The 50,990-nt window shown below is 42.1% G+C and carries 45 protein-coding genes; 22 read left to right on the top strand and 23 right to left on the bottom strand.

Translation table 11 applies throughout. The features are described from left to right. Positions 1-288: 288 nt before the first annotated feature. Positions 289-843, bottom strand: a complete 555-nt coding sequence (locus PseudUWO310_RS14485) for a hypothetical protein (protein WP_142602448.1) — start codon at positions 841-843, stop codon at positions 289-291. Positions 844-1,136: 293 nt separating this feature from the next. After that, entirely contained in the window at positions 1,137-1,859 is a 723-nt protein-coding gene (locus tag PseudUWO310_RS14480; RefSeq protein WP_142602445.1) for a creatininase family protein, read from the bottom strand. 131 nt (positions 1,860-1,990) lie between these two features. Here PseudUWO310_RS14480 and PseudUWO310_RS14475 point away from each other — a divergent pair, with 131 nt between their 5' ends. Both PseudUWO310_RS14475 and PseudUWO310_RS14470 read left to right on the top strand, forming a co-directional pair. Continuing rightward, entirely contained in the window at positions 1,991-3,052 is a 1,062-nt protein-coding gene (locus PseudUWO310_RS14475; RefSeq protein WP_142602442.1) for a fatty acid desaturase family protein, read from the top strand. Further along, the gene (locus PseudUWO310_RS14470; RefSeq protein ID WP_142602440.1) at positions 3,049-4,065 is read left to right on the top strand and encodes an alpha/beta fold hydrolase; all 1,017 of its coding nucleotides are present in this window, start codon (positions 3,049-3,051) and stop codon (positions 4,063-4,065) included. Before PseudUWO310_RS14475 ends, PseudUWO310_RS14470 begins: the two co-directional genes overlap by 4 nt. A gap of 3 nt (positions 4,066-4,068) precedes the next feature. Here PseudUWO310_RS14470 and PseudUWO310_RS14465 read toward each other — a convergent pair whose 3' ends face one another. Beyond that, entirely contained in the window at positions 4,069-4,716 is a 648-nt protein-coding gene (locus PseudUWO310_RS14465) for a Uma2 family endonuclease (RefSeq protein WP_142602437.1), read from the bottom strand. A 158-nt stretch (positions 4,717-4,874) separates the two neighbouring features. Here PseudUWO310_RS14465 and PseudUWO310_RS14460 point away from each other — a divergent pair, with 158 nt between their 5' ends. The 3 genes from PseudUWO310_RS14460 (at position 4,875) to PseudUWO310_RS14450 (ending at position 8,938) form a co-directional block, all read left to right on the top strand. After that, a complete protein-coding gene (locus tag PseudUWO310_RS14460; RefSeq protein ID WP_142602435.1) occupies positions 4,875-5,480 on the top strand; it encodes a DUF3782 domain-containing protein in 606 nt (201 codons plus the stop codon). A gap of 100 nt (positions 5,481-5,580) precedes the next feature. Continuing rightward, complete coding sequence (gene glnT, locus PseudUWO310_RS14455) at positions 5,581-6,888, top strand: type III glutamate--ammonia ligase (protein ID WP_142602434.1); 1,308 nt, start codon at positions 5,581-5,583, stop codon at positions 6,886-6,888. 118 nt (positions 6,889-7,006) lie between these two features. Further along, the gene (locus PseudUWO310_RS14450) at positions 7,007-8,938 is read left to right on the top strand and encodes an AIPR family protein (RefSeq protein WP_142602433.1); all 1,932 of its coding nucleotides are present in this window, start codon (positions 7,007-7,009) and stop codon (positions 8,936-8,938) included. A 59-nt stretch (positions 8,939-8,997) separates the two neighbouring features. Here the strand turns inward: PseudUWO310_RS14450 and PseudUWO310_RS14445 are convergent, their stop codons facing one another. Both PseudUWO310_RS14445 and PseudUWO310_RS14440 read right to left on the bottom strand, forming a co-directional pair. After that, on the bottom strand, positions 8,998-9,633 hold the full coding sequence (locus PseudUWO310_RS14445; RefSeq protein ID WP_142602431.1) for a Uma2 family endonuclease: 636 nt from the start codon (positions 9,631-9,633) through the stop codon (positions 8,998-9,000). 212 nt (positions 9,634-9,845) lie between these two features. Next, positions 9,846-11,441, bottom strand: coding sequence for a hypothetical protein (locus tag PseudUWO310_RS14440; protein ID WP_142602428.1), 1,596 nt, complete (start codon positions 11,439-11,441; stop codon positions 9,846-9,848). A 202-nt stretch (positions 11,442-11,643) separates the two neighbouring features. Here PseudUWO310_RS14440 and PseudUWO310_RS14435 point away from each other — a divergent pair, with 202 nt between their 5' ends. From PseudUWO310_RS14435 to PseudUWO310_RS23340, 6 genes are all read left to right on the top strand, one after another. Next, complete coding sequence (locus PseudUWO310_RS14435) at positions 11,644-11,904, top strand: hypothetical protein (RefSeq protein ID WP_142602426.1); 261 nt, start codon at positions 11,644-11,646, stop codon at positions 11,902-11,904. Beyond that, positions 11,901-12,314 carry a type II toxin-antitoxin system VapC family toxin gene (locus PseudUWO310_RS14430; protein ID WP_142602424.1) on the top strand — a complete coding sequence of 138 codons (414 nt, stop codon included), beginning with the start codon at positions 11,901-11,903 and terminating at the stop codon, positions 12,312-12,314. Before PseudUWO310_RS14435 ends, PseudUWO310_RS14430 begins: the two co-directional genes overlap by 4 nt. Positions 12,315-12,504: 190 nt before the next feature. Next, positions 12,505-12,894: a type II toxin-antitoxin system RelE/ParE family toxin gene (locus tag PseudUWO310_RS14425; RefSeq protein ID WP_142602422.1), complete on the top strand. Its 390-nt coding sequence runs from the start codon at positions 12,505-12,507 to the stop codon at positions 12,892-12,894. After that, entirely contained in the window at positions 12,872-13,183 is a 312-nt protein-coding gene (locus tag PseudUWO310_RS14420; RefSeq protein WP_142602420.1) for a helix-turn-helix domain-containing protein, read from the top strand. The genes PseudUWO310_RS14425 and PseudUWO310_RS14420 overlap by 23 nt, the downstream gene beginning before the upstream one ends. A 36-nt stretch (positions 13,184-13,219) precedes the next feature. Then, positions 13,220-15,376, top strand: a complete 2,157-nt coding sequence (locus PseudUWO310_RS14415) for a COR domain-containing protein (RefSeq protein ID WP_142602418.1) — start codon at positions 13,220-13,222, stop codon at positions 15,374-15,376. A gap of 317 nt (positions 15,377-15,693) precedes the next feature. After that, on the top strand, positions 15,694-16,365 hold the full coding sequence (locus PseudUWO310_RS23340) for a DUF4926 domain-containing protein (RefSeq protein WP_223805673.1): 672 nt from the start codon (positions 15,694-15,696) through the stop codon (positions 16,363-16,365). 128 nt (positions 16,366-16,493) lie between these two features. On the opposite strand, the gene glcD is transcribed toward PseudUWO310_RS23340, so the two are convergent. Continuing rightward, the gene (gene glcD / locus PseudUWO310_RS14400; RefSeq protein WP_142602416.1) at positions 16,494-17,993 is read right to left on the bottom strand and encodes a glycolate oxidase subunit GlcD; all 1,500 of its coding nucleotides are present in this window, start codon (positions 17,991-17,993) and stop codon (positions 16,494-16,496) included. Positions 17,994-18,245: 252 nt separating this feature from the next. Here glcD and clpS point away from each other — a divergent pair, with 252 nt between their 5' ends. Beyond that, the gene (gene clpS / locus PseudUWO310_RS14395) at positions 18,246-18,554 is read left to right on the top strand and encodes an ATP-dependent Clp protease adapter ClpS (protein WP_009628256.1); all 309 of its coding nucleotides are present in this window, start codon (positions 18,246-18,248) and stop codon (positions 18,552-18,554) included. Positions 18,555-18,587: 33 nt separating this feature from the next. Here the strand turns inward: clpS and PseudUWO310_RS14390 are convergent, their stop codons facing one another. The 8 genes from PseudUWO310_RS14390 to PseudUWO310_RS14355 all read right to left on the bottom strand — a co-directional run bounded on the left by PseudUWO310_RS14390 (position 18,588) and on the right by PseudUWO310_RS14355 (position 24,202). Beyond that, positions 18,588-18,806 carry a hypothetical protein gene (locus PseudUWO310_RS14390; RefSeq protein WP_142602413.1) on the bottom strand — a complete coding sequence of 73 codons (219 nt, stop codon included), beginning with the start codon at positions 18,804-18,806 and terminating at the stop codon, positions 18,588-18,590. Then, positions 18,781-19,137, bottom strand: coding sequence for a hypothetical protein (locus PseudUWO310_RS14385; protein WP_142602411.1), 357 nt, complete (start codon positions 19,135-19,137; stop codon positions 18,781-18,783). Before PseudUWO310_RS14385 ends, PseudUWO310_RS14390 begins: the two co-directional genes overlap by 26 nt. A gap of 332 nt (positions 19,138-19,469) precedes the next feature. Then, positions 19,470-20,075 carry a tyrosine-protein phosphatase gene (locus PseudUWO310_RS14380; RefSeq protein WP_223805672.1) on the bottom strand — a complete coding sequence of 202 codons (606 nt, stop codon included), beginning with the start codon at positions 20,073-20,075 and terminating at the stop codon, positions 19,470-19,472. A 115-nt stretch (positions 20,076-20,190) separates the two neighbouring features. After that, the gene (locus PseudUWO310_RS14375) at positions 20,191-20,685 is read right to left on the bottom strand and encodes a hypothetical protein (protein WP_142602409.1); all 495 of its coding nucleotides are present in this window, start codon (positions 20,683-20,685) and stop codon (positions 20,191-20,193) included. A 14-nt stretch (positions 20,686-20,699) separates the two neighbouring features. After that, positions 20,700-21,389 carry a hypothetical protein gene (locus PseudUWO310_RS14370; RefSeq protein ID WP_142602407.1) on the bottom strand — a complete coding sequence of 230 codons (690 nt, stop codon included), beginning with the start codon at positions 21,387-21,389 and terminating at the stop codon, positions 20,700-20,702. Positions 21,390-21,432: 43 nt separating this feature from the next. After that, complete coding sequence (locus PseudUWO310_RS14365) at positions 21,433-22,182, bottom strand: MAE_28990/MAE_18760 family HEPN-like nuclease (RefSeq protein ID WP_142602405.1); 750 nt, start codon at positions 22,180-22,182, stop codon at positions 21,433-21,435. After that, entirely contained in the window at positions 22,179-23,297 is a 1,119-nt protein-coding gene (locus PseudUWO310_RS14360) for a DUF262 domain-containing protein (protein ID WP_142602403.1), read from the bottom strand. The genes PseudUWO310_RS14365 and PseudUWO310_RS14360 overlap by 4 nt, the downstream gene beginning before the upstream one ends. A 53-nt stretch (positions 23,298-23,350) precedes the next feature. Further along, positions 23,351-24,202 carry an ABC transporter permease gene (locus PseudUWO310_RS14355; RefSeq protein ID WP_142602401.1) on the bottom strand — a complete coding sequence of 284 codons (852 nt, stop codon included), beginning with the start codon at positions 24,200-24,202 and terminating at the stop codon, positions 23,351-23,353. Positions 24,203-24,316: 114 nt separating this feature from the next. On the opposite strand from PseudUWO310_RS14355, the gene hisA reads away from it, so the two are divergent. The 4 genes from hisA to petE all read left to right on the top strand — a co-directional run bounded on the left by hisA (position 24,317) and on the right by petE (position 26,505). Continuing rightward, complete coding sequence (gene hisA / locus PseudUWO310_RS14350; protein ID WP_142602399.1) at positions 24,317-25,081, top strand: 1-(5-phosphoribosyl)-5-[(5-phosphoribosylamino)methylideneamino]imidazole-4-carboxamide isomerase; 765 nt, start codon at positions 24,317-24,319, stop codon at positions 25,079-25,081. Between the two features lie 117 nt (positions 25,082-25,198). Continuing rightward, a complete protein-coding gene (locus tag PseudUWO310_RS14345; protein ID WP_055074345.1) occupies positions 25,199-25,393 on the top strand; it encodes a hypothetical protein in 195 nt (64 codons plus the stop codon). Positions 25,394-25,473: 80 nt separating this feature from the next. Continuing rightward, a complete protein-coding gene (gene psbV / locus PseudUWO310_RS14340; protein WP_142602450.1) occupies positions 25,474-25,971 on the top strand; it encodes a photosystem II cytochrome c-550 in 498 nt (165 codons plus the stop codon). A gap of 156 nt (positions 25,972-26,127) precedes the next feature. Then, positions 26,128-26,505, top strand: a complete 378-nt coding sequence (gene petE / locus PseudUWO310_RS14335) for a plastocyanin (RefSeq protein ID WP_142602397.1) — start codon at positions 26,128-26,130, stop codon at positions 26,503-26,505. A 250-nt stretch (positions 26,506-26,755) separates the two neighbouring features. On the opposite strand, the gene PseudUWO310_RS14330 is transcribed toward petE, so the two are convergent. Then, positions 26,756-28,186, bottom strand: coding sequence for a hypothetical protein (locus PseudUWO310_RS14330; RefSeq protein ID WP_142602396.1), 1,431 nt, complete (start codon positions 28,184-28,186; stop codon positions 26,756-26,758). Positions 28,187-28,436: 250 nt separating this feature from the next. After that, a complete protein-coding gene (locus tag PseudUWO310_RS14325) occupies positions 28,437-28,724 on the bottom strand; it encodes a hypothetical protein (protein WP_142602394.1) in 288 nt (95 codons plus the stop codon). Positions 28,725-28,939: 215 nt separating this feature from the next. On the opposite strand from PseudUWO310_RS14325, the gene PseudUWO310_RS14320 reads away from it, so the two are divergent. Genes PseudUWO310_RS14320 through galT form a run of 3 tightly spaced genes read left to right on the top strand, consistent with a single transcriptional unit; the run spans position 28,940 to position 32,784 of the window. Beyond that, positions 28,940-29,794 carry a Tab2/Atab2 family RNA-binding protein gene (locus tag PseudUWO310_RS14320; RefSeq protein WP_142602392.1) on the top strand — a complete coding sequence of 285 codons (855 nt, stop codon included), beginning with the start codon at positions 28,940-28,942 and terminating at the stop codon, positions 29,792-29,794. A 41-nt stretch (positions 29,795-29,835) separates the two neighbouring features. Continuing rightward, positions 29,836-31,746, top strand: coding sequence for a diguanylate cyclase domain-containing protein (locus tag PseudUWO310_RS14315; RefSeq protein WP_142602390.1), 1,911 nt, complete (start codon positions 29,836-29,838; stop codon positions 31,744-31,746). 30 nt (positions 31,747-31,776) lie between these two features. Beyond that, entirely contained in the window at positions 31,777-32,784 is a 1,008-nt protein-coding gene (gene galT / locus PseudUWO310_RS14310; protein ID WP_142602388.1) for a galactose-1-phosphate uridylyltransferase, read from the top strand. Positions 32,785-33,172: 388 nt separating this feature from the next. Here the strand turns inward: galT and PseudUWO310_RS14305 are convergent, their stop codons facing one another. From PseudUWO310_RS14305 to PseudUWO310_RS14290, 4 genes are all read right to left on the bottom strand, one after another. Next, a complete protein-coding gene (locus tag PseudUWO310_RS14305) occupies positions 33,173-34,306 on the bottom strand; it encodes a diguanylate cyclase (RefSeq protein WP_142602385.1) in 1,134 nt (377 codons plus the stop codon). 104 nt (positions 34,307-34,410) lie between these two features. Beyond that, the gene (locus tag PseudUWO310_RS14300; RefSeq protein ID WP_223805671.1) at positions 34,411-39,756 is read right to left on the bottom strand and encodes an ATP-binding sensor histidine kinase; all 5,346 of its coding nucleotides are present in this window, start codon (positions 39,754-39,756) and stop codon (positions 34,411-34,413) included. Between the two features lie 13 nt (positions 39,757-39,769). Further along, the gene (locus PseudUWO310_RS14295) at positions 39,770-41,131 is read right to left on the bottom strand and encodes a cytochrome P450 (protein ID WP_142602380.1); all 1,362 of its coding nucleotides are present in this window, start codon (positions 41,129-41,131) and stop codon (positions 39,770-39,772) included. Positions 41,132-41,166: 35 nt separating this feature from the next. Next, a complete protein-coding gene (locus tag PseudUWO310_RS14290) occupies positions 41,167-43,089 on the bottom strand; it encodes an iron uptake porin (protein ID WP_142602378.1) in 1,923 nt (640 codons plus the stop codon). A gap of 475 nt (positions 43,090-43,564) precedes the next feature. Between PseudUWO310_RS14290 and PseudUWO310_RS14285 the strand changes: the two genes are divergently transcribed. Next, the gene (locus PseudUWO310_RS14285) at positions 43,565-44,074 is read left to right on the top strand and encodes a hypothetical protein (RefSeq protein WP_142602376.1); all 510 of its coding nucleotides are present in this window, start codon (positions 43,565-43,567) and stop codon (positions 44,072-44,074) included. Between the two features lie 201 nt (positions 44,075-44,275). Here the strand turns inward: PseudUWO310_RS14285 and PseudUWO310_RS14280 are convergent, their stop codons facing one another. Next, positions 44,276-45,298 carry a S1C family serine protease gene (locus PseudUWO310_RS14280; protein ID WP_223805670.1) on the bottom strand — a complete coding sequence of 341 codons (1,023 nt, stop codon included), beginning with the start codon at positions 45,296-45,298 and terminating at the stop codon, positions 44,276-44,278. 462 nt (positions 45,299-45,760) lie between these two features. Here PseudUWO310_RS14280 and PseudUWO310_RS14275 point away from each other — a divergent pair, with 462 nt between their 5' ends. Continuing rightward, on the top strand, positions 45,761-47,584 hold the full coding sequence (locus PseudUWO310_RS14275; RefSeq protein ID WP_142602372.1) for an ABC transporter ATP-binding protein: 1,824 nt from the start codon (positions 45,761-45,763) through the stop codon (positions 47,582-47,584). Positions 47,585-47,682: 98 nt separating this feature from the next. Here the strand turns inward: PseudUWO310_RS14275 and PseudUWO310_RS14270 are convergent, their stop codons facing one another. After that, positions 47,683-48,123 carry a winged helix-turn-helix transcriptional regulator gene (locus tag PseudUWO310_RS14270; RefSeq protein WP_142602370.1) on the bottom strand — a complete coding sequence of 147 codons (441 nt, stop codon included), beginning with the start codon at positions 48,121-48,123 and terminating at the stop codon, positions 47,683-47,685. 123 nt (positions 48,124-48,246) lie between these two features. Here PseudUWO310_RS14270 and PseudUWO310_RS14265 point away from each other — a divergent pair, with 123 nt between their 5' ends. Then, the gene (locus PseudUWO310_RS14265) at positions 48,247-48,855 is read left to right on the top strand and encodes a flavodoxin family protein (RefSeq protein ID WP_142602368.1); all 609 of its coding nucleotides are present in this window, start codon (positions 48,247-48,249) and stop codon (positions 48,853-48,855) included. Positions 48,856-48,974: 119 nt separating this feature from the next. Here PseudUWO310_RS14265 and PseudUWO310_RS14260 read toward each other — a convergent pair whose 3' ends face one another. Continuing rightward, positions 48,975-50,792, bottom strand: coding sequence for a pentapeptide repeat-containing protein (locus PseudUWO310_RS14260; protein WP_142602366.1), 1,818 nt, complete (start codon positions 50,790-50,792; stop codon positions 48,975-48,977). Between the last annotated feature and the right edge of the window lie 198 nt (positions 50,793-50,990).

The raw sequence follows: 50,990 nt of genomic DNA, 5'->3' as shown, positions 1-50,990 counted from the left end.
TAGCAGTGAAAGTTTTACTTAGGACATAAAAACCAAATAAATAAAGGCGGCGCGAAGCGCCGCCTTTATTTATTTGGTTTTTGATTTGTCCTAACTATCTCTTTCATTGCTATAAGAGTAAACTTAAGACCTAGAAGAGCGTACTGCCCGCGTAGCGGGCGGTACGCTCTCTGGTTTTGGTTTTTTAATTATGCTGAACGACTTATACCAAAGCTCAAAATGGCATAGCCATTTCTTAACTTGGCATAAAAAGATAGAAAGGCTTCGCTTTGCGAAGCCTTTCTATCTTTAAACCTTGCTGCGGAGAATGTCTCGCCTTAGGGCTTTGCGAAAATCCTCTAAATGGGACTTATGTTGTGGTAGCCAAATATTACCTGTTTCGGTATTGATGGGAGGCAAAACATCATAAATTGGTTCTTGCAGAAAGTAGGTTTCTTTTAGTTGTACTAACCATGCTGATTGTCCGCGATCTTCTACCCTTGATTGAATATCGATCAGGCTTGTGGGTGCAATATCTAGCTGGCGATCTATTTCAAAATCTACTTCTAGGTTTTGGCGATCGCAGGGAAATATCGAATCGATCGTGGCTAGCCCCTGTAGAGCAGTTGCAGGAAAAGTTTCGGTATCAAAGCCAAACTCATCCATCAGTTGTTTGCATATATGAGCAGATTCGGGATTATCGGGATATCCAAGCGAATGAATTAGCACTCTGCTACCAACGGATGTTTTGATAAACTCAGGTGGATTGAAAACCACTAGGGTTGTATAGACCCTCGCTAAGTAGCAAACTGCTTCTTCAGGGCATAGGGAGATAGCTACGGTTATCGCTGCACGATCGAGCATGATGCCAAAATGCAAGTACTTTTGATGTTTAAGTTGATCAGCATACAACGATTAGTGATTTTATACGTTGCTGTAAATGACTTAATCTTGCTTTATACCAAAACTAAAAATGGCGTAGCCATTTTTAGTTTTTCAAACCCTTATACCAATTCCCAAAAGTGTGGCTACACTTTCGTGAATTGGTATTAGTCCATATAAGTAGCTGGGCATAGTTAAAAACCAAAACCAGAGAGTGTACCGCCCGCTTAGTGGGCGGTACGTTCTTCTAGTTCTTATGCTTAGCTACTTACCTATTAAGCCTCAGCAAGAAAATCGTTGTACTGGCTGACGAGCTCTTTGACGGCTAGTTCAAAAAGTTGTTTCCCATGCTCGACTGTGGCAAGGGCTGGATTTGAACCCATCCGCCCATCGGGATAGCGTTGACGAAATTCTTCAGGGCTATAGATGCGGCTATCCTTATTGACCGATTGGCTGAGCGGCGCGTTCTTAATCGAGTCAGGGTAAAGATACATGGTTACCGCAATTTCGCTAGGTGTGGCATGGTAGCCTTCTTGATTGCCATATAACTCTTTCACCAGCTTATAAATTTCGTTACTTGCCCACCAGTTACCGAGCCGAAAGCTTGTATCGGGAAGTTCATTCGCAATCTCGGTAAAGGCATTTTTCAGTACGGCAATATTGCCACCATGACCATTGAGAAAGAAAAAACGTTTAAATCCGTGTTTGGCGAGCGATCGCACCACATCATGAATTACTAAGGTAAGGGTGGATGGCTTGAGGCTAATCGTACCTGCAAAGCCCGTATGATGTTCCGCCATGCCCAGCGTCAGCGTGGAAGTAACCAAAGCATCGGCTTTTTCCCCAACCGCACGGGCGATCGCTTCGGCGCAAATAAAATCAGTGCCGATTAAGCCTGTGGGGCCATGCTGCTCGGTGGAGCCGATGGGAATAATTACCGCTGGCGATCGCTTTAGGTAGGCTTCGACTTCTTGCCATGTGGATAAATGTAGGAGCATAGATTTTAATAGATTTTAACTGTTTAGTATTAACTTTGACTTATTCAAAAACTTTTTGGCGCGATACTCATAGGGTATAACGGCATAAAGCGCCAAATGCCCTAATGTAAGTAAATAATGAGTTTTTAATCATGTTTTCCAGCGATGTTAAAAATGCTAAAAATATTGATAGCGAAATTGATAGCGAAGTAGATGTAATTTCTCCATCACCGAATGAAATTAACACTGAAATGAATTTGAAATTAAATTCAGGAAAATCCGTTCTAAAACCGAATCAACTTCTTTCTCCTCAAGAATTAAGCGCTTTAAATGTCAAGTCGAATGTCAAAGGAACTTTGCAATTACTAGGACATCTTACCGTGATGGCTGGTAGCGGCTATCTCTGGGGCACAAATATGGAGAATCTGAGCGATCGCTGGTTTATAGCTGTACCTGCCCTCGTGCTTTATGGATTTAGCTTTGCGATTATGTTTGCGCCACTGCACGAATCCTCCCATCGTACTGTTTTTACCAATAATCGTGCCAATGATGTCCTTTGTTGGTTTGCGGGACTTTTATCTTTTTACAACAGTACCTTCTATCGCCTCTATCACAAGTGGCATCATCGCTATACACAGGTTCTCGATAAAGATCCTGAATTAAGCGATCGCAAACCCACTAATCTTAAGGAATATATCATCGAAATTAGCGGGATTACTTGGTGGATTGGCAAGTTTAAGAGACATTTTCTTACAGCGATCGGCAACTTCGAGAACTGTCCCTTTATTCCCGAAAGTTCCTATGCCGAAGTGATTCGCTCGAACCGTTTACAGCTATTGGTTTATGCCGTGGCGATCGCGATTTCTGTATATTTCCAGCAGCTTTGGTTTATCACCTACTGGATGCTGCCCCTCGCAGTCGGTCAGCCAATTTTGCGATTTTTGCTCCTAGCCGAGCATACCGATCGCCCCAATACCGACAATATGCTTGCCAACACCCGCACCACCCTCACCCTTGCACCCTTGCGATTCTTGATTTGGAATATCTCCTACCATGCCGAGCACCATCTCTATGCTTCCATCCCCTTCCATCAATTAGGCGCAGCCCATGCAAAACTAAGTTCCCATTTTGAATGTGTGGAAAAGGGCTACTTCAATGTCCATCGGCAAATCATCGCTAATTTTGGTGAGAAGACTGGGAACTCGGCAGCATGAATGTTTTTGGAAATGTTTTTACAATTAAGAACTTTCAGCTTCAGTGCGGTGCGGTTTTGCCACAAGCGCAATTGGTTTATCAGACCTACGGCGAACTAAATAGCGATCGCTCCAATGTAATTCTCTATCCCACTTCCTACGGAGCGCAACACTCCGATATTGAGTGGCTAGTGCGACCTGATGGCATTCTCGATCCGACAAAGTGGTTCGTGATTATCATCAATATGTTTGGGAATGGGCTATCGAGTTCGCCTAGTAATTGCGCGGAATGTGGCTTAGCTGAGCAAGGTTTCTGGTTTACCCATCTAGATAATGTCACGGCTCAAGAGCAATTGCTGCGGGAAGTCTTTGGGATTGAACGCTTAGCCCTAGTTTATGGCTGGTCGATGGGCGCTCAGCAAGCCTATCATTGGGGCGCATTGTATAGCGATCGCGTCGAACGTATCGCCGCCATTTGCGGCACGGCGAAAACCACCGATCACAATCGCATTTTCTTAGAGAGTTTGCGATGTTCCCTCACAGCCGATCCAACTTGGAATGGAACTGGTTTTGATGGTATTCCCGATCGCGGATTTCGCACCTTTGCCAGAATTTACGCCAGTTGGGCAGCATCCCAAGCCTTTTATCGCGAAGGTTTGTATTATCAATTCGGTTACGCATCCCTCGAAGATTATCTCTTGCGTGGTTGGGAAGCGGGCTATCGTAAGCGCGATCCGCGAAATTTGATGGCGATGCTTGATACTTGGCTCAGGTGCGATGTCAGCGATAATCCCATTTATCAAAACGATTATGAACTTGCCATGCGATCGATTCAAGCGAAAACCCTAGTCATGCCCAGCACTACGGATTTGTATTTCACCACCGAAGATTGCGATCGCGAGGCGGCTCTAATTCCCCATAGTACCTATCTTCCCATTCCTTCAATCTGGGGACATCGAGCTGGCAATCCCTACCAAAATCCTGAAGATGAGAAGTTCATTCGTCAAGCAGCTGGGGAATTGCTAAGCCGCTAAGAATCATCGGGATAGATTCTCTTGCATCCATACTCGAAAAGCCTTCATCGCTGTGCTGCGTCCTTGGCTAAGACTCATCTCTAAGAACTGTGGTATGACTTCACGAATCGGAATATCTCCAAAAATAGGGCTTAATTCCGATTCGACATAATCGCTATCACGCAGGATATAAATTTTCAATATCTCATCGTATAGCCAGAGTTCAGGTACACCAAGAACGCGATAAACATCAAACTTAGTTTTGGAAGTTACATCTACCTCGATCGCTAAATCGGGCGGTGGATCGATGGTCATGTCTAGTTTGCGGATACCACGCATAGCGACATTGTTTTGAATGTAGAAGCAGTCATCGGGTTCTAATCCTGCAAGTTTATCAATGCGCTTGAAAGTCGTGGAGCCAAACCCTTCAAAATCGATCTCCATTGTCTCCAGAAGTGCTTTTATAAAATCTCCAAGCAAAACTTTAATTTTTTCATGTTCAGGTAAAGGCATAACAATTTCTAATACACCGTTTAAATAAGCAATTCTTGATCTGCGCTTGTCGCCAAGGTCTTGGAGGATCGATTCAAATTGTTGCCAGTCGATTTCATGGAGGACTGTGCTTTGTCCTGCTAAGGTTTCAATCTGTGAGATTCGTAATAGGGTGGTCATCTGCGTATCTCCTAACTTTACTCATCCAGCGATCGCTATTTACAGTTTACGCTAGTTACTAGGAAAGATGAGTGGCGGCGCGAAGCGCCGCCACTCATTGTTGGGGTTTTAGAAAAGTTTATAATCATTATTAACATCTAATGCGATCGCAAAAAACTATGTCTCAACGTCCTGTAACTATAGATGATATTTTCGAGTTATTTCGTGAAAGCGAACGCCAACGCAAAGAACAACAACGAGAGTTTGAGCAGTCTTTGCAAAGATCTCTGCAAGAATATAAACAGACCTCTGAGCAAGAAATGGCTGAACTCAAAAAAATTGTCGCGCAGACAAATAAGCAAGTTGGTGGGATTACGAGTCGCTGGGGTGAATTTGTCGAAAATTTAGTTAGACCTGCGGCGGTGCGGATGTTTCGCGAGAAAGGGATTGAAGTGCATTTTACAGCCTTACGAGTGGAAGCTCAGGATGAAAATGGTTCTATCGAAATTGATGTTCTCGCGGAAAATACTAATGAAGTGGTGGCGATTGAGGTCAAGTCTCATTTAGAAGTTCGTGATGTGAAGCGATTTTTAATCACTTTAGATCGTTTTAAACAGGCTCTGCCTAAGTATCAAAGTTATAAGCTCTATGGCGCGATCGCTGGCATTAAAGTTGATGAGCGAGCCGATGAATATGCCACACAGGAAGGGCTATTCCTAATTAAGCCTTCGGGGGATACGGTGGCGATCGCTAATGGTCAGGATTTTGTAGCAAAGACTTGGTGAATAAAAATTTGGTAAATATTGACAAGATTGATACGAGACTGCATTTTAATTTGAGCGATAATCCCGTTTGCTGAGAGATAAACATTGTGACTACGGGATTATGACTAAGGCTCTATCGGAAATTGCTCAAGAAAAAGGGATTCGCTACTTTCTCATTTCCTTCACTGACCTCTTTGGCATGCAACGCGCTAAATTAGTGCCAACCGCAGCGATCGACTCGATGGAAGCCAATGGCGCAGGATTTGCAGGATTCGCCACATGGCTTGACATGACACCCGCCGATCCTGACCTCTTCGCCATTCCCGATCGCAATAGTCTTTTTTCCTTACCTTGGCAACCCGAAATTGGCTGGATGCCTGCCGATCTCTACATGAATGGCGAACCCGTCAAACAAGCCCCACGCTATGTTCTTAAGCAAGCCCTCAGCCAAGCGGAAGCCCTCGGCTATCGCGTGAAAACGGGGGTGGAATGCGAGTATTTCCTGCTCTCTGCTGATGGTACGGATATTTCTGATTTAAGCGATCGCGCTAGCAAGCCCTGCTACGACCAACAAGCCCTGATGCGCCGCTTTGACATCATTGCTGAAATCTGCGATGCGATGTTAGCGATGGGTTGGGGAGCCTATCAGAACGACCATGAAGATGCGAATGGTCAATTCGAGATGAACTGGACTTATGCCGATGCTTTGGTCACAGCCGATCGCCATGCCTTTTTTAAATATATGGTCAAAGCGATCACTGAAAAGCATGGATTCCGCGCCACCTTTATGCCGAAACCATTCCCACACCTAACGGGCAACGGCTGTCATACCCATCTCTCCATTTGGGATTTAGAAGGAAATACGAATCTCTTCGATGACGTAAAGGGAGAACTCGGTTTATCGAGCTTAGCCTATCAATTTATCGGTGGCGTATTGCATTCCGCCGAAGCTGTCTGTGCCTTCACCAATCCCACTGTCAATTCCTACAAGCGGATTAATGCCCCCGTCACCAACTCTGGCGCAACATGGTCGCCCAACACGATCAGCTACACAGGCAACAACCGCACCCACATGATTCGCATTCCCGAAGCAGGTCGCTTTGAGTTCCGTCTCGCCGATGGAGCCGCGAATCCCTATCTTCTTCCTGCTGCTCTCATCGCCAGTGGTCTTGATGGCATCAAACACCAACGCGAAGCAGGTCAACGCTATGACAATAATTCCTACACCGATCCGCTTCCCTTTGGTACGGTGAAACAATTGCCTGCTAATCTTTTGGATGCGCTGCGATGTTTGCAAGCTAATACGATTTTGCCTGATGCATTAGGCTCAGAATTTGTGCAATCCTATATCAAATTAAAGCAACGCGAATGGAATGATTACAGCACTCGCATTAGTCCTTGGGAATTAGAACATACTTTAGATTGCTAAAATATCTATGACTAGTGTTATATCCTTAGCACTGGTCATTTTGGCGATAGTGTTGGTTAGTTAACTCACAAGATTTGCATATAATAAGTCAATATACAAATCAAACCTCCCTAGAAATATGCTAACCAAGGATTTCTACCAACTAATCGATAATGAGTTACTAGCAATTATTGAAAAATATAAGGATGATGCATTCTTAAAAAAGCAAAAAGGTGTCCAAGGTGAAAATAACAAAAAATCCTATGCCTTCTTAATTTGGTTTTTAGATTTTTATGCTAAACGTACTGAGTATCTGCCATACATAACCGATAGTAACTCTCTAGTTAATGGACATACAACAAGTAATAGTAATGATGGTTTTAAAGATGGAGATGCTTCTTGCGATCTAATAGTTGATAGTGTGGACAACTTTGGAAATAAAGTATTCTACATAGTCCAATCAAAATGGAATAATGCAAATAGATGCGAAGGTGAAATAGAAAGAGGTGAAGTAGTTAAAGCTCTAAATGACTTTGAAACTATATTGCGTGGTGATGTTAAAAATGTTAATCCAAAGCTAAGTAAAAAGTTAGAAGAGCTATATGAGCATCTGAAGAACAACGGTGATATAAAGTTTATTTTCCTATGCCTTTGCAAGAAAAATGTGAAAGTAGAAGATAACATTCAATCTTTTTTACGTGGTCAAGAAAGAACAAAGGTTGAAATTATTGATATTGATCGTCTTAAAATCGATTATATTGATAGGAAATATAAAAAGATTGAGCCTATTAACCCTCTTGAAAATTATTATGACCCTCAAGAGATTAAGGTTCCTATTCAAATTGAACGACTTAATGCAAAGAATGGTAACTATATAAGAATCGATAAGCCTTTCGATGCCTATGTGTTTTTAATTAGACCAAAAACTTTATTCAATCTATTTGACAAATACGGTTTTTATTTGTTCTATAAAAATGTCCGTAACCCTCTTTTGCAATCTCAATTTAATGAAGATATTGAAAGAACTGCTACCGACAATCCTGAATATTTTTGGTATTATAATAATGGCATTACTGCTATTACTTATTCTCCATTTCCACGTATAAGAAGTCAAGCCGAGTCTCTTGAGCTTAATGGATTACAAATTATTAATGGTGCTCAAACTGTTTATTCCATTTACCGATCCTATAAAAATGCTTCGCCAGCTAAAAAAGCACAAATGGATGAAGAAATTCTAATAACACTGAGATTGTTAAAATCAGGGGGTAAAGATTTTGACTTGAATGTAACTCGGTTTACTAATTCGCAAAATCCTGTTCAGGATAGAGATTTTTGTGCAAATGACATAATTCAAGAAAGACTTCAAAATGATTTTTATAATACAAAATTTTGGTACGAGAAAAGGAGGGGAGAGTTTAGACAAGATGACGAAATTATAAAGAGAGAATTAAATGATAAAGGAGTTACAATAATTTCTAATATTATTTTTGCAAATGTTTATTTAGCCTATCATCTACAAGATCCTGTAGGTGTATTTAATAATGCTCAACAGATTAGAACCACAAAGAAAGATTTACTTTTTATATCCCACAAAGAAAGTAAAGACGGTCTCTATGAGAAGGTCTTTAATGACTTAACTAACTATCAGGATATGTTATGTGCTTATTACATTTTTGATATTCTATTAACCAAAATATTAAATTATGAATTTTCTGATTTTAACAAATTTTCTAATACTCCTTATTACCATTTGCTCGCTTTGTTTAAAGTCGCTTTTACAAAGTATATTCACAAAAAAATTGGAAGTAATGTAAATATTAGTACGTATATTATAAAACTTTATGAAAGTGACGAAATAGATATTATCTTAAAAACATTTATATTTGTCTATCAGTTTTTCAAGAATCAATTGGGCAATTTTAATATAAATACGACAGAGAAACATATAAAGTTCCTAACAACTCTTACCTATTATGAAAGAGTAAGAGAAGATTTGGAAGATTGTGATTTCAATATCTCTGAAATAGAAACTATAGAAAAAGCTCCAATTGGGATTTGGAACATACTTTAAATTGCTGATCAAGAAAAAGGAGGAAAATGTTGTTTGGAGATTTTCTTCAGACGGTTGATTTACTGCTTGCTTAACAATTGCCGCCAAGCTCTAACCATTGCAGGTTCTTGATCGGGTTGGATGTATTCGACCATTAGGTTTAAATCAAGATTGGGAAAGAATTGGCTTTGAGCGATCGCATTATATCCACTGCGATCGCTATTGATATGATAAAGTGCAAATTTTCTATTTTGATAAAACCAAACTTCGGTAATTCCTAATTCCTGATAAACCTCCAATTTATCAATACCGCCACTAGTGACCGTTATCTCGATCGCTAAGTCAGGAAATTCTTGACGCTGACCGATACAGAAGCTTTCATCAGGTTCTAATCCTCTCGCCGTTAATTCTGATTTGCAAGTAGCGGAGCCGCAACTAAAGAGGTCAATATTCATGACATCGGCATAGACATACAGCAATCTCGCAATCAGCCTTGCAATCATTCTTTCCAGCATTTCATGCTCTGGCGAAAGTGTCACGATTTCTAATGCTCCTTTGAGATAGGTTAGATGTAGATTTTGATGTCCAGAAAATAGATTGATGAAGGTTTGGTATTGCTGCCAATTTATATCATGAAGAGCAATACGTGGTTCAGCGATCGCAGGAGCAATTAATTTTTCAAGTTCAACTTGAGGTATATCAAGGGTGATTTTCATTGCTCAAATTCCATCTTGTTTATTTTCTAACATTTCACAATCTTTCATGCAAGCAAATAGACACTCTATAGAGTTTAAACCATTACCATTCATAAAAACTAAGCGATCGCATTGCTAACTAGTTTACTAAGTAGCTAGGCATAAGTAAACTTAAAATCCAGAAGAGCGTACCGCCCGCGTAGCGGGCGGTACGCTCTTCGTGGCATAAAAATCTACTTAATATCTTTTACCGCCTCAGCGATCGCATCTTTTGCCTTAGTATCTTCCATAGTCTGAACGCGTGCTCCCAATCCGAGAGATTCTAAAATAAGCATCCCATGGGCTTCATTCCTTTCATTGAAGACGAAAGTGGCTAAACCATCTCGGAAACTATTTAGATCGGCTTTATCTATTGCCGCAAGGTATTCACTCATGCCTGTACTCGCATACTTCTGGATGAGATTGCGCCATCCTTGCCGAGCATAGTCGTAACCCGAAGCTAAAACTTTATGCCCTAAAGGTAGCGCCTTTGACACAGTTCCTAAACTAGCGACGATCGCTACATTGATACCCAAACTAGGGAAATACTTGGCAGTCTCAGAGGCGAAATCTACTCCAGTTGAGGCAAAGGGAACTGCACCATTCTTCAGCCGACTCCATTGCTCGTCTATCAAGTAGCCGACTTGCTTTTGCTTGCTTGGGTCAATAGTTCCCTGTAATATTTTCAATTTCTTATAGCTGGTGAAAGCAAAAATCCATTTTTTGACCGACACCATAAACTTGACGCATTTCATAATCAATTCGCTTATGGGAATCCACTTTGTAAAGGATGATAATCTTCCCGTAGCCCATTCCATAGCGCTGACAAAAGCATTAGCGATCTTGCTAGAACCCATAATAAAATCTCCCAACTTACCAATAACCACCGCCACATTCTCAAAGGTTTGCATTGTCGTGTCGTTCCAAAAATCTACATTACGCAAGGCTTCCCAGACTTCCTTGCCTGCATCAAATATTTTGAAGCCCTCAGACATTGCTTCCAAACAACTTGTCATTTTTTCGATTTCATTCGCTTTAAGCCCTGCTACAACAGTGCCAGTGAGACTACCCACAACCTTGCTACCAGCAATTCCCACTTCGATGGAACTCTTACTCGGATCTCTTAATGTTTTAAGCGCGTTTGCCGCATCATCGAGAAATTCTAAGAAATTGCCGCTTCCTTCGATCGTGTCACTACCGTATCCTCCAACGGTCGGGGTTGATAACGTATCATCTCGTTGCACGATATTTTGCAAAGGCGATCGCCTTACTATCTGCGATTCTAAATCCGTCGAAGCAATTCTCCCGTTAACATCTTCTCTTCTTTGCAGATCGGGTTTCCTCTGTAATTTTTTCTCCCCCATCGAATTTTGGCGCTGGAGCGATCGCTTTTTTAATGGAGAATTGATCGCTTCGCCCATAATTGGCTTTGCTTGAAGGGTTATTCCCCCATCGGTCACGATCTCCTGTGAGTTATGTTTTGGCTTTTTGGGTAGTAATGCGATCGGTTGGGATTCAGTCTGTTTGGGCTGAATCCTTGCTCTTCTTTCTGATGGATTTTTTAGACGGTTAATAGGTTGTAGTTGTAGGGGAGGAGTTGATGATGTGGTTTGATTAGCAAGAATATTTTCAGCGAAGATCGACTTTACTGGGAGATGGCGATCGCGTTCTTGAGATTTAGAGTCGATCTGAGGGGAGCCAATGGGGGCGAATGGTCTTGTTTGTAGATTTAGGGATAATGGCTTGTCTGTAGATGTAAATTTGGAAGCAATATCGTTTTTGTATTTCATCTCTTAATTACCTTGGCTAAATTAATCCCGTAAATTCCAAGTTCGCCAATTCAAGGTCGGACGCACCCCTTATGAAGTATTTTGAGCTTCATCATAAACTATTCCATTTTATCCTTGAATTGGCACTTTTTAGTTATTGCGATCGCACAACTAAAAAATCTTGTAAAATGTCAATAATTCAGTATGTAGGAGGATTCAGAAAATGACGGTGTTAGAAAAGGCTTTGAGTAAAATGCAGGAATTGCCAACTGAGCAACAGCAACAAGTCTTGCGATTTATTGAATTTCTCTCGTTTGAGTTGGGCGATGTTTGCCAAGTTAACCAAGAACCTGAACGCCCAATTGCAAAAAAGTCCCAAGGTTCTCCTCGCGATTTACTCAAAAAATGGGAAGGTGCTGTTGAAGATGGCGTTGACGATCTTTCTTTTAACCCGAAGTATATGGAAGGCTACGGTCAGAAATGAGTCAGCGCGTAATTCTCGATACTGGTGTTTTGGTTGCATATTTCAGAAAGTCCGATCGCTTTCATCAATGGGCTGTAAAGCAATGGGATCTGGTTGATTTACCTGTATTCACTTGTGATGCGGTGATTTCAGAAGCTTGTTTTCTGTTTCGAGATTTGCCTCATATTCAACGTGCCATAGTTGAGTTGATTGAAGGGAATGTAATTGAGATCGCTTTTGATTTGCAAGAGGATGCGGTTAATGTGCGAGTATTGATGGATCGTTATGAGTCCGTGCCGATGTCGTTTGCGGATGCTTGTTTGGTGAGAATGTCTGAGCGAATTGCTAATAGTGCGGTGATGACTTTAGATAGTGATTTCAAAATTTATCGCAAACACCGTAATGAAGAGATTTCTATAATTAAACCGTAAAGTTTCCATTATTTTTTTCTTTTTACTTTCTACTTTTTCCTTGTGACAGATGCAGAGCTATTGGCAATAATCGCACAAGCAGAACGAGAGGGCTGGACGGAACTCGATCTATCGGGGAACGATCTGGAAGGATTGCCTAGCGAAATTAGATGATTACTAAATATATAGCACTTAGTGCTATAGTAAAATTATGAGTATCTATAAAACTCGTTGGTTTGATCGTTGGGCGCGGAAGCAAGGACTAAATAATCTTAGTCTATGTTTAGCTGTGCGAGAAATGATGGAAGGGCTATATGAGGCAGATTTGGGTGGTGGATTAGTCAAAAAACGAGTTGCACGAACTGGACAAGGTAAAAGTGGAGGTTTTCGGACATTAGTTGCTACAAATAGAGGCGATCACTGGATGTTTGTATTTGGTTTTGCTAAGAGCGATCGCGGCAACATCAATAAACAGGAAGAGGAGGCTTTGAAGAAATTGTCTAACCATCTTCTTGCCCTATCAGTAGAAGATTTAGCTATGGCTCAGCGTAATGATGAATTAATAGAGGTAATTTGTAATGAAGAAATCAGCAATTCTTGAAGCGGTGCATGAAACTGCTAAGGGGCTACATCAGGCTGGTGTGATGGATCAAGTGACTTTACGGGAATTTGATCGCTTGTGTTTGCCGCCAGTGGAACCGTTACAACCTGAGCAAATTAGGCAAATTCGAGAAGCTTGTCGAGTGAGTCAGGCGGTGTTTGCTGCTTTGCTAAATACGAGTGTGTCAACGGTGCAGAAGTGGGAGATCGGGCAGAAGCGCCCAAGTGGAACTGCGCTAAAGTTGTTACATCTGGTCAAAAATCGTGGCTTAGAAATAATTACTTTCTAGTTTTTCCTTTTTCCTTTCTACTTTTTCCTTGAATTTATGACTGATGCAGAGTTATTGGCAATAATCGCACAAGCAGAACGTGAGGGCTGGACGGAACTCGATTTATCAGGTAAAGGATTGACTGAGATTCCTGAAAAGATTGGTAATTTAACTAATCTGACAACTCTTTTTCTCTATGCCAACCGTATTGAGAAAATTCCTGAATCGATTGGTAATTTAACTAATCTGACAACTCTTTCTCTCTCTGGCAACCAAATCAAGGAAATACCAGATACAATCTCTAATTTATCGAAATTGACAACTATTTTCCTTTATTCTAACCAAATCAAGGAAATAACTGAAGCAGTATGTAGCCTATCTAATTTGGTAGAGCTTAATCTTTCTTGGAACCAAATCAAGAAAATTCCAAGCTCAATAATCAGTTTATCCAGTTTGAGAGTGATTAATATTACTGCAAACCAAATCAAGGAAATTCCAGATGCTTTGATCTTATTGCCAAGACTGGAAAAATTCTATTTAGAAGCAGAGCAATTTTTTGCATTGGCAAAACTCTATGCAGAAAAAAATCAACTTTCGATTACACCAGAAATTTATGCGCCAGAAGATAAGCAAATAATCTTTAACTACATACGTCAACTACGGTTACGAGATAGTCGTCCCTTACATGAAGCTAAACTCATATTGATCGGACAAGGCAGCGTTGGCAAAACATCTTTAATGGAACGGCTAATTCGCGATCAGTGGGATAAAAATCAAGCTCAAACCGATGGACTTAATGTTGAAACTTGGAATGTGGAAGTCAATAGCAAAGATATTCGCCTCAATGTTTGGGACTTTGGCGGACAAGAAATCTATCATGCTACCCATCAGTTTTTCCTAACCAAGCGTAGCCTCTATCTCCTCGTCTGCAACTGTCGCACTAGCGAAGAAGAGAACCGCATCGAATATTGGCTAAAACTGATCGAAGGCTTTGGTGGCAAGTCCCCCGTGATTATTGTTGGCAACAAAAAAGACGAACAACCCCTCGACATTAACCGCAAAGCACTGCGCGAAAAATATCCCAATATCCAAGCGATCATCGAAACCTCCTGCTCAAAGAACGAAGGTATTGATGAACTTCGCGCCGCAATTTTGAGGCAAGTCGGCAACCTCAAAGAAGTCTATGACCTTCTGCCCCTGACATGGTTTGAAGTCAAACAACAACTTGAATCCATGCCCGAAGACTTTATTACCTACAATCGCTATCTCAACATTTGTCACGAAAATAAAATCCCTGAAGAACAAAACCAAGAACAACTGATCGACCTGCTCCATCGTCTCGGCTTAGTTCTCAACTTCCGCGATCACCCCATTCTCAAGGATACCAATGTTCTCAAACCAAGCTGGGTGACAGAAGGCATCTATGCCCTGCTCAGCGATGAAAACCTCAAAACCAAAGGCATCTTCACCCCCGACGACCTAACTCGCATCCTCGATTCAGAACGATACCCTACCAAGCGCCACACCTACCTCATCGAATTAATGAAAGAATTCGAGCTTGGTTTTGCTCTAAACTGCCATCCACCCCAATTCCTAATCGCGGGACTATTGCCAAAAGACCAACCAGACGAAACCAGACTAGAAGGCGAAACCCTCGAATTTCAATATCATTACAAAGTTCTCCCTGAAAGCATCATCTCTCGCTTCATCGTCATCACTCACGATCGCATCCACAACCACACCTACTGGCGCAGTGGCGTAATGTTGCAATACCAAGAAAACAACGAAACCTACAACATCGCCCGTATCAAAGCTGATCCCGAAGACAAGAAAATCTTCATCGCCATTAGCGGTCGCAAAGAAACCCGTCGCCTCTTTCTCGGCATTCTCCGCGATACCTTCAAAAGAATCCACAACACCCTCCCCAATCTCGAAATTACCGAATGGGTTCCTGTCCCCAACCATCCCCACCACGATCCACTCAAATACACCGAACTCCTCGGACTTGAAGCAATGGGCGAAACCAAAAAAATCATTGGCGAACTAAAACTAAAGCTCGATTTACGTCAATTACTAGACGGCTATGAATCATTAGAATCTCGTCAAAAAGTGATCAGAGGTGATTACATAGAAAAACAGGTGATTTACAATCAATATGGAAAAGGTGATAATTTTGCAGGTGATGAGGTGGAAGGTAATAAATTTGAGGCGTAGGGGTTGAGCATTTGCGCCACAATTTTTAATGTTTAACAAGTTTCTCTATTTGCAAATGCTCAACCCTCTTCGATATCCCTGTAATACCAATTCCCAAAAGTGTGGCTACACTTTTGGGAATTGAAAACCAAACCCAGTAAGGGTTTTAAAATCACAAAATGGCGTAGCCATTTTGTGATTTGGTATAAATCGCCAAGGTTTAGGGCAGAGCATTCCTGTATGACAACAACTGAAAGACCGAGAGATATCAGCAGGAATGCTCTGCCCCTACAAAATATCTTCTAAATTTCAACCTGTTATACTTCTAGATAAAGCCAATGCTCACACTAACTAAACTCAATCTATTCGATATCGTTGCCCTAAAAAACGACCTCCCCCAACATCGCTTACAATCAGGACAAGTCGGAACCATCGTCGAAATCCTTGCTCCCGAAGTCTACGAAATCGAATTTAGCGATGATGACGGTCAAACCTATGCCATTCAAGCCTTACACGCCCATCAACTCCTAAAACTCCATTACAAACCTATGCCAAATAACATTAATCAATACGGCTCAGGAGACAACATCGCAGGTGACAAAGTTACAGGCGATAAAATTGGCACACAATTTAATAACAATCTTCAAGGCGCAAATATCGCCAACTTCGCTAACGAAGTCAAAGACAATGCCCGTCAACAAGCCTCAAACTTCAGTCAAACAAGTGGCGCAAGCGTAGCGGAACTTCTCCAAATCATCAGCACCCTGCGCCAAACTGCTGCCCAGTTTCCACCAGACATCCGCGAAGACATCACCATCGATATTGATGACGTAGAAGCCGAAATTCAAAAACCAGAAAAAGAACGCAGTCTTCCCAAACTCAAAAAACGTCTACTAGCTTTACTCACTGCCGCTACAGTCATCGCCACCCCGATCGCAGGTATAACCGACTTCACCAATAACGTTCTCGAAATCGGTGGCAAACTAGGAATAGAACTAATCAAAAAGTAGAGGCAAAGCATTTTCGCAAAAATCCATAACTTTTTTGAGTAGAATCTAGACGAGCGTACCGCCCTCGTAGTGGGCGGTACGCTCTCTGGTTTCGGTTTTTAATTATGCTTAACTGCTTACAAATATTCCTAAAAACGTTCCATCATCTTATACTTAGCATCGTGGCTGGGCTTTGCCCCTTCACCACAGGTACGGGGAGTTGGCAAAATCTTCGTAGGATTGGCAATGCCCTTAGGATCGAAGGCATTGCGCACCCATTGCATAGTTTCCAAATCCGACGGACTAAACATCTCTGGCATATAGCATTTTTTATCTGCCCCAATGCCATGTTCGCCCGAAATACTACCGCCAACGCGCACGCATAGTTTCAGAATCTCACCACCTAATTCTTCCACAGTTTCGAGAGCGCCAACTTCCGCATTATTATACAAAATCAAAGGATGCAGATTACCATCGCCAGCATGGAACACATTCGCTACATGATAACCATATTTCTCGCTGAGCTTCTCAATTTCTTGCAATACATAAGTAAGCTTTGTTCTCGGAATTACCCCATCCTGAACATAATAGTCGGGGCTTAGGCGACCCATCGCCGCAAAAGCTGCCTTTCTACCCTTCCAAAGACGGAGCCTTTGTTCGGGGTCGATCGCTGTAGTCACATTTCGCGCCCCATTTTGATAGCAAATTGCTTCCACTCGTTTGGCACTCTCGGCAACTTCTATTTCTAATCCATCAATTTCAATTAGGAGAATTGCCGCCGCATCGCGGGGATAACAATTGGTGGCGACAGTGTCCTCGACGGCATTGATGCTCATGTTATCCATAATTTCCATTCCTCCAGGAATGATACCATCTCCGATCACATTGGATACGGTCGCTCCTGCGGCTTCGACGCTGGTAAAATCGGCGAGGAGTACTTGAATTGATTCCGCAGATTTCAGGATCTTGAGTGTGATTTCTGTGGTAATTCCGAGGGTTCCTTCAGAGCCGACAAATAGCCCCGTGAGATCGTAGCCAGGGCTCTCAGGGATTTTGCCGCCAATATCGGCGATCGCGCCATCGGGAAGGACAATTTTTGCGCCGAGGACATGATTGGTGGTCACTCCATATTTCAAGCAATGAACTCCACCTGAGTTTTCTGCCACATTACCACCAATGGAACAGATGATCTGGCTGGAAGGATCGGGCGCATAATAGAATCCTGCACCGCTTACAGCCTGAGTCACCCAGTTATTAATGACTCCTGGTTGCACGACTACCCGTTGATTTTCCATGTCAATAGCTAAAATCTTTTTCATGCGCGAGGTGACGATTAGCACTGAGTCAGGCAAGGGCAATGCCCCACCTGATAAACCCGTGCCCGAACCTCTCGCCACAAAGGGGAGTCGATAGCGATCGCATACCTTCACCACGGCTGAAACTTCCTCGGTAGTAAGGGGCAAAACGACGATCGCGGGTTGTTGTTTGTAGCTGGTCAGTCCGTCACATTCAAAGGCGATTAACTCTTCGCGAGTGCGCACAACATAGCGATCGCCGACGATCGCAATAAAAGCGTTAGCGATCGCTTGCCAATCAATAATCTGGGTTTGCGCTGAGGAAATATTGGGGATAGGGGCGATCGCAGTCATGTTGTAAGGTCAGAGGAGCAACTAAGTCTATCCTACAGCGATTTTAAGGATTCAGATTTGGGGATTCAGAGAGATGTAAGTAGCTAGGCATAATTAAAAACCAAAACCAGAGAGCATACCGCCCGCGCAGCGGGCGGTATGCTCTTCTAGGTTTTAAGTTTACTTATGCCTAGCTACTTAACTAAGGGACGATTCTGTCACCTTTTATAAAATTATCTGAGATAATTAAGGTATAAAGCGTTAGTTGAGATTATGGCTATATTTGCTGCTGTTCAAACCCCCGAAAAAGTTAAAGACACCGTGCGGGAAGTAGTACGCAAGCCTTACCCGAAATATAAGGTCATTGTGCTAAACGATGATTTCAATACCTTCGAGCATGTCTCGAATTGTTTGATGAAATATATCCCCAACATGACCGAGCAGATGGCTTGGGAATTAACCAATCAAGTTCATTTTGAAGGTTTAGCGATCGTCTGGGTTGGTCCAATGGAACAAGCTGAACTTTATCATGCCCAGCTAAAGCAAGCAGGGTTAACAATGGCTCCCCTTGAGCCTGAATAACGCAATCTGCCCCCCGCAAGTGTCAGTCAAGTGTCAGTCAAGCGTTAATAACCATAACGGGACTAAATTACGATTCTTGAGATGGGATTGGTGACGAAGCCGCCAATCAATGCGTTTTAGTGCTGCGTTAATACCAGCAAGTTTGAGCGAGTGGCGATCGCCGCATTCTATTAACTCATCTTGCGAGATCGGCGATCGCACCTTGCAGGACTTTAAGCAATAATCATCAAGGATAGCTAGAGAGGAATTCAAAATTTTCATCATAGATTTCAAAATTAGTTTCATATCCTTTGCGCGTTAATGGATCGCATATTTCCTTAAGTGTCGCTTTAATCGAGTCAATATCTCCTGCTACAGCGCCATTGAATAGCCATTTATCTCCTTCTTCTAGACTTTGTGTTTCAAGTTCACAGGTTTCCATTCTAATTTTTAGAGTCTCATTTCCATCAAATTGACTTCTATAAATATAAATTTGTTTTTCTGATAGTCCTAAGTAGTTTCTCAGTACCTTGGCTATATCTCGCAAGCCTGTCTTTGAGTGAAGATATCCATAAACATTATTTAAAGCGGGTAAATCAGTCACTTTAGCAAGAAAGATTAAATGTAATAAATTGATTTTATATCAACGTAAGAGATAGTGAGGACGAATCAAAACCCTAAAGATGAATAGTGGCGCTTCGCACCACCATTCGTCTTTAGGGTTTTATGTCCTGAGCAAACCTTATCCCAATTCCCAAAAGTGTGGCTACACTTTTGGGAATTAAAACCCAAATCTAGCAAGGGTTTTAAAATCACAAAATGGCGTAGCCATTTTGTGATTGGGTATTAGTTGCTATAAGAAGGAGTTAAATGAATGAATTGAACGCTTGCCTGTAAACATCCTTGAACTTAATGTGCAAAGGTTTGTTGTGTTGCTCATTTTGCGAGCCGATGTACTAATGCTTGTAAATCAACACGATGGAAATACTTCTTAGGATCGGCGATGCCATCAAGAGCCATTTCAATCCATCTGGGGTGAACTTCGCCTTCGCTTAGAAGGTACTCTTCAATGATTGTTGTGCGGTCAATCCCAACGATCATCAATATGGCTGCCACGACAACGCCAGTTCGATCTTTGCCTGACGTACAGTGTATCAATAAGGGGAACTGTGTGTCAGGTTTGCTTAAGTATGAGACAACATCGTTCAGCCAACGGCGTACTTTGCGGTTGGATGTTTCGTATTTTTCAAGGTCATTAGATGCAGGGAAATGAGCATAGATTGTTGGAAGACATTGTGGGTCTTGACCTCGTCGAAGGTTGAGAATTGTTGCGGGGTTTTGAATCGTTGTAGCATGTTTTACGAAATCAATTTTGCCGCCACGGAACAGCTTATTCTTTGGGAAAATGGACGTGCCCGTAATTAGTTCAAGGGATTCCCCGATATCGCGAAAATTCACACAGCCATTTGAATAATCGAGTCCCATCACCGTTCCTGTGAAAATATTACTTGCAACCCAATATTTGTTATGTAAAAGGTTCATTTGTATTGACCTTAAAAAGGTGCACTACATTTCATTAACCCATCCTAACTTGATCGGCGATCGCACTATACTAATTTATAGCTCAATCCCTCTAGCCGATTGCATCTGGGTTGTTCTATTTCGCTAATTGTTCTTGTTTTCGCTTCCACCATTCTGCTTGGAACTTCTCTTGCTCTTCAACGCTGACAGGCTCTACATCTTCTCCTGTCTTAAAAATGCCTACGAGGGGGTGATACATCTCATCATCTTGATTTACCCGCCATATCTTCTGCCCTAAGCCCATATCTACAGCCATCCCAGTTAGTATGACTCGCCGACTTGCTCCATAACACATGGGTAAAAGACTATGAGTCGCAAGCCGTTTTCTCACTTTCTTAAATGATGCAAAATAGTTCCAATCCGTTTCTTCAATCACACCACCAGCCCAAGATAACTTGATAATGCAATCAGTATGACGACCATCCGTATCCGTCCAATCACGAGAACCTGTATCAATGCTGGCTGGCAATAAATTACCATCTTCGTCTCTCAGCATGATTTCTATGCCACTTCTACCTTGTTCGAGGACTTCATGCATCGGAAACTCCAAGTCATTAGCTAAAAAATTCACCTGAATTTATAGATTTAGATCTTCCACATTTTAATTAACTCATTAACAAGCATTTGCAATTGTTTTGTAGGTTCATCAAGCTTAGACATTTGATAACCATGTACAAGGCGATCGCGTACAGTTTGAATTACTCTCACTTGATCAAACTGCTCCATCGAAAGCTCACCTTGAGAATATAGATGATTAATTAAAGAATTGGCAGGAAACCGTTCTATCGGAATTGCAACTTGCTTAGATTGACGACGCATAGCCGCTTCCAAAATTCCCCATAAATACAAAAAGGCAACTTCTACTTCTCCGATCGCTAAAAATTTTTGAGCCTGTTCTTGACGTTGCAACATCTGTTCCCAAGTCAGCAATTCACTATCATCTTTGGGATCATCTGAAGATATATCTTCTCCAGTTATCAGTAAAAATCGCCAACCATGATGCTGAGCTACTATTTCGGCAATCTCTCGATAGCGATCGACTGAGATTTTAGCAATTGAGTTTTTAAGTTCAATTATGTAACCTTCATCCAATCCCTTTCTCGCAATAAGATCTGGACAGTAATTTCCTAAGTCAAAAGGAATCAAGGATTTAGAAGGCTCGATTACAACTTCAAATCCTTGCAATCTATATTTTTCTGCAATTCTTTGCAATCTATTTTTTTCTAAAGCTTTAGCGTCTAAACCCTTTTCAGCTAATTGAGAATCAACACTCATAAGTAGTCCTCCAAGTAATCTCACTACAAGATCGGCGATCACTCTACAATTTATATCCTTTGCTATCAATATAGCTATCAATGTCTTGCAGCATACGAGTTAAGTACTTAACTACATTTTCTTTGTCGTCAAGCAAGTATCTGTATATTTTTTGTTTACTATCAGTAGTACTGACTGATTTATTCCAAATAATCTCATTTGACGCATCGCTAAATGAAAGATTTCCATGAGCCAGATCGCATCGTATCTTAACTATAAAGTTAAGGGTATCATGAGGAATTTCTGGATTTACAGGAATGCCATACATATCTATAAGCTTTTTGATAGCCTTAGCGTTTGGGTTTCCGTTGGGTTTTCCAAATATTGGGATATTGGTGATTGGCTCTAATTCAACGATTTCACCATCTATAACTGCATTAATTACATCTTGGAGGTTTTTCGCTATAGTTTCCTTTCTGATCTTAGAATCAACGAAGCTTTTGCTACAATCATTTGATAGCCATAACATCTTGATTTTTGGGCTTAAATCCTGGTAGGTAAGCTTATCAAATGAAATTGCATCATGAATTGCATTGATCCCATTTCTAATAGAAGACTCAATTAAGTTGTACAGGAGTAAATAGCAATTAGATTTCAGGATTTTTTGGAGATTGCTGTCAACCTTGTAATTGCCCGAAGGAAAAGTTATCGAATTAGTAGAAAAAGCCCCAAGCTGTTCAATTCTATCTACCAATTCAAAGTATTTATCAATTTCGGCTACTCGTTTGTGAAAGTCCCTTATAAATTCTTTCATATACTATGGCTAAGAAGCTTCTCCTTAACATAGTCAATTCTCTGCTGCATATTCTCAGGCTTATGGGTTTGATAGCGACCAATGGGAATAGAGAAAGAATGTGCTTGAGTATTCTTCTCATCATCTCGCCATAAACCTCTAACGGCTAAATCAGGTTTTTGTTGTAGCGCTAAGTAAGAACCAACTGAGATAGCCTCAAAGTAAGGGCGCGGAGTTGAATCCGAATTATGATACTTTCTAAATCCACTTGGGAATGTCTTTTCTACAAAAGACAACATTTGCTCAAAGTTATGTAGTTTTTGGCTTTTTTCTTCATTTGTAAACTTGCTATTTTTCCAAATAACATATTCGTCAAGAAATCTAGCTACTCCTGTTCGCTCAAGATCAGGATGATTTTTTACTTCAGAGAGACGAAATTCTGGATAGGTTTCTGAAAATGCAAAAAACCTTAAAACAAGCTCAGCTTCTTCATTTCTACTCTGGAAATATTTATAAATTGGACAAAGACTGATAAAAGTTTCATGCTTTGAACATTCAAAAACAAAATCAATAAAATCACCTCTATATACTCCTTTTCTAGTTTCCATAGGAGTTAGGTCAAGGCTACTAGTATTAATTCGATCAAACATATCATTTCTGACTCCTTCATTAGCTTTGTCTGAAAGAACAATCATTCTGATAGGAGTATTCTTAAACTTTCTCTGACGTGATGGTGCAAAATCTTTAAAGTAGAAACCATTCAATGAATCTAATGTTCTCAGGTTTTTTAATCGCAATTGGTTGCTTATAAAGGCTGCAAGAGTTCTGATTCTCTGAGAGCCATCAACGATTTCCAGATTTCCAGATTCTTTAATTTCAGCCACGAATAGCAGAGGAATGGGCAAACCAAGAACAATAGATTCAATTAACCTAGATTGACGAGTGATATCCCATACAAATTCCCTTTGATACTCAGGCACATAAATTTCACTGGAATCATCATCATCCTTCTCTAAATATTTATTGACTATGATCTCTATTGTAAATTCTCTAGTGTCATAGTCGATTTCTTGCCTTCTATCCTCAATTTGCTGTTCCGCTATGGCAATGCTATCTTTCAGGACTGTTGTAACCATAAAATACCGCACTGTACTTAAACAATTTCAATCAAGATTATAGCAAGATGTAGTTAGCTCTCAGTTTTCTTGCTACTAAATCTCTGAGTCAAGCCTTCACCTACTAGCGATAAACCGATCGTCATTAAAGTAATCGCCAATCCAGGGAAAATTGTTGTCCACCAGATATTTTCGCCAGTCGAGAGCGCATCGAGAGCTTGCTTGAGATCGTGACCCCATTCAGGCACATCTTCAGGAATACCTAAACCTAAAAATCCTAAACCCGCGATCGTCAGAATCGCATCGGCGGCGTTGAGGGTGAAGATTACGGGCAAGCTTTGGATGACGTTGGGGGCGAGATATTTAATGAGAATGGTTTTTGTATCCGCACCGATCGCTTGAGCGGCTTCGATATAAACCTCGGTTTTGGTACTCACAGTTTGGTTGCGGATGACTCGAAAATATTGGGGGATATAGGCGACGCTGAGCGCGATCGCTGCATTCCAGATGCCAGTACCGACCACAAAAGCGATCGTCAGCGATAGCAACAGACTGGGCAGGGTGTAAAGCGCATCCATCAGAAATACTAAACCGCGATCGAGCCATCCACCCTTATAGCCACTCAGCATCCCCAAGGGCACGCCGATCGCTAAACTGATCACTGTCGAAGCGATCGTCACCTGCCATGCTACGCCCGCCCCCGCGATCGTTCTCGTAAATACATCATGTCCTTGTAAATCTGTGCCAAACCAATGTTGTAGCGATGGTGGCTCATGAATAGGATTGCTGAGAAATTCCGTCGGATCGGTCAAAATTCCTACGGCTTGTAACAGGGGGGTGACGATCGCCATCAGCAAAAAAGCACCGCTAATGACGATGCCAATGGACATTAATTTTGAGGATACTGACTGCTTTGGCAATTTCATAGGGACTAGCTAAAGGACAAACTTAAGAAGCAAAACTGGATTTCCTTGATTTGTACTATACCGCGATCGCTAAATCTAGCTAAAATTATACTTCTGGGATCGTAGGTAAAAATTATGGATGTAATTCCCGCAATTGATATTTTAGATGGACGCTGTGTCAGGCTCTATCAGGGGGATTATCAACAGTCAGAAGTATTTGGTGAAGACCCTGTAGAGGTTGCCCAACGCTGGTACAGTCAAGGCGCTAAGTATTTACATGTAGTTGATTTAGATGGTGCAAAGGAAGGCAAACCTCAAAACCTAAAGGTAATTGAGGCGATCGCCCGCTCAATTCCGATGCGAGTGCAGATGGGTGGTGGTTTGCGCGATCGCGAAAGTATTTTATCAGTCCTCAATTCAGGGGTCAGTCGCGTCATCGTGGGCACAGCCGCCGTAGAAAATTCTCAGCTAATTGCGGAGATTTGTGCAGAATTTCCCGAACAAATCATGATTGGCATTGATGCTCGTGACGGTAAAGTAGCAACGAGAGGCTGGCTGGAAACTTCGGAAGTAATGGCGGTAGATCTTGCCAAGCGGATGGCTTCTGTCGGTATAGCGGGAATTATTTATACAGATATTTATCGTGATGGTACGATGCAAGGTCCAAATATTGAAGCTTTGCGCCAACTTGCTGAAAATGTTGATGTGCCTGTAATTGCCTCAGGTGGCATTAGTTCGATCGCTGATTTACTAAACCTATTGTCACTGGAATCGGTCGGCGTGAAAGGGGCGATCGTGGGTAAGTCCATTTACACGGGTGCGATCCATTTACCCGAAGCGATCAGGGCTGTCGGTAACGGGCGTTGGCAAGATGTGATTGACGGATCGGCGATCGCTTAAATTACATCCCAAAACAAAAAAGTAAAGTCGGTGCTTTGCGCCGACTTTACTTTTTCGGTTGCTTGCATGAGAAAATAGCACAAACATCTCTAGAATTAACTAGATACGAGTATTGTTATGGGCTTTGCTGACTATTCGATCGCTGAGATCGCCGAGGACTACAAACTCAGTATTGAGGATGTATTTAAACTATGCGATCGCCTTGGGATCGCTTACCAAGACGCAGAAACCAAACTTGCTTTGGAAGATGCAAAGGCTGTCATTATGGCATCCGCAGCCCAAAATTCTAAAACCCCCAAAGGCTTATCGTGATTGCAAAGTCGCAATAAATCTTTGGGATTAGGTGAAATTCTTTTAGATAAACTTAGATAAATTAAGTTATGTCCGTAATTATGAACAAAAATTCTTTTAAATATCTAGCGGTGGCGATCGCCTTCGTGATGCTTACCTTTCAGCTTTTCACATCCAGCGTCAATGCAGCCGATATTCCGATCGAACTGCGTACAGTCCCCCTCAATGAAACTACAAATATTGTCTTAACGCAAAAGGACATCTCTAAGGGTAAGAAATTATTTTCTAATGCCTGTGCCACCTGTCACCTCGGTGGAGCCACCTTTACCAATCCTAACGTCAATCTAGCCCCTGATTCCCTTGCTGGGGCATATCCAGCGCGTAATAATGTGTTGGGACTGGTGGACTTCATGAAGAAGCCCACTACCTATGATGGCGTAACTGAAATTTACGACGTTCACCCTAGCCTCAAGAGTACTGATATCTTCCCCGTCATGCGTGGGCTCACCGACAATGACCTCAAGCTAATTGCTGGTTATATTCTTTACGAACCTAAGGTCAAAGGTATCGGCTGGGGCGGCGGAAAGATATACTATTAAACAAATAATGTACGTAGTAATGCGTCATAATTTGTCAAAAAGCTATTACTTTAGCTTTCTCTATGTGTTTTCTGGTTTTCTCTACGTGTTTTAGCCTTAGTTCGAGTCGAGTCGAATTAATGCGAGTTAAGTTGAATTTTAGTCGGTAGTTAATTTATGAATATTTCTTCCTTTGCGAAAAAGCTAGGTCTAGCGATCGCTAGCCTTTTGTTTGTTGTTGGTAGCCTGTTCATGACAGCATCTCCTGCTGCGGCTGATGTCATTACCGTTAAGATGGGTTCCGATAGCGGTCAGCTTGTATTCGATCCTAAAGTGGTGACAATTAAAGCTGGCGATACGGTCAAGTGGGTTAACAACAAAGCTTTCCCCCACAATATTGTGTTTGATGGTCATGCAGAACTCTCTCACAAGAAGTTGGCTCAAAAGCCTAAGGCTGAGTTAGAGTCAACCTTTAATGAAGCTGGAGAATTCTCTTACTATTGCTCACCACACCGTGGTGCTGGTATGCAAGGAAAAGTGATTGTCCAATCATAATTAAATTTATTTCTTCAAAAGAGGTGCAAACAATGTTTGCACCTCTTTTTTGTACTTTTTTTGGATGAATTGATTTGCGATCGATCGCCCTATATAATACCAATTCCCAAAATGGCAACGCCATTTTGGGAATCTCAAAACCTTACTGGGTTTGGTGTTTAATTCACAAAAGTGTTGTCACACTTTCGTGAATTGGTATAACAACGTAATACCAAAGCTCAAAATGGCAACGCCATTTTGAGCTTTGGTATTACGGATTTTTAGAGTTACGCGATCGCCTATGCAGCCACCACCAGACCCCACCCCCAGAAAGTCCACCAATTACGATGCTCCCTAAAAAGGCTGCCACCATGTAAATTAAAAAAAGCGTATTCGATTTTGTCGCAATGGCATTGACAGGAAATTGAGCCGTGAGGATATTGACAGTGATTTGACTTGTTCCTAAACCCGTACCAACGGCGAAGATGCTTTGGTTAAGACTACGCTCGCTTCGAGTTTGTTCAAGGCTAATAATGCCTTCAATATTTCTAATAGAGTTTTCTAAGAATTTTTGATTGGGGCTGAGGTTGGTAATATCCGCAATAATTTGGGGGATATACTTCTTTGTGACGATGGTTGCAAATTTCTCTAAAAAGGGAATATCAATATCTTCCTCGTGATTTTCTAATCGTCTGAGTTTATTTTGGTAGTTCTCCAGATTCGTTGCAATAGTATTTTTTTGAGATTCTAGATAGATAAGTTCTTGAACATAGGTGTTCATCAAGTTGAGGTTTGATTTCAAGCTTTGCTGGAGTTGCGCCAGATCTATTTGAGATGAATGATCTTGATTGGCTAATAAGGCGATGGCAGTTTGAATTTTTTGGACTTGGTTTTTAAGCTCACTTTTATGCTGACGACTTAGGTGGTATGACCAAATAATTTTGTGGCGATACAAAAATAAACGCATTAAGCTGGGATAAAGTTTGGAGAGGGTCTGGCTGATATCTAGAATATTTAATTCATGGGGAAAGATACAAATTAAGAGATGTTTGTTTTGACTGAGATCGCCGCGATCGCTTGGTAGTTGCCATAGCTCAAAGCATTCTGCGCCTAGGAGCTTAGGTGCAGAGGGGTTGATTTCGGTTTTCAGATCTTTTTCCCAGCTTGAGTTGTCGAAAATTTTTAAATGTCCGTAAATTCTTTTCGCCGCATCACTTGCCTTTTGGTCAGCAAAAGCAAGCTGTCCCCAGACAAACCAAGTTTGACCGATGTGGTTATCTGGTTGATTAGTTTGACTACCATGAAGATTGTTAACAATATTTTCTTGAATTTTTTGGAAACTGGGGATATGGCGAGGAGCATACTTAAGTGATGGATCATCGCGATCTTTATGGGTGAGATCGATGGCGCAATGCACCTGTAAAGCATAGGTATCGTTGAGTTTAACTGGATAGTAAAACCCATTCAGGGGGTAGTCAAACTCTTTGCAATCTTTACCAAGTAGCTCAATGTAGTCTGAAAGTTCTGATTCAATTTTGATGACATCTGCTAACTGATCTGCTGTCATTTGCCCAACATTTATTCTCCGCCAAAATTTATTGCGATTCTGGTTGCTCTCATCTTCGCTTTGTCCTAGTCCTTCCGCAAGGTCGTAGCTAAATAAATCAATTGTGGGATAGATGATGGTGTCAGGATCTGTCATGGGTAATTTGCTTGGCTACGGTAGTTAATATGATGGTCGCTAAGTAACTGGGCGCAATTATAGCTATAGTCAGTAATGTTAGGACAAAAATCAAACCCAATAGAGAGTGGCGGCGCTTCGCGCCGCCACTCTCTATTGGGTTTGATTTCCTGATTTAAGTGCATATAGCTATAAACATAAAACCCTAAAACCTATAGCGGACGCGCAGCGTCCGCTATAGGTTTTAGGGTTTTTAATTATGCCCAGCTACTTAATACAAAAATAGTTGCGTGGCAGCTACTGAATCATCTGTGACGAAAATTTGTTTGGTCTTGTCGTCGCTCGCCTTATCCTTGGTTTTTGCTGGATTGATAAATAAGCTAATGTTCTCGATGGGCGCAATTTCAGAATTTTGTTTCTCGATCGAAGCATCTGGTTTGAAGTCTATTCCCTCATGGTTTTCCTGCATTGTATCTAGCCATTCGTAGGTATCTAAGTACGATTTTGAGATTGTAAAACTATTGTTGGCAATTTCATCAAGTCGTTTGCTATTCTCCAAGGGCTATCCAGCCAAAACCGAATATAGCTGTCGCCAACTGTACTAGGACATAAAAACCAAGAATTAATTGGCGGCGCTTCGCGCCGCCAATTAATTCTTGGTTTTTGATTTGTCCTAATTCAAGTGACGGTAGCTATACCTAAAAAAATCTAGAGGTAACGATCGCGATACCATGAAAAAAGTCAAAATAATCAAACCAAAGCAAAAAGTAACTTATGTCGAAAATTTGGGAGTTAGATTTTTATTCCCGTCCCTTACTGGATGCCAATAATAAGAAAGTGTGGGAACTGCTGATCTGCGATCGCGATCGACAGTTTGAATGGGTACGCGAATGTCCATCTACGGAAGTGAACTCAGAATGGCTAGCTAAGCAACTCACCGACTGTGTCGCCACTAATGGACAGACTCCAATAAAGATTCGCTTTTTCCGTCCTAGCATGACCAATATTATTATGCGAGGCTGCAAACTCGCTGGGATTACGGGGCAGGCTTCGCGGCGAGTGTTTACGATGTCCGCATGGTTAGCGGAGAGAATGGCGAGTATTTATCCCAATCGCGATGGATTTCAGGCTGTCGATCCCAATCCTCTACCCTTAAAAGTATTAGCCGCGCAAGATCCCAAACCCGTTCCCGATGCCCTCATGGGTGAAAAATGGATATCCGTATCCCTCAAGGCAAGCGATTTTGCAGAGGCAAAGGAATGGTCGATGGATTTCAGCGAACTTCTGGATGTCAGCCATCTCGATCCTGACACAATTGTGGCGGGAATCATTATAATCTCTGCTAGGGCGACGGCTTTGGCAGCTTGGATGTCGGGAGTCGATCCTGTATTTATCAAGTTTGAGCGGAATTTATTAGGCGATCGCACCCAAATGCAGTTGGAGGCAAGTGCTGATGCGCGTTGGGTCTTAGCAAATTTGCAAGCTCCTAAAGATAAATTAGCGATCGCTCAGGGGGCTGACTTTGAGAAGGCTAAGCAAAAGTCTCAGGGTTTTCATTTTTTGGCGATCCAAACTAATGCCGAAGAGGAGCATTTTGCTGGATTTTGGATGCTGAAAGAAGTTATGTAACCTGTAAAATAAAAATTGCCTAATAATTTATAGTGCATTACATGAAAGGCAATCGGTTATTTCAGAAGAGAACTATTCGATTTGTAATTTTTAATCTTCTTGTAGCGATTGCCTACGCTATGGGTGTCAGGCTCAGTCATGAGTTTGCCACTTTACCTGCCACTGTTGCCTCAGTTTGGTTTCCCTCAGGGATGACATTAGCCCTAGTGTACCTACTAGGCAATCGGGCTATTTTAGGAATTATCTGTGGGTCTACCTACGCACTTACGCTCGGTTTATTCAAAGTCAATCCGCCTCTACCAGTCTTTAGTTTTTTAATAGTTCTTACATGCTGTGCCTGTGCCAATGTTCTCCAGCCATTGCTTGCTACCTATTGGATCAAAAAATACGCAAGGCATCAAGATATTTTTAGTCATGTTAATACCGTAGTTTTGTATATTGCGGCGGCGGTCTTTGCGCCGATGGTGTCGGCGAGTTTAGGGGTTACCAGTCTTTGCGTTGCGGGAGTTATTAAATGGCATGGCTATGGTATTAGCTGGGTGACATGGTGGTTGGGGAGTGCGCTTCCGCATTTAATATTTACGCCAACTATATTGTTATGGAAAAACCTATCTCAGCCAAATGAACACCGATGGCTCGAGATTACCTTAGTCCTATTTGTGTTTTTATGCGTTAGTTGGATTTGCTTTTTAAAAGGCTATCCATTGGCGTATTTGCTCCTACCCATTCTGATCTGGACGGTTTTTCGCTATGGTAGTTTTTTTGCGAGTCTATTGGTAAGTCTTGTTTCCCTAATTGCAATTTTATCCACAGCTAGAGGGCATGGACTCTATATCGAGAATTCTCCCAATCAATCATTATTGCTGTTGCAATCTTTTACCGCCGTTTTTTCGCTGACATCACTCATTCTCTCTGCGGTAATTGACGAACGGAAAGAAGCGGAGTTGTCGCTGAAGCAGACGATGGAGAGTCTGGAAACACAAGTAATTGAGCGCACTAAGGAACTGCAACAAAGTAAAGCTCAACTGAGCGGGTTTTTCGCTTCGGCTCCTGTGGGGATGGGGATTGTCGATCGCCAACTTCGATATATAAGGATCAATCCATTATTAGCAGAAATTTACCAAAGAGATATTGATGACTGTCTGGGTAGGAGCGCCCAAGAGATCGTCCCCGATTTAAGTTTACAGATTGAAGCTTCTCTTAGTGAGGTTTTTAAGACAGGAAAGCCGCTCTTAAATCAAGAAAATGCTAGTAATCTATATAACCCAGAAGGAACTCTGCAAACTTGGCTATCATCCTATTTCCCAATTTTCGATCTCGATGATATTCCCGTTGCGGTTGGTTTTGTGGTGTTTGAAATTAGTGATCGCAAACGAGCCGAAGCTGACATGAAGTATGCCGAATCTATTCTTAGAAAGGCAAATTTAGAACTAGAAAGTTTGGTTAATATTGATGGTTTGACCCAAATCGCTAATCGCCGCTGTTTTAACCAAAGGCTAGAATTGGAATGGGCGAGGCTAGAGCGCGAACAGCAACCTTTGACCTTGATCTTGTTTGATATTGACTACTTCAAGCGGTACAACGATTGCTATGGGCATCAAATGGGTGATGATTGTTTAATGGCGATCGCCCAAGCGGTGAAGCAAGTGTTGTTGCGTCCTGCCGATCTGGTTGCACGTTATGGCGGCGAGGAATTTGCTGTGATTTTGCCCAATACTGACGAGAAGGGAGCAATTATAGTCGCTGAGCAGATCCGCAAGACAATTACAAATCTATGTATTGCCCATCAAAAATCAGATATCGGCGATATAGTTACGGTTAGTATTGGTGTAGCTAGCCTAATACCCAACTCTATCCAAGAACCATCCATGCTTGTTAAGCAAGCGGATGTAGCCCTTTATCATGCCAAGCAGAAGGGACGCAATCAGTCCGTGATGTTTTCTCCATGCTAAGTAGTTCAGTATCGTTAAACCTCAACTGCTATGTCCCACCTTCGCCAAAATGTAATTACTAAAGACTGGGTAATCTTTGCGACCGAAAGATCCAAACGTCCCCATGAATTTGCGCGATCGCAGGATGAGCTCCCACCTGAGTTACCGATTTATAGACATAGTTGTCCTTTCTGTAAGGGTAACGAGAATCCCTCGGAGATCGAATATTTGCGTATAGAGAACGAGCATGGTTGGCGAGTTAGGATTATCCCCAATAAATATCCCGCCCTCTCTCCGATCGGCGATCGCATTCGTCATAATGAAGGGATTCATCGTTCTATGACAGGTGTCGGTTACCACGAAGTGCTCATCGAACATCCGCATCACAATGCCACGATTGCTCTCATGGAAACGAGGGATGTCGTTAATATCCTGAAAGCATACCGTCAGCGCTATGACGTGATTCGTCGTGATCAACGGATTGAAAGTATCATTATTTTTAAAAATCATGGTGAAAGTGCAGGTACATCCTTAGAACATCCCCATTCGCAAATCGCAGCCACGCCAGTTGTACCCTCGCAAATCCGTTGTCGAATGATGGAAGCAGCGAGTTATTTTGATGACATGGGGGAATGTTTGTTTTGCCATACCCTCAGAGATGAACTGCAATCTCAAGAGCGGATCGTCCTAGAGAGCGCCCATTTTGTGGCATTTATTCCCTATGCGGCGCTTTCTCCATTTCATCTATGGATATTTCCGCGCCGCCATACTTCTTCCTTTGGGGCGATTACTGATATCGAATTAGAAGATCTTGCCTATATGCTAAAGACAACTCTGGCGAAGCTTTTTTATGGTTTAAATAATCCTGCTTACAATTACATAATTCGCTCTTCACCAACGGATGATAAGCAGTCTGACTACTTCCATTGGTATTTAGCGATCGTGCCGCGAGTCTCTCAGGTTGCGGGGTTTGAGTTGGGTAGCGGGATGTATATTAATACTGCTATTCCAGAGGATAGTGCTAAATTTTTGCGAGAGATTGATGTGGAAACTCACTAAAACCCAAGACCAGAGAGAGTACCGCCCGCTACGCGGGCGGTACTCTCTCTGGTCTTGGGTTTTATACCAATTAACAAAAGTGTGGCTACACTTTTGTTAATTGAAAACCAAACCCAGTAAGGTTTTAACCCACATTCCGCTCGTAATGGAAGCCTAAAAATATTTAAAACGAGACAATAAGGGTTTCAGTGATTTTTGAAAAAATTAATGATATTAATTCCTATTAGTGCATCACTATTTGAAGTATTAAGATAGTGATATTTTTGCTGGTGAAGCTCAAAACACTTACTGTATAAGGATTTGTTTTCTAAATACTTTTTTCAGTAAAATAAGAGCGGAATGTGGGTTTTAAAATCACAAAATGGCGTAGCCATTTTGTGATTTGGTATTACTTAGATACTTCGAGATGAGTACAGTAGCGATCGCGCCCCTGCTGTTTGGCTCTGTATAGAGCTTGATCGGCCTGTTCGATTAATTTATGGTGAGCGATTTCAGGGGTTGGTAGCATTGCAGAAATCCCGATACTAATGGTGACCGTCGGTTTCACCCTAGAGGGCTGATGGGGAATGGCTAAATCTTGAATTGTCTGCTGAATCCTCTGGGTGACTACAATTGCGCCATCTAAATTAGTGTTGGGAAGGAGGATTGCGAATTCTTCACCACCATAACGAGCAACAAGATCCCCAGCACGGGTTACTTTCTTATAAATCGCTTGGGCTACCTCCGTAAGACAGCTATCCCCCGCCAGATGCCCGTAAAAGTCATTATAGAGTTTAAAGAAATCTAGATCGAAGAGAATTAATGAGAGCCATTGACGCTGTCTTGCTAGCCAAGCCCATTCCTCCGTTAGCCGATTATCAAAGCAGCGACGGTTTGCGACCATGGTTAAACCATCAATATTTACTAAAGACTCCAGTTTTTGATTAGCTTCTTTAAGCGCAATTTCGACTTTTTTGCGCCGTTCAATTTCTGCTTGTAATTCGATCGTTCGAGCTTCTACGCGTTGTTCGAGCTGACAATTTAGCAATTCTAACTCTGTATAGGAGCGATAGGAGCGTAAAGCCGTAATAATTGTTGTGAAAAGCCTATGGGAAGTGAACTCTGTCTTAGTCTTATAATCGTCAATGTCATAATCGATAATTACCTGTCTTTCTGGAACTAGTCCAGCCTGCCCCGTTCGTAAAACGATTCGCATGGCTCGATTTTGCAAGGTTTCGCGAATATATTTGGCGGTTACTAAACCTGCATCGTCAGATTCCATAATGACATCCAGCAAGATGACAGCCACATCAGGATGTGCGGATATTAATTGACGGGCTTCAATTCCTGAATAGGCATTCAGGAATTGCAATTTTTTATGATCAAAAATGAAATCTTCTAAAGATAGTTGCGTAATACTATGAATTTCACTTTCGTCATCGACGATTAAGATTTTCCAAAAGCCGCAGTCATGGGATGAATTATCATCAGTTTCATCAGCAAATTCTAGAATATCTGCAATTATTGGATCGGTATCAATCATAGAAGATATCCAAATTCTATATACTAAATGGAAAATACTTCGATTTTATTCTAGAAGAATTTCCTTGAACTACTGCTTATTTCAACCTTTGAAATTATACCAAACTATAGACAAATTGGGATTTGAATCAGAAACTTTGTCCCAACACCAACTTGACTTTTGCAAGTAATATTTCCTTGTAGTTTTTGGGTGATGATATTGAAAACTATGTGAAGCCCTAAGCCGCTCCCCCCTTGTCCTCGTTTAGTTGTATAAAATGGATCGAAGATTTTGCCTAGATTGTCATTGGCAATACCCTTGCCATTATCACTAAACTCAAATAATAGGCGATCTTCAATTTTAGAAATCGTAAAGATGATAATTCCTTTGTCATCGGGATCGTAGGCATGAATTAAGGAATTCATAACTAGATTGGTCACTATTTGGGAAATCATGCCAGGATAGCTATCAAGAATAATATTATCCTCACAATCAATACGAACATTAATATTGGTGCGTTTGAGCTTGGGTTGTAGATTAAGTAAAATCTCTTCCAGATATTCTTTAATATTAAAAGAACGTCTGGTTTCGCTTGACTGATCGACGGCTACTTGCTTAAAACTTTGAATTAATTCGGAAGCTCGATTTAGGTTTGATAGGACGATTGCACTACTTTTTTGCACGGTATCCATAAATTTTTCTAAATCTGAGCGTTTCATCGTTCCATTCTTAAAAGCTATTGTCATCTCTTGGATTTTATCAACGACTAAGGAGGCTGCTGTCACACCAATACCAATCGGGGTATTGATTTCATGGGCTACCCCCGCAACTAGTTTTCCTAAGGCTGCCATTTTTTCGGAGGCAACCAGTTCGTTCTGAGTAGCTTGAAGGTTTTTCAGAGCCTGTGATAATTCTTGGGTGCGATCGCTGACTAGTTGTTCTAAATTTTCGTTAAAGCGTTTGAGATTGGTGTATAAACGGGCATTGTTGATGGAGATCGCCGCTTGGCTAGATAACAGGGTTAGCACTTCAAGGCGATCGGCGGTAAAGACATCGGCTACCAGTGCATTTTCCATATAGAGGATACCAGCTAGTTCTCCCTGATTTAGGAGCGGAATGCATAGGACTGATTTTAGCTGTTTGGCTTCAACGTAGCGATCGCTCGTAAACATTCCTTCCTGTGTGGCATTGCCCAAGACAATACTTTCTAGAGTCCGCACGACATAGTTGATGATAGATGTAGGCACAACCTTGTCCATTGTTTGCGATCGGAGGACTTCAATTTGATTGTTCTCCGCATTCCCCGAAGCCTCAATTTCAAAATTTCCATCATTCTCCAAAATCAAATACCCGACCTGAGCGCCAGCATTTTCGATCAAAAGTTTCATTAGTTTGGCTAAGAGATTTTCTAAGTCGATCTCATCAGACAGAACTTGGAAAGTTTTCACAACCGAAGCTAAGTCGAGCCTCATCAATTTACTGGTCGTACTCGTTAAACTCGCATCTCTGGTGGAAAGATCGCTAAGAAAAGCAATTTTTGATTTGAGCGAGCCGAAACTATTAGATTCTGGCTTCAGATAGCTTTTTTCTAAATGCTTTACTTTTGCGGTTGCCCCCCAACTTTGATAGCAGGAAATCGCATCCAGAAAATAAGCTTGGGCAACTTTTTCTTTATGTATTTGCAGATAAAATTTACCAGCCAGTTCGTTGGCTAAAGCTTCTTCTTGAATATATTCATTATTTCTGGCTCCGATGATGGCGCGATCGTAGTACTCCATGGCTTTGAGTTGTTGCCCACCTACAGCCATGCGCTCAGCTTCCACTAGATCGTATTTATGCTGGAAGTTGATCGGACAGTATTTTGCCCATCGGCGCATTTTTTTCTGGTTTTGAGCGACCTGTTGGAGATAATTACGGCGGGACTGTTTGGGTAAATGCCGACATAAGCCCAGACAGGCAAGGGATTGATACAGATTATGATTGGTGACTGGATAGGCGCTGACAACGGAGCGGGCATAGGGGATGGCTTGTTGAAAAGCATCGATCGCCGTTTTGTAGTCCTCAAACAAATAATGGGATATTCCCTTAGCCGTATAGGTATAGTAAATAGGAATACCATTTTTGTTATCTAAAAAGATCGGTAGAAGTTCTATTTCATTAAATGCTTCGCCAATGAGAAATGGTGTATGCTCGCCAAAACCTGCAAGATTAAGACATAGTTGGTGTACGGCTTGGATTTGCTCGACTATATAGGACTGCTTAATTTTTTGAACTAAGAAAATTCGGTAGTCTTGAAAACCTTGGATTACCGAAGTAAGGGAATCTCCCATGAAAAAACGATTGAGGCAATAGGCTAAGACGCAAAAGCCAGTGGCGCTATATTCCCCTAGTTCAATGCCGAGTTGGATTGCCCTTTGCAGACTGGGCAAGGATTCGCGTAAATGTTCTTTCCAATGTCTCAGACAAGACTCAAAGGCAACAATCGTCAATACCGCGCCACGCCGAATATGATGTTTCTCGATCAATTGCAAGCTCACGAGACCAACGCGATAGCTGCCTTCGATATCCTGAAACACTACCCAACGAATTAATCCATAGGCGGCTCCTTGAATTATGCCATTGGGGGCAATTCCATATTGTAAAGTCAAGTTCACAACACGGAGAATTACCATGCCGATAAGCAGGGGATTTAAATTGATCGTGGCGGCGGTGAGAGTGGTAATAATGTCTAATACTGCCAACTTGTAGGGGTCGGTCATGGTGGGTAAATCCCACCAGTTATCGATCCTTTTGCGACGAGCATTAAATTCAGTCAGCAATGCTTCGAGCCCTACCTGCAACTCATTGGGCGAAGTAGGAAAGGATTCTCCCAAACGCGTGAGGATATAGGTAACCGTTGTGGATACCTCATGAAATTTCTGTTGTGAGGTATAGGCTTCAAGCTTGATTTTATAAGAAGCAACTGTATCGAGAATATGTCGCGCATTTTCCGTAATTCGATCAACTAGGCGGTGGCATTCATCGCAATCGGTATTTAAATATGCTGCTTCGGCGGCGTTATGGTAGAGGGATAAAGTGAGTTGATAGTGGTTTTCCCAAGTCTGAGTTGGAAGTAAGGTGATCCCAGTTGCAAGATACTTGTGGGCATCAGTATAGGCATTGGAATCCTTAGCTTTTTTGCCTGCCAATAAATTTAATTTAGCAAGTTCGAGTCGTTCTAAATTATCCTCAATCAAGCTCATTCCCATATTTAAATGGTTCGCAATCTGAAAAATTTTCTCTTCGATCGCATTTCTATTTTCGAGTTCATCCTCCTTGGCTTTTTTATGTAATTGGCGACCGATCTTGAGATGGGTAACTTGCTTTTCTGATTCAGGAATGAGGGCATAGGCGGCTTGCTGCACGCGATCGTGGAGGAACTTGTACTCCACTACAAAATTTTTGGTCAGATCGTGATCATCATCAACGCTAAAAAACTGATAATTATTTGTTAACGGTAAAACTAAACCCTCTGATAATACGGGTAAAAGATCTTCGGTAACCCATCGATGCTCACGATCGGCGGCACTTGCTAAGGTTTGTGAATCAAAATAATTGCCTATACAGGCGGCAATCTGGAGGGTCTTTTGGGAATCGGTAGATAGTTTCTGGATTTTACCTAACATCAGATCGATGACATTATTTGTAAATCCTGCGTTCTGAATTTTAATTAAATCCCATTGCCAAGAGCCTTTTTCTAAATCGAAATTGATTAAACCTTCTTCATAGAGTGATTTTAAAAATTCGTTAATAAAAAAGGGATTCCCGTTGGTCTTTTGGAGAACGAGTTCGGATAAAGGAACAATGGTAAGGCGATCGCATTTCAGCGTGTCCGCGACCAAACTATAGACATCCGCCCGACTGAGGGGTAGTAGTTCGATCTCGTTTAATGGTGTCCCATGGGCGGCAATCTGATGAAGAGTGAAATTTAAAGGATGTACCGCATCTACTTCATTACTACGATAAGCTCCGATAAAGAAGAGGAATCGACTATCATTGGAGGTAATGAGTAATTGTAAAAGCTGGAGAGACGCGGCATCTGCCCATTGAATATCATCTAAAAAAATCACGAGTGGATGACTGGGACGGGTAAAGACGCGCACGAAATTCTGAAAAACCATATTGAAACGATTTTGGGCTTCGGCGGGTGAAAGTTCTAATACCGATGGTTGTTTACCAATTATCAATTCCATCTCTGGGATGATATCAATAATAATTTGCCCATTTTCTCCGAGAGCGGCAAGGAGGCTTTCGCGCCATTGCTGGAGCTGACGTTCGCTTTCCGTTAATAGCTGCTTGACTAGTTCGTGAAAGGCACTAACAAAGGCGCTATAGGGAATATTTTGCTGAAATTGATCGAATTTTCCTGATATGAAGTAGCCCCGCTTTTGGGCAATGGGTTTATGAATCTCAGAGACGAGTACTGACTTGCCAATACCTGCTTCTCCCTTGACAATCATTACTTCTGAGCGACCAATACTCACACATTCAAAGGCTGCCAATAGCAACCAAATGTCCTCTTCTCTTCCATAAAGCTTCTGAGAAATTTGAAACTTATCCGATACATCATGCTCGCCTAGGGAGAATCCATTAATTACGCCACGATCCTCTAAAAGTTTTTTACAGAGAATTAAATCTTCCTTCAGCCCTAGAGCGCTTTGATAGCGTTCTTCGGCATTTTTGGCTAAGAGCTTCATGACCAGATCTGAAACCATGAGGGGAATCTCTGGATTGAATAGGTGGGGTGGGGTAGCTAACTTGGCAATATGGCAATGGACGATCTCACTGGGGTCTTCAGAGATAAATGGAAGTTGATTGGTCAGTAATTCATAGAGAGTCACTCCCAAAGAATACAGATCACTACGGTAATCGAGGGGACGATTCATCCTGCCCGTTTGCTCAGGGGATATATAGGCAAGAGTCCCTTCGAGGAGACTAAGATTGCAAAGTTGCGGACTTTCCCGCGATAAAATATTAGAAATGCCAAAATCGATGATTTTGACGCGATCGGTTCTTGGATTAAAAACGATATTAGTGGGATTGATATCTTTGTGAATTACATTGGCGGCATGGATTTCGCTGAGGATCCCTGCAACTTGGGCGGCGATCGCTAAAATCTCTGTCAATTTAAATCGGCGCGATGTATTCAAGATACAGAGAGACTCGCCTCCGAAATCCTCAAAGGTGATATACCGAAACTGTTTATATTTGGTAAAGCCATAGGTCTTAATCACTCCCTCAATATCTCTGAGGCGATTGCAGATTTCGTATTCTAATTTGTAGCGAACGATTTCTTCGGGGGTGGGGTAATTGAGTTTGAGTATTTTTAAGATAACGGGTTGGAGATCGTCATGACGATAGCCTCTGTAAACTACAGATTGGGAACCTTCATAAATTAATGAATTAATCTGATAGCCAGAAATCTCAATCACAATCGGTTTGCTCCTATTTTCGTCTTTGGACTTGCAAGTAAAACCTATTTCTCGGTGACAGAGTCGGATTGTTGATAGCTTGGATTTGATAATTGGGAGATTCTAACGAAAATTCCAGCTGATGTAATAGGGTTGCCATCGTCAACATGATTTGGACTTCGGCTAAACCATTGCCCAGACATAGATGAGTACCCGCCCCAAAGGGGGCAAAGGCTCCATTTTGTTTATGTTCGCTGCGGGGTGGATGAAAGCGATCAATATCGAAGACCTCAGGATTGGGGAAAAACTGCGGTAGGAAATGGGGAACTGTGGTTGCAATGATTAAAGTTGTACCGCGATCGACGCGAAAGCCTTTAAAAGTGAAAGGGGCGATCGCCGTTCTTTGAATGGCGGCAGCGACGGGATACATCCGCAGGGTTTCCATGGCTGCCCCATGCAAAGCGCTCATGCCGCGTAACTGTTCGGCTTTGGGGAGGCCATTCTGAAAGAGGAGATCAACTTCCTGTTGTACTTTTGCCATGGCTTCAGGATTCTTGAGTAAGGCGTAAAGCATGAAGGCACAGGTATTTGCCACCGTATCTAGACCCGCTAGGTAGGGACCAATCGCTGCTGCAATTAATTCCGCTTCTGATAGCATTGGCTGCGCTTTTTGGGAATCAGCAATTAGATCGTCGATTAAGTTAGGGCGATCGCGTTGACTTGTGCGATCGCGATTTTTGGCGATCGCGAGCCTTGCTAGTTCAATTACCCTCTGTTTTGCCCGTCGGTAGGAAGGTTGGTATAACAAAAATGACGGCCATTGCTTGGTCACCATTACATTTAAGGCAGTCTTTAAAAATTTAACTAGATCGGCACAGTAGTCCGAAGGCGAATAATCCGCTAGTAACATCCCCAATTGTTCGCAAATGATTTGTTGCAAGAAGGGCAAAACTTGGAGTCTTTGTCCCGATTCTACTCGGTCGGTCAGATTGGTGATTACTTGAATTGTTTCAGGAAAAGCATGAATGATGGCATTGCGCGAGTAGCCTGATTGCAAAAGTCGGCGCATCTGTTGATGGCGATCGCCATCTAAGCTAATCAGTAATTCTTCAGTCCCCAACTCCTTCGCGAAATCTTGCCAAAAATCTTTACTGCTGAGGAAATCTGCCCCAGTTTGGTTGACAAACTGATTGGCTTCAGAACCTGCCAAGACTGTAAATCGCCGATGAGCAGCTCTAATCCGAAAAATTTCGCCTACATCATGATAGCTCTTCACAAAGAAATTGAGACTATTGCTGCTTAGTTCTAAACTACTGCCTAAAAATGGAAGTCCTGTAACTAGGGGCGGTAGGGGTTTATTCGTAATATCTCTCGACCAAATGGCATTATCGAGCATTATCTTTACTCCGTCTTGAATTAGAAATTTCGGATCTAGAATAAAAACTGTGTGCGCAATACTGCTCCCCAAATTGTGGGGTTACTACTAAAATTATTGGCATTAAAGGTGGCAAATAGCGAAGGCGTGAGGGTGATAAATTTCTGAATGGGATAGGAATAGGTTAGTTCCAAATCATATTGAGTGCCACCATCGCCATTACCAGCAACGAGGAAATTGCGTCCCGAAAGCACCTGAAAAGGAATGGATAGGGAAATTGTTCCTAAAGCTCCTTCCTTCCCTAGATCGGGAAAGGCTAACCCAAACTGGAAGGCTTGCAAATTCACATTTCCCCCTGCGATCGCTAAGTTGACGGGCGCAATCCGAAAACTACTATAGGAATAGCGCCCAAATAAACCCAAAGATTTATTGAGGAGCCAGTCAAAGTTAAAGACAAAGTTATCGCCCGTACTGTCCTGTAATCTACCGCCAAATCCATCATCCACAACTCCTCGCGCGGAATAGGTCAAGAAGAATGGAAAATTAGGTTGACCCAATGGAGCCGCAGGAGGGGCTTGGTTGTAGGTGCGGCTATAAAGAAATCGTAAATTGAGCGCATCGCTCGGTGAGTAGGTGAGTTCGGTGAGGATTTGATTAGAGCCACCAAATAAACCGCGATTGGGGTTACTGGCACTATCGGTAAAGTAAGTAAAAGAGCTATCGTTACGAGCAAGGTAGCCCGCTTTTAGTAACAATTGCTCGGACATGCGCCAATTCAGAATGGCTCCTGCTCCCGATAATCCATTATTGGCAAGGGGACTCTGATAGGAGTTTAATCCGCCAGCGCCATTAATTACGGATGTAAATCGATTGACATCAAACTGACGGAAAGGAAGAATGCGTGGTCCAACCTGTAACCTTAAATTATCATTAATTGGGAAACTATAGAAAAACTCAAATAACCCTACAGTATTTGGGGCTGAAGGTAAAACTGGATTGGAATCGGCATAGGGAACTCCAAAAGTGCTGGAAAATCCAGCCGAGCTATAAAAACTTGAGGGCGGATTCCCATTACCCATGGCTAAAATTAGATTGAGACTATCACTTCCTGTAAACGAAGATGTGAGAAGTAGATAGTTAGAATAACTGAGGGTATTGTTGGGGTTCCCCGTAATCGTTCCCACTATGGGACTTCCTGTGATGGGGTTACGCGCCGCAAATCGCGCCACGGGGATACTACCAGCTATGGGCAATCCTTCTGCAAGAATATTGCCACTACTAAAAGCACTACTAAGATTAAAGGAACTGAGAATATTTAATTTTGTGGTTGGGGAAAATTGTTGGGCTGCTATCTGATTGCTTTTAGTTTCAAGAGTCTCCACTTTCCCTCTTAGCATTGAGAGTTCTGTGGCAAATTCTGCTTGAAGTTTTTTGAGTGTCGCTAGATCGGCTTGACTGATTTTATCGGCTAGCCCCGCACTTAGAATCTCATTAATTTTATCTAAACAGGCATTTAAACCCGCCGCAAATTCGTAGCGGGCGATCGCTTGTTTACCACGATAGCTTTGGTCGGGATAGCCTGCTATACAGCCATAGCGCTCTACTAAACTTTGCAGGGCTGTAAATGCCCAGTCAGTAGTTTTGATATCTGAAAGTTGTGATACTGAGTTAACCGAGGTATTTATCAGGTTATTTATTGGGGCATTTATCGGGGCATTTATTGGGGCATTTATCGGGGCAAAATTCAGGTTCGGTTCGGTGGGAGCTAAGTAATCGGGAATGCGATCGCTGGGTTCGATGAGCTGAGAATTTAATGAATTGGGATCGGAATGATTAAGGGAAGATGCGATCGTCTGGTTCCCATGTAAGGTTTGGTTGGATTCCAAAGCCAAGGCTCGATTATCAATGAACCCTATGTCTAACAAGGGACTCAAGATAGAAGATGCAACTAAAAAAGCCGAATAAATCTTGAAATTCATTAAATTCTTACACACCACAGAGGACTTTTAGAGGGCTTTCTTAGTATAGTTGAAACCGATATTTTCCATGCCACTTGCAAATAATTTATCTTGAATCGATTAAATTTCATGATTATATGATTTATGTGTATTTTGAATTTATTTTGAAAGAATTTGAATGCTAAAAATTGCTATAAATCTTGTTTGGTAGGCTTTAGGGGTTTTATTTTCTAATAGAAGTTAGGTTGACTATCGTGATCACAAATTATTCTTAGTTGAGTATGATTTGTGAATTCAAAGCGTATAAAATAAGTTTAAAAAGTCTCCCCCATAAATGATTTACTATGTCTATAAGTAGCTAGATGTAATTAAATATAAAATCCCAAAACCTGTAGCGCACGCGCAGCGTGCGCTACAGGTTTTGATTCTGGGTTTTATTTATGCCCAGCTACTTAGTTAGGATTGCTATATAGGTTTAAGCAATAGTCTTAAAAATATGCTTCAAATTCAAAAAAATCTTGCTCAAAATTTGCTCTCTTTGCTCTCTCTATCTATTCTCGCGATTGGATGGGGGATGATTGCTGATCGGGGTTTTGCGGACAATAGCTCTAAAACTCATTCCCCTATCGAGATTTCTATGGAAAATTATCAAAAATCTCTGGATAAGGGCGATAAAGCTTCTGAATGTAAGCTCTTTACGATAATAACAGATAAAGCTTCGGGGGCAATGGGAACGACAGATTTGAGTGTAGCCTTACGTTATACCAGCGATCTCAAACAGGATTTAATCAATTTGCAACTAGCTGACAGTCAGCTTAAATCTTTACAAGAAAAATATTTACAGTTTGCTAAAGAGATGGAGGGGCAGTTAGTGAGAGTCAAACGCGATCAGTCGCAGGGGGACTATGGAGCTGTGCAAGCGGCAGTACCAACTTTAACGGCTACTGGCAATCGAGGGTTAGAGCTGCAACAAACGCTTTGGCAATATTGTGGAAAGTCTGAGTAATTCACAAAAAGATGAGTGGCGGAGCTTTGCTCCGCCACTCATCTTTTGGGTTTTATGTCCTAAGCGAACTTTACGTTGCTATAAGTAGCTGGGGATAATTAAAACCCAGAATCAAAACCTGTAGCGCACGCTGCGCGTGCGCTACAGGTTTTGGGGTTTTATGTTTAATTGCGCCTAGCTATTTAAGAGAGAGGCGATCGCCTAAAATTTGATTTGATAATTGGTAATTCCTGTATTTCTGGCTACGCTCAAAAGTGCGGAAGATGGATTTTGGGCAAGATAATCCACGATTTGCTTCGCATCGCTAAGAGGTGCGCCATTTAGTCCAATCAGGCGATCGCCACGTTGTAATCCCATGCGACTGGCAAGAGAGTTAGGATTAACTGCATAAACAGTGAGACTGTTAGGATTGAGAATTACTCCTAACTGTTTGCGATCGCCTGTTTTGGTGGGAGATGTGGGAGATGTGGGTAGAGTAATTGCTGGAGTCGGGCTTGATGCACTGGGAAGACTGGCGATCTTGTTTGGCTGAGCTATAGCGGCACTGCGCGTCATGAATTCCTTGGCAATAGGGGCGCTAATCGCAAAGCCAATGCCCGTATTGGAACGACCGTCAGGGCTGAGAATTGCTTTGTTGACCCCGATGATTTCTCCCCGTGAATTAAGCAAGGGACCACCTGAATTGCCAGGATTGAGTCTAGCATCGGTTTGGAGATCGCCATCGGCAGCGATACGGCTGAGAATGCCCGTTGTCAGCGTTCCCGATAGACCGAAGGGGCTACCGATCGCAAATACTTTTTCTCCTACTAAAATACTGTCGCGATCGGCAAAGGATAGAGAAGGAAAGCGATCGCTAGAGGCAATTTTGACTAAGGCGAGATCGTTTTTGCGATCGGTGGTTACTACCTGTCCGCTATAGGTTTTACCTTCGCTATTGATGATACGGACATTACCGTTCTTGGCATCGCGAATTACATGTTCATTGGTAATTACTAAGCCATCAGGGGTCATAATGCTACCCGAACCTGTACTAGTTGAGGTTTTGATCGTCACTACCGCAGGATTTGCGGCACGATAGACTTCCATTGTAATTTTTTCTTCAGGCTCAAAATCCTTGGGGGCGGCATTGGCGGCTTTGCTGAAACTGGGGATGCTGATTAATAATGCTGATAGAATGCTTAAGGTGATTGCTCTCGATCTCATGTGCTTCTCTACTGCCTGCATAATTCCTGATATGCCAAGATTGACGAGCTTAATGATTTGGCAGTTCCGAGAACCGTTTAAGCAATTTGTCGTGGGTTTTTAGAAAGGTAGATCACATCAACAATTGAAATAAGTAGTTCAGCGAAGAGCGTACTACCCACTACGCGGGCGGTACGCTGTTCTAGGTTTTAAGTTTATACCAAGTTACAGCGCATTGTGCTCAAACCCAAATCAAAGGAATTTTTGAAAGCGTTGCAAAGCAACGCTTTCAAAAATTCCTTTGTGGTTCGTTTGATCGATAATTGCTGTAAGAAATGGCGTAGCCATTTCTTAACTTGGTATAAAACCCCAAAGATGAGTGGCGGCGCTTCGCGCCGCCACTCATCTTTGGGGTTTCTAACTCAAGCATTGTTATATCTGTTAGGCTAGCAATAGGTCAGTGCTTCATTTGAGGACTTATCTTTTCTATTTTGGTTACGGAGCATGACAGCTAATTTTTGGGACATCGTTCGTTACTTTAAACGCTATCAAAAAACTGCAATCTGGAGCATTACAGGTTCCAGTTTATTTGAAATTATCGATTTGACCGTTCCCTATACTGTCGGACAAATCCTGAATGTCTTGTCAGGGCGCGATCTAGATAGCGAAATGTATTATCTCGTCGCCGCTGTCGCGACAGTATTGAGACAGCCAGTTAGTCAAACCATCGCATTAATAATTTTATTGGGGTTAATTTTTGTCGTAACGGTGGTGCGCGCGCCGATACAGGTATGGGTTGCCAATAACTTCCATTGGCAAATAGCCCTTGAAACTCGACGCGATCAGACGCAAAAGGCGATCGCCAAAATCTTGACCTTGCCCATTGAATTTTATGATGAGAATAATGCAGGAAGGATCGCAGGTCGAGTCGCAAGGGGACTCGCCAACCATATGTGGTCTTACCCTGAGATTGCGGGGCAATTGATTCCTAAATTAGTCCGAATCCTTGGCATTTTCGCTATTATTTGCGCGATCGCTTGGTGGATTTCTGCTTTCTTTTTAGTTTCATTCATTTTGATTCTCTGGGGAAGTTTGCAAAAGCTGAAGGGATTAGTGAAGACGGAAGAAACCCTTGATATTTATCAAGAAAATACGGAAAGTCGTACTTCGGAAATCATTACTAATATCAAAACCGTGAAGGCGTTTGCCAATGAATCTAAGGAATACAAACGACAAAGCGATCGCCTTGTCAGGGAGGCAAAAGTCTCGCTGTGGGGGATTCACATCGGCTATGTAAAGCTGGGAATGGTGCGCGATACCGTGCTGGAGGCTTGTCAATATGTGGTGTTTGGAGCGGCATTGTTTGCCACCTTTGGGGGCAAGATGTCCATCGGGCATTTCATTACCATCTCGACCTTGGCAAGTATGGCATATTCCGAAATCAAGCCGATTTGCTTGCTGGCAGAGGTCTTTGCCCGTCGCTACTCCTCGATGCTTCGGTTTCACGAGTTCATGAAGCAGTCCAATGGTCAAGATTCGGCGATCGCTTTGCCATCGGGAATGCAATATCCGCAATATCAATTTTCGGGCAAAGTAGAATTTCGTGATCTGACCTTTGGCTACGATCGCCAACGCCATGTATTGGAAAAAGTCCAATTCATCATTGAGCCCTATGAAACGGTTGCCCTCGTTGGTCGCTCTGGTTCGGGTAAATCCACTTTGGTCAAGCTATTATTCCGCTACTTTGAGCCAATCAGTGGCGGTATTTTCATTGATGGTCGAGACATTAAGGATCTGGATATTACGGGCTATCGCAAACGCTTAGCGATCGTGCATCAAGAAGTGGATATCTTTAACGGAACGCTAATGGATAACCTCATGTATGGCAATCCGACCGCTACCTTCGCCCAAGTTCAAGAAGCCTGTGCGATCGCCAGTGTAGATGAATTTTTGCATCAGTTTCCCCTTGGCTATAACACTATTGTGGGTGAGCGTGGCGTGCGTCTATCGGGCGGTCAGCGTCAGAGACTGGGCATTGCCAGAGCTTTACTGGTTAATCCCGATGTGCTGATATTTGATGAAGCCACTTCTAGTCTGGATTATGAATCGGAGCGATCGATTCAGCTAGCGATGCGACGGATTCAAGGAACCCGTACGACCATCGTGATTGCCCATCGTCTTAGCACCGTTCGCGATGCCGATAAGATCGTTGTTTTAGATAAAGGTCGAGTCGTGGAATTTGGTTCCCATCATCAGCTTCTAGCCCAAGGAGGAATCTACCATCGCCTCCATTCATTGCAAGAAACTGGAGAATTATTAAGCAGCTAGCTAAGCAGCTAAGTATCAGTAACCTTAATGCAGCACAGCAAAGATAAAACCTCAAAGATGAGTGGCGGCGCTTCGCGCCGCCACTCATCTTTGGGTAGTTAAGAGTGTAAAGTCCAATCGGCGGTAAGCTCGTTTCGGTCTTGGTTTTTAACGATGCTGAACTGCTGCGTAACGCTACTATTTTGGGCTTGAGGATAACAAGTAGTGGACTTTTCTTGTCCATACCAACGTTGAGCCAACCCGTTTAATTGATCCAAAATAACTACGAGTTCCTTGGCTTTTTCGGTTAATCCATAGGTTACTTGAGGAGGAACTGTGGGTTCGTAGTGGCGATATAAAATTTCTTCCTGCTCGAGCATCCGCAGACGTTCAGTTAACATTTTGGTGGAAATACCATCAATTTGCCGCTTCAAAGCGCCAAACCTCTGGGGACCTAAATTGGATAGCACCCACAAAATATACAGAGTCCAAGGTCCTGACAATAAGTTTGTCAAAATGCTGACGGGACAAGGATTGGGTTCTCGCGATCGCTGTGCCATAGCTAGTTACCAGAAAGTTACTACTAGTTACAATTTAGTACCTACTTTACTTTAGTAGGTAGTTACTTTTAGTATCTATAAGTGTCTAATTGTAGCTCGAATAGGTAACTCAAGGAGGGTTCCATGCCATCAATCGCCATTGTTTATTTTTCTGGTTCGGGACATACTCACTTAACTGCTGAGGCGATCGCTGAGGGAGTTCGCAAAACTGGTAATCATGTCGAACTGCTGCGGATTAAAGGAGAGCAAATTACTAATGGACGTTGGCAAGATGACGAAATTATGGAAAAGCTCGATCGTGCCGATGCGATCGTTTTTGGCTCGCCAACCTATATGGGTGGTGTAGCTGCGCAATTCAAAGCCTTTTTAGATGCTAGTAGTTCTGCTTGGTTCTCTCGAAAATGGAAAGATAAAATTGCCGCTGGATTCACCCATTCGGGTTCTCTCAGTGGCGATAAGCAAGGAACTCTAATATATTTATCCATCTATGCGGCGCAACAGGGTATGGTGTGGGTAGGCGCGGGGGATTTACCCAGTCAATACCTAGGCAAAACTGATGGTGTGAATCGATTGGGGTCTTTCCTTGGCATTATGGGACAAACTATCATGAGTATGACTGGCGGAGAAGCTATTCTCGATTCTGGCGATCGCTTAACCGCAGAATATTTTGGACAACGGATTGCTGAAGCAACCAAGCGCTGGAATCTTGCTCAAGTAGCGATCGCCGCTTGAGCATATAGCTGTCGCCAGAATAGTGTTGCTACGCGGAGCGTGGCAACACTATTTTGGGTTTTATGTCCTAGCTTCGCCCCGAAATGCTATTTCTTGACTGGCAAGGGAGTAGTCGCAAGCTAAGTAGCTAATGGAATAAAACGTGATATGCCTTTCCATACAGTCTGAACTACTCGCGCAAATCGATCTACATCCATAATGCCCTGATGGGTATCATCGTACTCCTGCTTAAAATCAGCTTCTATCCAGTCATACATTTTGCCACTATCGAGATTCTCAATCACTTCTAACTTGTGATTTTCTACTTTTTGGGTATATTTGGCATGGATATCTCTAGCAAGCTTGATGAATGCAAGTAAACTTTGAGAATCATCCAACTTATCCACATTAATCAATTCTTCCACACTTTCTTCTAACAATAAAATATTGGCTTGGAGCTGACGAATCACATCCATGACATCTAAAATTCGCTCTTCAAAATTTGCCCTAAATCCTTCTAACTTGCGACGATTTTCTTCCTCTTTGTCTTGATATACGGAACTGGCAACGCGAGTTGCACCAATGGCGATTAAATTTTTCTCTTCGTCTGGAGATAGCCCGATACTGCCTCCAAGTAAAGCAGAGCTTAGAACCGCTCGATCCCAATTAACTTCAGTGAGTTCGGAAGATCGCAGATCGACATAACTCAAATTAGCTTCAGTGAAATCAACGCTAGTTAAAAAAGTCCGACTCATACCTGCATGGTTTAAATTGGCGTTGTTTAAGTCCACCCGTAAGAGATTTGCGCCATGCAACTCGGCACTGGTCAAATTCACATAGCTCATATCGGCATTACTCAGATATACGCGACTGAGATCGGCATGGGATAGATTGCAGTTTCGCAGATTCGCATCACCCATACTTACCCGAATTAACTGGGCATTCGGTAGACTAGCTTCTTGGAGATTCGCCAAAATTAATTTTGAACCTGTGAGGTTAGTGCCAATTAACTTTGTCTGTGTGAGGTTAGCAAAGCTGAGATTTGCCCCAATAATCCTTGCATTACTCAAATCCGCCTTATAGAGATTGGCATAGATCAAATTTGCACGGCATAAATCGGAATTACATAGATTTGTATCGCTTAAATCAGAGCTATGAAAGTCAGCGCTATCAAGGTGGGCATTGCTCAAATTAACCTTTTTGAGGTTACACCGATTTAAGTCTGCTCCACTTAAATTAATGTTATTGAGATTAGCTTCACTTAAGTCCGAGCATCTTAACTGTACTCGAATTAGCTTTGCTGAAGCTAGGGTTGCTCCTCTGAGGCTGGCAAAGCCTAAATTGGCAGCATATAGTTCTGCGAATTTTAAATTGGCGCTATCAAGGTTGGCATTGACTAATTTCGCTCCATTCAGAGATGCAAACTGGAAAATAGCGCTCTGAAGATTGGCTTCACTAAGATCGGCAGCATTGAGATTCGCCTTGGTTAAATTTGCTCCACTTAAATTCCCCTTAATTAAAACTGCATTGCGCAAGTTGACATTCTTCATCTTGGCATTGTGTAGATCTGCCTCTTGCAAATCGGCACGATTCAATAGAGCTTCATTCAAGATCGCATTACAGAAATTTGCTCTGCGAAGATTCGCTCCTGTCAAAGTAACCTTACTAAAGTCAGCATTGCGACAATCAGCATTTTCTAAATTGGCACTTTTCATCCAATTCCCTGACAATTGGGCCTGGGATAAATTCGCACCATAAAGTCTGGTTCCTCCAAGGCGAACATTAAGTAATTTAGCTCCAATTAGACTAGCACCAGTAAGATTTGCACGCCGTAGATTTGTATTTTCTAAAGTTGCACCGTCCAGATTTACACCTTCTAAATTTCTATAACTTAGATCTAGATTCGACAAATCTTGGTTGCTATAATCTCCGCCTGCTCTCAGATCTTCTGCAATCATCTAATTTCTCTTGAAACTACCGTAGCTAATTATTAAATGATAACTAAATTCTTTTAAATTGCTAAGTAGTTCAGCATAATTAAAAAATAAAGCCAGAGAGCGTACTGCCCGCTTAATGGGCGGTATGCTCTTCTAGATTTTATTTTTGCTTATGTTTAGCTAAGTAACTGATCATAATTAAAATCCCGATCTAAAACC

Source organism: Pseudanabaena sp. UWO310, assembly GCF_006861605.1.
In the GTDB taxonomy this organism is placed as follows: Bacteria; Cyanobacteriota; Cyanobacteriia; order Pseudanabaenales; family Pseudanabaenaceae; genus Pseudanabaena.
Note: the sequence above shows the minus strand (reverse complement) of the source record. Positions and strands in the feature narration are given on the sequence as shown.

Bases quoted from the DNA above. Each gene is read 5' to 3' on its own strand.
- PseudUWO310_RS14425 (WP_142602422.1), top strand. From the start codon at position 12,505: ATGAGTATCTATAAAACTCGTTGGTTTGATCGTTGGGCGCGGAAGCAA.
- PseudUWO310_RS14295 (WP_142602380.1), bottom strand. From the start codon at position 41,131: ATGCTCGATAATGCCATTTGGTCGAGAGATATTACGAATAAACCCCTA.
- PseudUWO310_RS14315 (WP_142602390.1), top strand. From the start codon at position 29,836: ATGAAAGGCAATCGGTTATTTCAGAAGAGAACTATTCGATTTGTAATT.
- PseudUWO310_RS14470 (WP_142602440.1), top strand. From the start codon at position 3,049: ATGAATGTTTTTGGAAATGTTTTTACAATTAAGAACTTTCAGCTTCAG.
- PseudUWO310_RS14440 (WP_142602428.1), bottom strand. From the start codon at position 11,441: ATGAAATACAAAAACGATATTGCTTCCAAATTTACATCTACAGACAAG.
- PseudUWO310_RS14480 (WP_142602445.1), bottom strand. From the start codon at position 1,859: ATGCTCCTACATTTATCCACATGGCAAGAAGTCGAAGCCTACCTAAAG.
- PseudUWO310_RS14430 (WP_142602424.1), top strand. From the start codon at position 11,901: ATGAGTCAGCGCGTAATTCTCGATACTGGTGTTTTGGTTGCATATTTC.
- PseudUWO310_RS14445 (WP_142602431.1), bottom strand. From the start codon at position 9,633: ATGAAAATCACCCTTGATATACCTCAAGTTGAACTTGAAAAATTAATT.
- PseudUWO310_RS14485 (WP_142602448.1), bottom strand. From the start codon at position 843: ATGCTCGATCGTGCAGCGATAACCGTAGCTATCTCCCTATGCCCTGAA.
- petE (WP_142602397.1), top strand. From the start codon at position 26,128: ATGAATATTTCTTCCTTTGCGAAAAAGCTAGGTCTAGCGATCGCTAGC.
- PseudUWO310_RS14465 (WP_142602437.1), bottom strand. From the start codon at position 4,716: ATGACCACCCTATTACGAATCTCACAGATTGAAACCTTAGCAGGACAA.
- PseudUWO310_RS14275 (WP_142602372.1), top strand. From the start codon at position 45,761: ATGACAGCTAATTTTTGGGACATCGTTCGTTACTTTAAACGCTATCAA.
- PseudUWO310_RS14450 (WP_142602433.1), top strand. From the start codon at position 7,007: ATGCTAACCAAGGATTTCTACCAACTAATCGATAATGAGTTACTAGCA.
- glnT (WP_142602434.1), top strand. From the start codon at position 5,581: ATGACTAAGGCTCTATCGGAAATTGCTCAAGAAAAAGGGATTCGCTAC.
- psbV (WP_142602450.1), top strand. From the start codon at position 25,474: ATGAACAAAAATTCTTTTAAATATCTAGCGGTGGCGATCGCCTTCGTG.
- PseudUWO310_RS14280 (WP_223805670.1), bottom strand. From the start codon at position 45,298: ATGCAGGCAGTAGAGAAGCACATGAGATCGAGAGCAATCACCTTAAGC.
- PseudUWO310_RS14265 (WP_142602368.1), top strand. From the start codon at position 48,247: ATGCCATCAATCGCCATTGTTTATTTTTCTGGTTCGGGACATACTCAC.
- hisA (WP_142602399.1), top strand. From the start codon at position 24,317: ATGGATGTAATTCCCGCAATTGATATTTTAGATGGACGCTGTGTCAGG.
- PseudUWO310_RS14285 (WP_142602376.1), top strand. From the start codon at position 43,565: ATGCTTCAAATTCAAAAAAATCTTGCTCAAAATTTGCTCTCTTTGCTC.
- PseudUWO310_RS14460 (WP_142602435.1), top strand. From the start codon at position 4,875: ATGTCTCAACGTCCTGTAACTATAGATGATATTTTCGAGTTATTTCGT.
- PseudUWO310_RS14330 (WP_142602396.1), bottom strand. From the start codon at position 28,186: ATGACAGATCCTGACACCATCATCTATCCCACAATTGATTTATTTAGC.
- PseudUWO310_RS14415 (WP_142602418.1), top strand. From the start codon at position 13,220: ATGACTGATGCAGAGTTATTGGCAATAATCGCACAAGCAGAACGTGAG.
- PseudUWO310_RS14435 (WP_142602426.1), top strand. From the start codon at position 11,644: ATGACGGTGTTAGAAAAGGCTTTGAGTAAAATGCAGGAATTGCCAACT.
- glcD (WP_142602416.1), bottom strand. From the start codon at position 17,993: ATGACTGCGATCGCCCCTATCCCCAATATTTCCTCAGCGCAAACCCAG.
- PseudUWO310_RS14260 (WP_142602366.1), bottom strand. From the start codon at position 50,792: ATGATTGCAGAAGATCTGAGAGCAGGCGGAGATTATAGCAACCAAGAT.
- PseudUWO310_RS14290 (WP_142602378.1), bottom strand. From the start codon at position 43,089: ATGAATTTCAAGATTTATTCGGCTTTTTTAGTTGCATCTTCTATCTTG.
- PseudUWO310_RS14355 (WP_142602401.1), bottom strand. From the start codon at position 24,202: ATGAAATTGCCAAAGCAGTCAGTATCCTCAAAATTAATGTCCATTGGC.
- galT (WP_142602388.1), top strand. From the start codon at position 31,777: ATGTCCCACCTTCGCCAAAATGTAATTACTAAAGACTGGGTAATCTTT.
- PseudUWO310_RS14420 (WP_142602420.1), top strand. From the start codon at position 12,872: ATGAAGAAATCAGCAATTCTTGAAGCGGTGCATGAAACTGCTAAGGGG.
- PseudUWO310_RS14305 (WP_142602385.1), bottom strand. From the start codon at position 34,306: ATGATTGATACCGATCCAATAATTGCAGATATTCTAGAATTTGCTGAT.
- PseudUWO310_RS14365 (WP_142602405.1), bottom strand. From the start codon at position 22,182: ATGAAAGAATTTATAAGGGACTTTCACAAACGAGTAGCCGAAATTGAT.
- PseudUWO310_RS14320 (WP_142602392.1), top strand. From the start codon at position 28,940: ATGTCGAAAATTTGGGAGTTAGATTTTTATTCCCGTCCCTTACTGGAT.
- PseudUWO310_RS14380 (WP_223805672.1), bottom strand. From the start codon at position 20,075: ATGAACCTTTTACATAACAAATATTGGGTTGCAAGTAATATTTTCACA.
- PseudUWO310_RS14360 (WP_142602403.1), bottom strand. From the start codon at position 23,297: ATGGTTACAACAGTCCTGAAAGATAGCATTGCCATAGCGGAACAGCAA.
- PseudUWO310_RS14270 (WP_142602370.1), bottom strand. From the start codon at position 48,123: ATGGCACAGCGATCGCGAGAACCCAATCCTTGTCCCGTCAGCATTTTG.
- PseudUWO310_RS14370 (WP_142602407.1), bottom strand. From the start codon at position 21,389: ATGAGTGTTGATTCTCAATTAGCTGAAAAGGGTTTAGACGCTAAAGCT.
- clpS (WP_009628256.1), top strand. From the start codon at position 18,246: ATGGCTATATTTGCTGCTGTTCAAACCCCCGAAAAAGTTAAAGACACC.
- PseudUWO310_RS23340 (WP_223805673.1), top strand. From the start codon at position 15,694: ATGCTCACACTAACTAAACTCAATCTATTCGATATCGTTGCCCTAAAA.
- PseudUWO310_RS14345 (WP_055074345.1), top strand. From the start codon at position 25,199: ATGGGCTTTGCTGACTATTCGATCGCTGAGATCGCCGAGGACTACAAA.
- PseudUWO310_RS14475 (WP_142602442.1), top strand. From the start codon at position 1,991: ATGTTTTCCAGCGATGTTAAAAATGCTAAAAATATTGATAGCGAAATT.